This is a genomic window from Rhodoflexus sp. (genome assembly GCF_053489755.1).
This window is the reverse complement of the sequence record NZ_JBRCHD010000043.1, coordinates 1-40,942: the sequence shown is the minus strand read 5'-3', so window position 1 is coordinate 40,942 and position 40,942 is coordinate 1. Positions and strand designations below refer to the sequence as shown.

Annotated in this window: 39 protein-coding genes and 1 rRNA gene; 11 read left to right on the top strand and 29 right to left on the bottom strand. The window is 46.0% G+C overall.

All coding sequences use genetic code 11. The annotated features are described in order from the left end of the window. A 5S ribosomal RNA gene (gene rrf, locus ACWIP2_RS09770) occupies positions 1 to 97 on the top strand; the annotation flags it as partial. Between the two features lie 300 nt (positions 98 to 397). Here rrf and ACWIP2_RS09765 read toward each other — a convergent pair. The 10 genes from ACWIP2_RS09765 to ACWIP2_RS09720 form a co-directional block, all read right to left on the bottom strand. Continuing rightward, on the bottom strand, positions 398 to 1,306 hold the full coding sequence (locus tag ACWIP2_RS09765) for an ABC transporter substrate-binding protein (protein ID WP_448519743.1): 909 nt from the start codon (positions 1,304 to 1,306) through the stop codon (positions 398 to 400). Positions 1,307 to 1,366: 60 nt separating this feature from the next. Beyond that, positions 1,367 to 2,260 (bottom strand): DUF4249 family protein, encoded by an 894-nt coding sequence (locus ACWIP2_RS09760; protein WP_448519742.1) that lies wholly within the window; start codon positions 2,258 to 2,260, stop codon positions 1,367 to 1,369. 51 nt (positions 2,261 to 2,311) lie between these two features. Beyond that, positions 2,312 to 2,728, bottom strand: coding sequence for a hypothetical protein (locus ACWIP2_RS09755; protein ID WP_448519741.1), 417 nt, complete (start codon positions 2,726 to 2,728; stop codon positions 2,312 to 2,314). Between the two features lie 3 nt (positions 2,729 to 2,731). Further along, positions 2,732 to 3,217 carry a DUF4920 domain-containing protein gene (locus ACWIP2_RS09750; protein ID WP_448519740.1) on the bottom strand — a complete coding sequence of 162 codons (486 nt, stop codon included), beginning with the start codon at positions 3,215 to 3,217 and terminating at the stop codon, positions 2,732 to 2,734. A gap of 31 nt (positions 3,218 to 3,248) precedes the next feature. Then, entirely contained in the window at positions 3,249 to 3,983 is a 735-nt protein-coding gene (locus ACWIP2_RS09745; protein WP_448519739.1) for a hypothetical protein, read from the bottom strand. Positions 3,984 to 4,023: 40 nt separating this feature from the next. Next, positions 4,024 to 5,355 carry an MFS transporter gene (locus ACWIP2_RS09740; protein ID WP_448519738.1) on the bottom strand — a complete coding sequence of 444 codons (1,332 nt, stop codon included), beginning with the start codon at positions 5,353 to 5,355 and terminating at the stop codon, positions 4,024 to 4,026. A gap of 121 nt (positions 5,356 to 5,476) precedes the next feature. Beyond that, positions 5,477 to 5,803 carry a YtxH domain-containing protein gene (locus tag ACWIP2_RS09735; RefSeq protein WP_448519737.1) on the bottom strand — a complete coding sequence of 109 codons (327 nt, stop codon included), beginning with the start codon at positions 5,801 to 5,803 and terminating at the stop codon, positions 5,477 to 5,479. A gap of 65 nt (positions 5,804 to 5,868) precedes the next feature. Then, entirely contained in the window at positions 5,869 to 6,915 is a 1,047-nt protein-coding gene (gene queA / locus ACWIP2_RS09730) for a tRNA preQ1(34) S-adenosylmethionine ribosyltransferase-isomerase QueA (protein ID WP_448519736.1), read from the bottom strand. Positions 6,916 to 6,960: 45 nt separating this feature from the next. After that, complete coding sequence (locus tag ACWIP2_RS09725) at positions 6,961 to 8,298, bottom strand: DUF4270 family protein (RefSeq protein ID WP_448519735.1); 1,338 nt, start codon at positions 8,296 to 8,298, stop codon at positions 6,961 to 6,963. A 76-nt stretch (positions 8,299 to 8,374) separates the two neighbouring features. Continuing rightward, positions 8,375 to 9,199: a glycogen/starch synthase gene (locus tag ACWIP2_RS09720; protein ID WP_448519734.1), complete on the bottom strand. Its 825-nt coding sequence runs from the start codon at positions 9,197 to 9,199 to the stop codon at positions 8,375 to 8,377. A 176-nt stretch (positions 9,200 to 9,375) separates the two neighbouring features. Here ACWIP2_RS09720 and panC point away from each other — a divergent pair, with 176 nt between their 5' ends. Together panC and panD are read left to right on the top strand one after the other, a co-directional pair. Further along, positions 9,376 to 10,218, top strand: a complete 843-nt coding sequence (gene panC, locus ACWIP2_RS09715; protein WP_448519733.1) for a pantoate--beta-alanine ligase — start codon at positions 9,376 to 9,378, stop codon at positions 10,216 to 10,218. Between the two features lie 99 nt (positions 10,219 to 10,317). Continuing rightward, complete coding sequence (panD, locus tag ACWIP2_RS09710; RefSeq protein WP_448519732.1) at positions 10,318 to 10,665, top strand: aspartate 1-decarboxylase; 348 nt, start codon at positions 10,318 to 10,320, stop codon at positions 10,663 to 10,665. A gap of 30 nt (positions 10,666 to 10,695) precedes the next feature. Here the strand turns inward: panD and ACWIP2_RS09705 are convergent, their stop codons facing one another. The 3 genes from ACWIP2_RS09705 to ACWIP2_RS09695 all read right to left on the bottom strand — a co-directional run bounded on the left by ACWIP2_RS09705 (position 10,696) and on the right by ACWIP2_RS09695 (position 13,100). Continuing rightward, complete coding sequence (locus ACWIP2_RS09705; RefSeq protein WP_448519731.1) at positions 10,696 to 11,337, bottom strand: toxin-antitoxin system YwqK family antitoxin; 642 nt, start codon at positions 11,335 to 11,337, stop codon at positions 10,696 to 10,698. Between the two features lie 100 nt (positions 11,338 to 11,437). Then, positions 11,438 to 12,736 carry an MFS transporter gene (locus tag ACWIP2_RS09700; protein ID WP_448519730.1) on the bottom strand — a complete coding sequence of 433 codons (1,299 nt, stop codon included), beginning with the start codon at positions 12,734 to 12,736 and terminating at the stop codon, positions 11,438 to 11,440. Positions 12,737 to 12,845: 109 nt separating this feature from the next. Beyond that, a complete protein-coding gene (locus ACWIP2_RS09695; RefSeq protein ID WP_448519729.1) occupies positions 12,846 to 13,100 on the bottom strand; it encodes a hypothetical protein in 255 nt (84 codons plus the stop codon). A 140-nt stretch (positions 13,101 to 13,240) separates the two neighbouring features. Between ACWIP2_RS09695 and ACWIP2_RS09690 the strand changes: the two genes are divergently transcribed. From ACWIP2_RS09690 to gldC, 3 genes are read left to right on the top strand one after another with little or no spacing between them, the layout of a single operon-like run. After that, positions 13,241 to 14,866: a CTP synthase gene (locus ACWIP2_RS09690; protein WP_448519728.1), complete on the top strand. Its 1,626-nt coding sequence runs from the start codon at positions 13,241 to 13,243 to the stop codon at positions 14,864 to 14,866. A 51-nt stretch (positions 14,867 to 14,917) separates the two neighbouring features. Next, on the top strand, positions 14,918 to 16,735 hold the full coding sequence (yidC, locus tag ACWIP2_RS09685) for a membrane protein insertase YidC (protein WP_448519727.1): 1,818 nt from the start codon (positions 14,918 to 14,920) through the stop codon (positions 16,733 to 16,735). Between the two features lie 9 nt (positions 16,736 to 16,744). Next, the gene (gene gldC / locus ACWIP2_RS09680) at positions 16,745 to 17,083 is read left to right on the top strand and encodes a gliding motility protein GldC (protein ID WP_448519726.1); all 339 of its coding nucleotides are present in this window, start codon (positions 16,745 to 16,747) and stop codon (positions 17,081 to 17,083) included. A gap of 125 nt (positions 17,084 to 17,208) precedes the next feature. On the opposite strand, the gene ACWIP2_RS09675 is transcribed toward gldC, so the two are convergent. Further along, on the bottom strand, positions 17,209 to 17,640 hold the full coding sequence (locus ACWIP2_RS09675; RefSeq protein WP_448519725.1) for a hypothetical protein: 432 nt from the start codon (positions 17,638 to 17,640) through the stop codon (positions 17,209 to 17,211). Between the two features lie 127 nt (positions 17,641 to 17,767). Between ACWIP2_RS09675 and ACWIP2_RS09670 the strand changes: the two genes are divergently transcribed. Further along, entirely contained in the window at positions 17,768 to 18,229 is a 462-nt protein-coding gene (locus tag ACWIP2_RS09670) for a YkgJ family cysteine cluster protein (RefSeq protein WP_448519724.1), read from the top strand. Here the strand turns inward: ACWIP2_RS09670 and ACWIP2_RS09665 are convergent. The 10 genes from ACWIP2_RS09665 to ACWIP2_RS09620 all read right to left on the bottom strand — a co-directional run bounded on the left by ACWIP2_RS09665 (position 18,211) and on the right by ACWIP2_RS09620 (position 30,776). Then, positions 18,211 to 20,295, bottom strand: a complete 2,085-nt coding sequence (locus ACWIP2_RS09665) for a 7TM diverse intracellular signaling domain-containing protein (protein ID WP_448519723.1) — start codon at positions 20,293 to 20,295, stop codon at positions 18,211 to 18,213. The genes ACWIP2_RS09670 and ACWIP2_RS09665 overlap by 19 nt on opposite strands. Positions 20,296 to 20,514: 219 nt before the next feature. Beyond that, positions 20,515 to 21,174, bottom strand: coding sequence for a CoA transferase subunit B (locus ACWIP2_RS09660; protein ID WP_448519722.1), 660 nt, complete (start codon positions 21,172 to 21,174; stop codon positions 20,515 to 20,517). 171 nt (positions 21,175 to 21,345) lie between these two features. Beyond that, a complete protein-coding gene (locus ACWIP2_RS09655; RefSeq protein ID WP_448519721.1) occupies positions 21,346 to 23,460 on the bottom strand; it encodes a cytochrome c biogenesis protein CcdA in 2,115 nt (704 codons plus the stop codon). 19 nt (positions 23,461 to 23,479) lie between these two features. Next, entirely contained in the window at positions 23,480 to 25,525 is a 2,046-nt protein-coding gene (locus ACWIP2_RS09650; RefSeq protein WP_448519720.1) for a DUF3857 domain-containing protein, read from the bottom strand. 46 nt (positions 25,526 to 25,571) lie between these two features. Next, on the bottom strand, positions 25,572 to 27,359 hold the full coding sequence (locus ACWIP2_RS09645; protein ID WP_448519719.1) for a transglutaminase domain-containing protein: 1,788 nt from the start codon (positions 27,357 to 27,359) through the stop codon (positions 25,572 to 25,574). A gap of 55 nt (positions 27,360 to 27,414) precedes the next feature. Beyond that, on the bottom strand, positions 27,415 to 27,903 hold the full coding sequence (locus tag ACWIP2_RS09640; protein WP_448519718.1) for an HNH endonuclease: 489 nt from the start codon (positions 27,901 to 27,903) through the stop codon (positions 27,415 to 27,417). Between the two features lie 94 nt (positions 27,904 to 27,997). After that, the gene (locus tag ACWIP2_RS09635; protein WP_448519717.1) at positions 27,998 to 28,528 is read right to left on the bottom strand and encodes an acyl-CoA thioesterase; all 531 of its coding nucleotides are present in this window, start codon (positions 28,526 to 28,528) and stop codon (positions 27,998 to 28,000) included. 87 nt (positions 28,529 to 28,615) lie between these two features. Continuing rightward, entirely contained in the window at positions 28,616 to 29,347 is a 732-nt protein-coding gene (locus ACWIP2_RS09630) for a 1-(5-phosphoribosyl)-5-[(5-phosphoribosylamino)methylideneamino]imidazole-4-carboxamide isomerase (protein ID WP_448519716.1), read from the bottom strand. Between the two features lie 113 nt (positions 29,348 to 29,460). Next, the gene (locus ACWIP2_RS09625; protein ID WP_448519715.1) at positions 29,461 to 30,279 is read right to left on the bottom strand and encodes a DUF6048 family protein; all 819 of its coding nucleotides are present in this window, start codon (positions 30,277 to 30,279) and stop codon (positions 29,461 to 29,463) included. Then, positions 30,279 to 30,776 (bottom strand): hypothetical protein, encoded by a 498-nt coding sequence (locus ACWIP2_RS09620; protein ID WP_448519714.1) that lies wholly within the window; start codon positions 30,774 to 30,776, stop codon positions 30,279 to 30,281. The genes ACWIP2_RS09625 and ACWIP2_RS09620 overlap by 1 nt, the downstream gene beginning before the upstream one ends. A 123-nt stretch (positions 30,777 to 30,899) precedes the next feature. Between ACWIP2_RS09620 and rodA the strand changes: the two genes are divergently transcribed. After that, positions 30,900 to 32,201 carry a rod shape-determining protein RodA gene (gene rodA / locus ACWIP2_RS09615; RefSeq protein WP_448519713.1) on the top strand — a complete coding sequence of 434 codons (1,302 nt, stop codon included), beginning with the start codon at positions 30,900 to 30,902 and terminating at the stop codon, positions 32,199 to 32,201. A 74-nt stretch (positions 32,202 to 32,275) separates the two neighbouring features. After that, a complete protein-coding gene (locus ACWIP2_RS09610; protein ID WP_448519712.1) occupies positions 32,276 to 32,698 on the top strand; it encodes a response regulator in 423 nt (140 codons plus the stop codon). A gap of 60 nt (positions 32,699 to 32,758) precedes the next feature. Here the strand turns inward: ACWIP2_RS09610 and ACWIP2_RS09605 are convergent, their stop codons facing one another. Genes ACWIP2_RS09605 through ACWIP2_RS09590 form a run of 4 tightly spaced genes read right to left on the bottom strand, consistent with a single transcriptional unit; the run spans position 32,759 to position 37,341 of the window. Further along, a complete protein-coding gene (locus ACWIP2_RS09605) occupies positions 32,759 to 33,496 on the bottom strand; it encodes a tyrosine-protein phosphatase (protein ID WP_448519711.1) in 738 nt (245 codons plus the stop codon). Further along, positions 33,493 to 35,961 (bottom strand): polysaccharide biosynthesis tyrosine autokinase, encoded by a 2,469-nt coding sequence (locus tag ACWIP2_RS09600; protein WP_448519710.1) that lies wholly within the window; start codon positions 35,959 to 35,961, stop codon positions 33,493 to 33,495. The genes ACWIP2_RS09605 and ACWIP2_RS09600 overlap by 4 nt, the downstream gene beginning before the upstream one ends. A 10-nt stretch (positions 35,962 to 35,971) precedes the next feature. Continuing rightward, on the bottom strand, positions 35,972 to 36,883 hold the full coding sequence (locus ACWIP2_RS09595) for a hypothetical protein (protein WP_448519709.1): 912 nt from the start codon (positions 36,881 to 36,883) through the stop codon (positions 35,972 to 35,974). Next, positions 36,883 to 37,341 (bottom strand): type I restriction enzyme HsdR N-terminal domain-containing protein, encoded by a 459-nt coding sequence (locus ACWIP2_RS09590; RefSeq protein ID WP_448519708.1) that lies wholly within the window; start codon positions 37,339 to 37,341, stop codon positions 36,883 to 36,885. The genes ACWIP2_RS09595 and ACWIP2_RS09590 overlap by 1 nt, the downstream gene beginning before the upstream one ends. Before the next feature lie 113 nt (positions 37,342 to 37,454). On the opposite strand from ACWIP2_RS09590, the gene ACWIP2_RS09585 reads away from it, so the two are divergent. Continuing rightward, positions 37,455 to 38,843, top strand: coding sequence for a sigma-54-dependent transcriptional regulator (locus ACWIP2_RS09585; RefSeq protein ID WP_448519707.1), 1,389 nt, complete (start codon positions 37,455 to 37,457; stop codon positions 38,841 to 38,843). A 288-nt stretch (positions 38,844 to 39,131) separates the two neighbouring features. Here the strand turns inward: ACWIP2_RS09585 and hppD are convergent, their stop codons facing one another. Further along, on the bottom strand, positions 39,132 to 40,262 hold the full coding sequence (hppD, locus tag ACWIP2_RS09580) for a 4-hydroxyphenylpyruvate dioxygenase (RefSeq protein ID WP_448519706.1): 1,131 nt from the start codon (positions 40,260 to 40,262) through the stop codon (positions 39,132 to 39,134). 261 nt (positions 40,263 to 40,523) lie between these two features. On the opposite strand from hppD, the gene ACWIP2_RS09575 reads away from it, so the two are divergent. Then, positions 40,524 to 40,942: hypothetical protein (locus tag ACWIP2_RS09575; RefSeq protein WP_448519705.1), on the top strand; the 419-nt coding region annotated here is incomplete at its 3' end.

The following is a 40,942-nucleotide window of genomic DNA, read 5'->3' as shown; positions in this document are numbered from 1 at the left end:
ACGGGTGTTCACCTCTTCCCATTCCGAACAGAGAAGTTAAGCCCCGTAGCACCGATGGTACTGCCGTAATAGGTGGAAGAGTAGGTCGCCGCCAGTACTTACAATCCAAAGCCCTGCGTCTGATGAGACATAGGGCTTTTTTGGTTTGATAAGCCCTACCCTACCTGTCGCTTAAATCTCCGCAAAAGGTAAAGGAAAGATTAAACCGCTGTGAATTGCATGACGGGGCAGCAGGGATGATTTAATGCTACCTATATGCAATCCCTACGAGATAAAAACTGCATAGTAGATGATCCATTTTAGCATTAGTATTTTCCAACAACACAAGTAGCAGGGAGTTGATCATGGCATTAAAGACTTGCAATTAAAATAGCATTTTTGGTGCTGTCAGCAGAATCTATAATAATTCGTTGGAAAACTTACTTTGCAACTCCACTGCATGGGGTTCTAAGCCTCTGATTTGAAGCCAGTTGAGAAAAGCTAAAACTCTTTCAGGCTGCATTGTACCCCAGTTTTCGGCAGTGCCGTAGAAAGCCGCAGTTTGCTGTTGGCTGCGCACTACATCCACATTGGCGCGATCGCGGTCGCTAAGAAAAGGTTTGAGTACGGTCGCGCTTTCTTCTATGTGTTGCTGCACATAAAGAAAGCCTTTCTTGGTCGCTTGTAAAAATTTTCGGTAAGATGCCTCATGGGCAGCAATTTTTTCATCAGCAACTAATAGCACGGGCGAATAGCCATAAGGAATACCAAAATCTGCCATGCGAAAATAGTTGAGTAGGATGCCTTTTTGTTCTGCTTCCACTCCTTCCCAATTGGTGAAAATCCAAGTTGCATCAGCTTTTCCTGCCAATAGCGTATCCCAGATACCCAACTTTTCGGGGTAAGTAATCTGTAAATCGCCCTTGCCCCCATCGTTGATAATCATCTGCCGCACGATTTCATCTTCGTAGCGAGCTTTGTAGGAGGCATATATTTTGCCGTCCAGCAACTGCGGGCGATTGATGTTAGACGCGGCAAGTGTTACAATCGCGCTCAAATCTTCCTGCAAGAGTGCTGCAACAGCCTTCACGGAAAAAGGTTCGGCTTTGGTATTCAGGCTGATAACACTTTCAGAGGGTGCAATTGCAAAATCAACCTCGCCGAGCATCAGTTTTTTGGCAGGCGTAACGGCATAGTTATCATTGCCGGGGTGCAGGATTTCTACCTGCAAACCTGCCTCTGCATAAAATCCGAGTTCCTGAGCTATGAAAAAACCCGTATGATTGGTATTGGGAGTCCAGTCAAGCGCAATTTTGATAGTAAACATGTTACAATAGGATTGGTTGAGTAGTACCAAAATAGTTGCTGTCAGCTAATTGATACTTCCTTATCGTCTTTTTGGCTCAATTCTCTGGATAGCAGTACTTACCTCCGATACACAAAACCAGCCCAGTGCAGGCAGCGGCGCGCTCGCCGGGGTGCTGATATTTGTACGTGTGTTTTCTAATGGTCTGGCAAAAAGCCCACTGTTATTGATTTGATTTTCAGCTTGCGCCAAAAAATCATACGTCTGCTCGTTGATAGACCAGATTTCTACACGCACCTCGTCTCCTACCTGATAAGGGTCTCGCGAGTCGGTAATGCGGCTACGAATAGGCGAAATAAATGCAAATCCGTCAGAACCTGCACCTGAACCGCGCACCGCATTGAATGCGTAGTTGATCAGTGTCGGGCGGCTAATAAATTTGCCGTTTTTGTAGGCGCGAATCCAATAAAAGTCGTTCTGTCCGGGCAAATCAAAGCCAAAAAACTGCGCATAATAGCCCTCCTGCGCATCGCCAAAGTTGGGGCGTTCCCGAAACTCATAGGTAATAGAATCTACAACAGTGGTGCGATTCAGGCGGGAACTTGCCGTGTAAACCTGCCCTTGATAGCGCACAGTCAGGCGAAATTCATCACCCACATCACCAAGTCTTTCATTACCAGCAGGCTGCCAGCGATATTCACCGTTTTGACGCGTATCTACGAATATCATTCGGCGGTTTTGTGTCAGGTTTTCAACAACAACTTCCGCGCCTTGCACAGGCGGAGTTGTAGTGTTAAAATAAGGTGCAGTATTGCTTAGTCGGATTGTCTGCGGCGCATTTTGATTAGCGATAAAAGCATCAATCACTAACTGTGGGCGCGACGGTGCTAAATCAACAGTAACAACATCTTCACAAGCGGTAAGAAATGCAATCAGGAGAGTAGAAAGCAAGTAGCGAAAAAAAACTTTCAACATGAATCAAACATCTGGTTGGCTATCTGTTAAACGATAATCAGCCGATTGTGTTTAGTTTTTGATGTACAGTTTCTGGATTTTTCTGATGGGTCCTGGGCAGTATTTCTGATGACAGGCAATACAAGAAAGTACGAAGGTATTGAAATTTTGCACCTGATCGCCCTCATTTTGATAGATGCGATCAAGTGCAAACAGAAATCCATTGCTAAAAGGTGCAAAATTCTCGTCGCGCACTCCCGCGTCGGTAGGTGTTGCTGTGTGAATGGCTTTGAATTTTTCCCTGAAATCTTCGGGCAGGCGCTTTTCAAGGATGGCTTTGCGGATGGTTTCTGAGTCGTCGTACATGGCGCGCATGAGTAGCGCGAGTTCGCTGTCGTCGTTTTGCGGCATCGGCTGCGGGCTGACAAATCCGTAGCCCCCAGCCGACACATATATCAACAGCGCCAGCAAAAAATGCAGGGGCTTCATAGTTTATTTGCTTTTTTGATAGCCTTTGATGATGACACCGTTTGCTTCAAAGGTAATTTCTTCCTTAGGCGCAGTAATTTTTGCGATTTCGTCTTTGCTTTTGCCTGCATCTTCGGCGTAGTGGCGCAATTCGTCCACTGTGCGTACTTCTTTGCGGGCTACCCCTTCAAAAACCACATCCAGACCATCTGCACCGCTTTTAGGCACAAAAAAACCATAATCTTTGAACCGCACTGTCATTGTTTGGTTGTTGCCAATGTCAACGGTCATCCAGCACCCTTTTTTCAGGCAGGTTTGCACGATTGTGCCTTTTACTTTAAAAGCTCCCTCGGTTTTGTCTTTCATCAGATTGGCAATTTCGGCAGCGGGTATAGCGCCGTCTTCGGTGATTTTATCGCCGTAATAGCTTAGTGCATCTTGGGCAAACAGGCTTACTGAGAAGCCTGCCAGACAACTAATGAATATGAATGCGAAGAGTTTATTTTTCATCTATGAATCATGCGTTTGAGTTACAACAAAATTAGTTTCGATTGGTGTATTTACTACGTATCTCGGCAATTTGCTTCATTTTCAGGTCTGTCAATGCTGCCTCCTGATCTTCTACCCACTTAGTAAGCGGATATTTGTTGTCCGGATGCTTTTCATGGTAATAAACGTACTGAATATTGAACTCCTTGAAAATTTGGTCGTAAAGCGACTCGATCATTGCAAAATTGGCTTTAGGATTAGCTTTCAGACGCTTTAGTTCCTCATTTTCCTGTAAAATAACAGCTTCCATGCCTGCAAATTCAGCTTTCACTACGCCTGACTTGCCTTTTTTAGCTCCCTCTCTTGCTTTTTTGATGGCTTCCAACATCTCGCGGAAAGCATATTCATCAATAAAGAAATCAGCCGAGCGGAACTCAGGCTTAATCACAAAGCCGATCACACTTTCATTATTAGCCAACTGACGAAGCATCAACTGCTGTTTCCAGTGGCTGATAGTTTCCATATCTTTAATACTCATTTGCTTCCAGTTTTTACCGTAGTATTCTACCCAGAGCGAAGAGTCGAGCGGATTACGCATTAACTGCTTCCATACATCAGGTACTTTGCGAGGATCGTTAATCCAGTCAGTGGTTCTTGCTCCCTGACTCACATTACCTGCGCTTAGGTCTTGTGCAACAACAGCTATACCCGTCAGGCAATTTAAAAACAGCAACGCTACCAGATATGGCAACACAAATGTTAAGTGGGATTGAGGTAAAAAGCGCATAATGATTCAAACTTTAGTTTCACTATTGCAATTATTGTGCCTATGAATCGGCTGCCCCAGCATCGCTGTCCTGAACGAACAACGTAAGCACAGCAGCTCCGGCGAGAAGTACTCCGCCTAACATAACTGCTGCCAAACGGTCGTTGTTCAACCATGATTCCATAACTTTTCCGAAGAATAGCGAAGCAATAATTTCCGGTAGTACAATGAAGAAGTTAAAAATTCCCATGTAGATCCCCATTTTTTCCTGCGGCAGATGGCGCACAAGCATTGCATAAGGCATGGAAAGAATGCTTGCCCAAGCAATCCCCACACCTGTCATTGATATAAATAATTCGTATTTGGTGGTCGCAAGCCCTACGTACCACAACCCTCCCGCACCTGCCAGCAAGCAAATCGCATGGGTCAGTTTGCGCCCGATTTTATCGGCAATCAGTGGCAAAAGTGGAGAAAAAAGAAAGGTAACTAACGAATAAAAGGCAAAGCAAATACCTGCCCATGCTACGCCTTCGGCATATTGTGGCGATTGGGTATCGGTTGCACCGAAAGTATTGCGGGCAACAGCTACCGAAAAATAGAACCACATCAGAAAAAGTCCGGGCCAAGTAAAAAATTGCACTAATGCCAGTTGTCGCATGACCTTAGGCATTTTAAAAATATTTTCAAAAATTTCCTTTACGCCATTGGCAAACCCGCTGCTAGCGGCCTTCTTTGCTTTAAATTCCGCCAGATTGTCAGGAGGATACTCCTTCGTGGTCAGAATAGTGTAAATCACTGCGAAGAAGAATGCGCCTGCGCCCAGATAGAACGAAAGTTTTACTGTTAGAGGAATAGTTCCGGATGCGTGACTACCCGAAAAACCAAACCAGTTTTCCAACATCCATGGCATTGCGGAAGCAATAACCGCCCCTAAGCCTATAAATAAACTCTGCATGGCATAGCCTTTTGTCTGCTGCGACTGTGGTAGCATATCGGCAACGAAAGCCCGAAATGGTTCCATGCTGATGTTGATAGAAGCATCCAAGATCCAGAGTAGCCCGGCGGCCATCCATAGTGCTGAGGAATTAGGCATCAGTACAAGGGCGATCGAAGAGAGGATCGCACCGATAAGAAAATAAGGTTTACGCCGACCCAGTGGTGTCCATGTGCGATCGGAAAGGTAGCCAATAACAGGCTGCACGAGCAGCCCGGTCAAGGGGGCGGCCAGCCAAAGCAGCGGAATATTTTCAGGTTCTGCACCGAGATACTCATAAATAGCACTCATATTGGCCATTTGTAGCGCCCAGCCAAACTGAATACCTAAAAAACCAAAACTTATGTTCCAGATCTGAAAAAAACTGAGCAATGGCTTGTGGTTGTCGCGTACTGTCATGTAGAAGTGATTTTCATTTTACGCACAATATAAAACAAAGCTCCCTTTGTTTTGCATCAACAAAAACCCTGAGAACAATTTTGCTCTCAGGGCTTTTGTTAATGACAATTGCTAAGCTAGCTTAAACGTTGTCTGCAACTTCAGATTTTTTGCCGTTTGCCAGTGTTTCTTTTGCATTTACCACCAGCATTTCTGCAAACTTGGTCAGTTTGCCTTTGCTTATTTCCAACTGCTCATCGAGTTCCTTCTTCAACTCAATTGATTTGCGGGCTATATCCTTTTTCAATTCGGAAGCCTTATCTTCCATATCTCTGCGTAAACGCGCAGAACTATCAGCCAAACGCTTACGAGTTTTTTCACCTTTATCGGGTGCCAGAAGTACTCCTGCCAGTGCACCAATTGCAACACCTGCCATCAGTGCTAATAAATTGCTTTCTAATTTGCGCATAAAGAAAAGTAGTTTAGTTGTAAAACAGTTGGTACGTAAAAACGAAGCATAAAGTTACAAATTTGTCAGATAATTAGCATAGCGTCGCCATATGTTAAAAATCGGTAGCGTTCTTTAATAGCTATCTCATAAGCGCTCATGATAAGATCGTAGCCTCCAAATGCACAGGTTGCCATCAGCAGGGTGGACATTGGCTTATGGAAATTGGTAACTAATGCTGAACAAATCTTAAACTCGTAGGGCGGAAAGATAAATTTGTCCGTCCAGCCTTTGCTGGGCTTCAAACGTCCGCTTGCTGAAACAGAGGTTTCCAAGGCACGCATAGAAGTTGTACCAACGGCACAAACTTTTCCGCGATTATCCAAAACCTCATTGACCATCCGTGCAGTATGCTCGCTCACTTCGTACTGTTCCGAATCTGTCTTGTGTTTGGTTAGGTCTTCTACATCTACTTCTCGGAAAGTACCTAAGCCAATGTGCAGGGTAATTGGCTCAATATTTACATTTTGCAACTGTAAGCGACGCAACAACTGTTGGGTAAAATGCAGACCTGCCGTAGGAGCAGCTACCGCACCGATAGGGTCGGCAAAAATGGTTTGGAAACGTTCGTTGTCAATTGCCTCGTTGCTGCGCCCGATTTCGCGAGGGATCGGCATTTCCCCGAGCGTATTGATGGTTTTATAGAAATCTTCGGTATTTCCATCGAACAAGAAACGAATTGTACGACCGCGCGAGGTTGTGTTGTCAATTACCTCTGCCACAAGTTCACCATCGCCAAAGTACAACTTGTTGCCTACGCGTATTTTACGTGCGGGATCTACCAACACGTCCCACAGGTGCGCATCTGCATTAAGTTCGCGCAACAAAAACACCTCTATCTTGGCCCCTGTCTTTTCTTTATTGCCATATAACCGTGCGGGAAATACTTTGGTGTTGTTGATCACCATAATATCGCCCTGCTTGAAGTAATCAATAATATCTTTAAATATTCTGTGCTCAATTTGTCCGGTATTGCGATGGACAACCATCAGTCGGGATTCATCGCGGTTTTCTTCAGGATATTTCGCTATTGCATCGTCCGGCAGATCGAATTTAAAGGCAGATAATTTCATGTATGCTACTCTATTTAGTCCTTGTGCTTTAAAAAAACTTGGTTCTTACTGTAAAAGTTCTGTGTAAAAAAGTTGTAAACGCAGGCGCTCAGACCGCACAGGTGTCCGCTGATCACCAATAATTAGCAAATTGGCAGGTGAGGTATTCAGAAGGCTCATCAAGAGCACTCCTTTGTTTGATGCCCGCCCGTCCAGCAATTGCTGGATGTATGTCGTAATATCCATGTCCGGATAGTTGCGGCCGGCAGCGATATAACTGACTTCCATCCGCAGATTTGGGTTGCGCTCTTCAGGTACAAAAATTGGCAAGCCTGTGGCTGTACGCACCAATTGTCCACTGGCATTGGAAATTCCCAGAAATATGGTCGCAGGCGGCGGTGCGTTAATCCTGCCGGATGCTTCATAGTTCATTGCCGAAGGCACTACCGAAAGCAATGCCCGATTGATCATTACGCGCCTGCCGGGTCTTATAATGGATTGCAGGTATGGAATTTGGATGCGTGTAGCAACCCCCATTCCGCTGTTTACATACCCCAGATTGCCTATCTGCTCGGTCGGAATGCTTCGGCGGTCAGGCAAACCTGCCAAAACTCGCGCACTACTAAAGTCAGCATGGAGTCTCGCAAAGGCTTTACCATCGCTCAATACTACCTGATTGAACAAATCCCGTGCAGTATTGTAGAAGAAAAAGTTATGTACACGCGAAACAGTATCAGCTGGATTATTGCGAAAATAAATGGCCATCCGCGACTGAATCAAGTCAAAGCCGAATATGGCAGCATTGTCCGGTCCTTCCGAAGCAATGCGAATACCTTTGAAGTATTTCTGAAAATTGGCCTGATTAGCCAACTCGGGTTGTCCTTCTTTGCTGATCAGATCGCGTGCAAAGGTCTCGCTCAGCCTGATGCGCATAGCGTTCCGGTTGCGTGGCAATTTGTACTCCAATCGTCCTAATTCTTCAGCCACAGGCAGACGATCGAACGAATAGTAAGTACGCGCAGTATCAGGCAACTCCGCTAGCCGATTAACGACAATTGTTTGCGCAACTGTTGTATCGCCATACTGATAGTTATAGTCCAATACAAGCACAAGCGAATCAAAGATCACCGTTCTACTTTCCTCGATGGTAAATCGAAGATCATTGCGCGGCAGTAAAGTTTTGAAAAAAGACTCTGCTCGCAGCGTACCTGCATCAGGATCAGCTACACTGCCAACCAAAATAAAGTTATCGGTTTGAATAGAGTCAACGTATTGTACGCTGGTTTGTAAAGTAAGCGTGTCTGTGTAAAGCGTGTTTATTAGTTCGTTTTGCCGGATATCCAGCGTGAGGTCAAAATTGTCGTCGCAAGAAGTTAGTGTGCTTATTGCGACAACAATCATCATAAGACCCCATCTTTTGAGAAGGGATGACATACGTATGATGACGATGATGTAATTTAAAATACCGGTAAAGATACTATCAATTAGCAGACGAGCAATTCAAAAGCTCGTTATAGATGCTGTAATAGGCATCGGTGAAAGACTCTGCTGTTTCTTCTATCGTGGGAACAGGTTTACCTAAGAGCCTCTCCAAATCAGGAACTACACGAGCTGCATTAGGATCTGCCTTCACAACTGAATCAGAATATTGTGCGCCAATGCGTATGAAGCCTGAATAATCGAAGGGACGCAGCGTTTGCAGTGCCTCATCGTCAATGTCGAGCATTCTCACCTTTCCTACCAGTGACTCATCAAACTGATAATCAAATTTGCTGTCGTAAACTGTAAACACAGTTTTAGCGTCTTTGAACATCGGATCGTTGCGGTAGGTTGTCTTCAGGTATAAAGGAATCAGGCTGGTCATCCAGTCGTTGCAATGTACGATATCTGGAGCCCAGCCTAATTTTTTTACAGTTTCGATCACGCCTTTGCAGAAGAAAACGGCCCGTTCGTCATTGTCCGCATAGAAGCGGTTATCTTTGTCAGTGAAGACGTGTTTGCGTTGGAAATAATCTTCATTGTCAATGAAATAAACCTGCAACTTGGCATTGGGAACAGATGCGACCTTGATAATCAGTGGCTTTTCCTCATCGCCTACCGCTATATTAATTCCCGAGAGACGTACAACCTCGTGGAGGCGATTCTTGCGTTCGTTAATTAAGCCAAAACGCGGGACTAAAATCCTGATTTCCATGCCCCTGTCATGCATCACTTGGGGGAGCTTTCGCACATAATCTGAAACAGCAGAGGTTTTTAAGAATGGATAAATTTCGCTGGATACGTACAGGATTTTAATTTTTGACATAGCGAAAGGTGGGTTTGAAGTGAACAATAGTATATTGCAAAATTACAAAAATTAATTTAAAACTAACACAAATCGTTTTGTTGTCGTATTATTGCGGACTAATTACCCGATTTATTGCCTTTTGAAAAGTGCAATTTTTATGCGGAAATTCCTGCCATTCCTCATCTTTTTCTTACATGAAAATATTCCGACAGGCTGCCGAACTGACTCAGTGGCGCAATGCTAACCGACACTTGTCTGTTGGCTTTGTTCCTACAATGGGCGCATTGCACAGGGGACATATCTCCCTGATTGAACAGGCAAAAGCAGAAAATCCGTTAGTTATTTGCAGCATTTTTGTCAATCCGACGCAGTTTAACAACGCTAATGACCTGAAACATTACCCGCGCACATTGGAACAGGACATCGCAATGCTGACAGCAGCCGGCTGCGATGCGGTTTTCCTGCCTGATGAGGCTGAAATGTACCCTACGCGGCCGCAAATGCAACTCAATTTCGGTAATCTGGAACAGGTGATGGAAGGCGCGCACCGCCCCGGACACTTCAACGGCGTAGGGCTGGTAGTGAGCAAACTGTTCCACATGGTGCAGCCCGACCGCGCCTACTTTGGGCAAAAGGATTTGCAGCAGTTCCTGATTATCAAGCGGTTAGTGAACGATTTATCGTTTCCCGTGCAGTTGGTTTGCTGCCCGGTTATCCGTGAGGAGGACGGGCTGGCAATGTCTTCGCGCAATATGCGGCTGAGCACCGAGGCAAGGCAATACGCGCCTACCCTGTTTCGTGCATTGGTAGCGGCAAAAGAACGCATCCTGCAAGAAGAAAGTCCCGACGAAGTTTGTGCGGAAATTGTCCAAAAATTAAACGAAACAGGTGTTTTCAGTGTTGAATATTTAACGCTTGCCGATACGGAAAGTCTGGTAACTGTTCGCCAACCTCAAAAAGGCAAGGAATATGCGCTTTGCATTGCAGCTTTTCTAGACGGTGTGCGGCTCATAGACAATGTGGTGTTCCGCATGTAATCCGACGGGATTGATTTAGCTTTGCAGCGACCGACTAACGGCAACTTCATTCGTATTTCTGACACCTTTTTAACATTTAATAGTTGAGCCGAATTTCTCATGTTTATTCATGTCTTAAAATCCAAAATACACCGCGTTAAGGTAACGCAGGCAGAACTGAACTACGTAGGCAGCATTACGATAGACCGCGATTTGATGGATGCTGCTAACCTCATTCCGGGAGAAAAAGTGCAGGTGGTCAATAACAATAATGGAGAGCGTTTTGAAACTTATACTATCCCCGGCGAGCGCGGCTCGGGGGTCATTTGCCTCAATGGCGCAGCAGCCCGTCGCGTACAAGTCGGCGATATTATCATTATCATTGCCTACGCGATGATGGATGCCAAAGAAGCCGCCGCTTTTCAGCCTTCGCTGGTTTTTCCCGACGAAAACAATCGGCTGCTGTAAGCGTTATACCAATGTCATACACTTGTTTTCTTACTGAGTTTCTTTCTTGTAATTGTAAGGTTTTTTCTTGCCGGAGGGTGTGTAGCGAAACCACTCTCCGGTTTTTTGTCCCTGAGAGAAATGACCTTCGTACTCTAATTTGCCGTCCGGATAATAAAATTTCCACAGCCCCTCTTCTTTTCCGTTGACGTAAGCGCCTGCCTGAATCAACTGTCCTTTTTCATTGTAGATTTCCCAGTCGCCATGGGGCAACCCTTGTTTGTATGCACCGCGCTGCCGCAGCGAGCCGTCAGGGTTGTAGTGAATCCATACCCCTTCGTACATGCCGTCTTTGAAAATACCGTGCTTGCGGATGCGCTGCCCGGGATAGTAGAAAATAGCAGAATCTACCTGAATGCCATTACGCCAGTTTTCCTTGCGTTCCAGCTCGCCGCTGAGCGCGTAGTATTTGGCAATACCGTTGAGTTCACCGTTCTGATAGGTTTCAATAGCGCTGATATTGCCATTTGGATGGTAAAAATACCAGTAGCCTTGTTTCTTGCCATTGAGCAGTTGCCCCTTAGATTTGGGCGTAGTAAAATCAGGATAGGTTTCAATTACTTCCTCTTGCGCAAAGGCTGCGCCCGCCAGCAACAGGAGGCAAAGTGTGATCAGGAGTTTGTTTCTTTGCATAAGGCTATTTGCGTGATTTATGCTCAGACCCGACAGGTTTTAAAAACCTGTCGGGTTTAATGCAATTATGACCAACAATCAATTTACAAACATCGTGCAATTATGCCGCCTGCACCTGTACTTTGGGAATCTTTACCTGCTGCAATACCATCAGCCCTGCCATGAAAAAGATGGAAAGCGCAATCGCGCTGTTGCGCATAGAACCTCCCGAAAGCTGAATAATAATGCCGTAAACCATTGTCCCTAAAACGGTTGAACATTTATCCAACACATCATAAAAACTGAAAAAAGATGCCGTATCGTGCGTATTGGCGGGAATGAGTTTGCTGTAAGTTGCCCGCGAAAGCGACTGCACGCCTCCCATGACCATGCCTACGCCGGCAGCGAGCAGATAAAAGCCCATCGCGTCGTAAACAAAGTAGGCGGCAGCGCAGATAGTTACCCAAATCATCAGGATGATGCTCAGTGCAAAACGGTTGCCTTTGGCATCGGATACGCGCGCAAACAGCGTCGCGCCTGCAATAGCTACTACTTGCAGTAATAAAATCGTGGCAATCAGTTGTTCGGTTTTCAATTTGAGTTCATCGCTGCCAAAGAGGCTTGCCAGATAGATAGTTGTTTGTACGCCCGTATTGTACAGGAAAAACGACAGCAGAAAAATGCGCGTGTAGCGATGGTGTTGGAGGCTGTGCCATACTTTTTTCAGTTCTTTGAAGCCATGCCCCAGCAAATTGGAATGGAATACATGTCCTTTACGCTCCTGCAAGCCGTTGAAGGTGATTTGCGAAAAACCGCCCCACCACAACCCAACCATCAGAAAGGAAATGCGCGTGGCAATGCCTGCATCGGGCAGCCCAAACCATGCAGGCTGCTGAATCATCGCCAGAATGACAAGCAGGATGAGTACACTACCCAAGTAGCCAAAGGAAAAGCCCTTCGCACTAATGCGGTCAAACTGGTCTGCCGTGGCTATTTCGGGTAGAAAGGCGTTGTAGAACACCAACGCACCCGCATAGCCAATGCTGGCCAGCACCGATGCGATGATGCCTAATTCTATATTGCTGCCTGTGAAAAAGAACAGGGAAAGGCAGGCAGCTGAGCCAAGCATTGTAAAAAAACGCATGAATTGTTTTTTTGAGCCTCCGTAGTCGGCAATGCCCGAAAGCAGGGGAGAAAGTACAGCAATCAGCAGGAACGAAAACGCAATGGAATAGGAATACAGCGCTCCTTTATCCACACTCGTGCCAAAAAACTGCACCATGCGCCCGCCAAAAGCACTTTCCGTTACGGCGCTGTAATACAAAGGAAAAACGGCGGTAGTGATAACCAATGAATAGGCAGAGTTTGCCCAGTCAAAGAAACACCATGCGCGGATGGTACGCGGCTGATTCAGTTCCATGTGGTTTGTTTAGGAGTGAGTGGTTTCGATGAATTTTAACATATAACTCTCAAAATCCGGTAGCACACGGATTAAGGTGGATAACGCGAAAGAACGCAGATTTTTTTGATTATTTTTCCCTGTCCGACAACTCAGGAATAGCTATAATAGCTTTTAATAATCCCAATGTTTCGGGGTAGATTTTATCCCGTAAGGATTGCATATTGGTAACATTGAAATCATCCCTGCCCCTCTTTTTCTGCTGCATGTGGGCTGTATAGGTAATTTGTGAAGAGGGGATGCGACTATTACTACCGATATTTAACCCTCTTCGGGGTAATCTATCCATCATGCCATTCATAATGGTATAATTTTCATCAAACATACAACAAATATAATAGCCCTACCAACCGGATTTACTTATGAACAACATCCTTCAGCCAAGTTAGCGAACTGCCCTGCAAAAAGCAAAACGGCTTACATTTACAGGCAAATAGCTTACCTTTGCGGCGTTTATCTTTCGTCATGGCTGCAAAGTACGTATTTGTAACAGGGGGCGTAACTTCTTCGCTCGGTAAAGGGATTATTGCTGCTTCATTAGCCAAGTTACTGCAGGCAAGAGGTTTGTCCGTTACTATCCAAAAGTTTGACCCCTACATCAACATTGATCCGGGAACGCTCAATCCTTACGAGCATGGCGAATGTTATGTAACCGAAGACGGTGCAGAAACCGACCTTGATTTGGGACACTACGAGCGCTTTCTAGATGTGCCAACCTCGCAGGCGAACAACATCACCACCGGACGCATCTACAACAACGTTATCACTAAAGAACGTCAAGGGGCTTATTTGGGCAAGACAGTACAGGTAGTGCCGCACATTACCGACGAAATCAAGCGCAACATCTACCTGCTCGGCGAAACGGGCAAATACGATGTTATCATCACCGAAATTGGTGGCTGCGTGGGTGATATTGAGTCGCTGCCGTTCATTGAGGCTGTCCGCCAAGCACGTTGGGAACTCGGTGCGGAAAACTCCGTCGTGATCCACCTCACGCTGATTCCTTACCTGAAAGCCGCAGGCGAACTGAAAACCAAACCAACACAGCATTCAGTAAAGATGCTTTTGCAATCGGGCGTACAGCCCGATATTCTGGCTTGCCGTTCCGAATACCCGATTCCAGCAGATATTCGCCGTAAATTGGCGTTGTTCTGCAATGTGAGTCTGGATTCTGTCATTGAAGCCTTAGATGCAGAAACCATCTACGACGTTCCCTTGCTCATGCGCAAAGAGCGATTAGATGAAATTGTAGTGGAAAAATTGCGCCTGCCCAAAGAAGGTAAACCCGATATTGAGGCATGGAAGCACTTCCTCGGCAAGTTGAAAAACCCGACCAGCGAAGTAAGTATTGGGCTGGTGGGCAAATACGTAGAATTGAAAGATGCCTACAAGTCTATTTCTGAGGCATTTACTCACGCAGGAGCTGCGAACGAATGCAAAGTAAACCTGCGCTGGATTAAAGCCGAGAGCCTTGTAAACAAGGAAGAAGCCGCTGCCGTTCTGAGTGATCTAAACGGCATTCTGGTGGCTCCGGGCTTTGGCGAGCGCGGCATTGAAGGTAAAATCAACGCTGTAGAATTTGCCAGAGTGAATAATATCCCGTTTTTTGGCATCTGTCTAGGAATGCAATGCGCCGTTGTGGAATTTGCCCGCAACGTACTGCATCTGGAAGGTGCAGCCTCTACGGAAATGAATCCCGCCACACCGCATCCGGTAATCTCTATGATGGAAGACCAAAAAAACATTACGCAAATGGGCGGGACGATGCGTCTGGGCGCGTACCCTTGCGAGTTGAAAAAAGGCAGCATTGCCCATAGCATTTATGGTGAATTAAAGATCAAAGAGCGCCACCGCCATCGCTACGAGTTTAATAATGCCTACCTAGAAATGTTCCAAAAGGCAGGCATGATTCCTTCGGGCATCAATCCAGACTCGCAGTTAGTGGAAATAGTTGAACTGAAAAACCATCGCTACTTCGTGGGCGTACAATTTCACCCTGAACTGCGTAGCACCGTTACACGTCCGCATCCGCTGTTTGTGCGCTTTATAAGAGAGGCCATGCAGCATGCTGCCGACGAGCATTACGCTTAATTACACCTTTTGCAAACCCTGTAAAATCCTGCAAATTACACTCAATTTATCATGGATAAAAATTCAACCATTGGCATTGTCCTGATTTCGGCCATGTTGCTGATTTACCTGACGTTTTTCGGCGAGGGCCCACAGCCGCCACAGCCTGCCACTACCGACAGCACACAAGTAGTCCAACCTTCAGATGATACGCCCGCCGTACTGACTCCCAATAACCCGGAGGCTGAAGCGATGGCGCTGCCCGACTCGGTTTTCAACCGCAAATATGGACTCTTTGCAGCCGCTATGAAAGGTGAGGCACAGGATGTAACACTGGAAAATACCGACATCAGAGTAACGCTCAGTACCAAAGGCGGACGCGTGAAAGAAGTATTGCTCAAAAACTACGTTACCTACCAAAAAACGCCGCTCGTACTGATTGATGAGTTTAGCAGCAAAACTTCTGCGCAGGTTTCTACTTCTTTCGGTGAGGTAGATCTGCACCAGTTGTACTATTCGGTAGCGCAAAATGCTGATGGTCAGGTAGTTTTTCGTGCGCAGTTAGACAGTACTCGCTACATTGAGCAGCGCTACATGTTGTCAAAAGAAGGCTTTGTACTTAGCTGGCGTGTCAATCTGGACGCTTTGGGCAGCGCTATTACCAATCGGCAAGTACGCTTTAACTGGACAGATCGCCTCAAGCAACAGGAAAAAGACATTGAGCAAGTACGCGCAACAGCTACGGTTAATTACTTCCAGAGTCAAAGCGGCATGGAGCACCTGTCCGAAACTTCTACTGATCCGCAAGAAAAGCGCGCAACTGAGCCTGTGGAGTGGATTGCACTGAAGCAGAAATTCTTTAACACGGCGCTACTTACCAAAGCATCTTTCCCTGAAGTGGTGGTGCGCAGCAATCCGCCTGCAATACCTGCCAAAGAGGTCAAACACCTGTCTATGCAGGTCAGCATTCCATTGGACGATCTGAAAGACGACAGCAAAGACATCCGCTTTTTCTATGGCCCGAACGACTTCCGCATTGCGGAAAAAGTAGCGCCCGGCTTTGAAGAAAACGTGTATTTGGGTTGGGCAATTTTCAGCACGGTAAACCGCTACATCATCATGCCGCTGTTCGAACTGTTGGAAAAAGTATCGTCTAATTACGGCATCGTCATCCTATTGTTGGTCATTATCGTCAAGTCTGCCCTGTTTCCGTTGGTGTATCGCTCTTACCAATCTATGGCCAAAATGCGCGTGCTAAAGCCTGAATTAGACCAATTGAAAGCCCAATACGGCGAAGATATGCAGCGTTTTCAGCAAGAGCAGATGAAACTTTACTCACAGTTTGGTGTCAATCCGCTGAGCGGTTGTATTCCAGTGCTGTTGCAATTGCCTGTTTTGCTGGCGATGTTCAACTTCTTCCCCAATGCCATTCAACTGCGCCAGAAAACATTCCTCTGGGCAGATGACCTTTCTTCTTACGACTCTATTCTGGATTTGCCGTTCAGTATCCCATTCTATGGAGACCACGTCAGTTTGTTTACCATTCTGATGACGCTTTCTACCATCGCCTACACGTACTACAACAACCAACTTTCGCCCAATATTGATCCGAACATGAAGATCGTTTCGTATGTGATGCCGGTGATTTTTGTCTTCGTACTGAACTCGTTTTCAGCAGGTTTGACCTACTACTACTTTGTTTCTAACATCATTACCATCGTGCAGCAGTTAGGCATCCGTAGCTTTGTAGATGAATCTAAAATCCGTGCGAAACTGGAAGAAAACCGCAAGAAATTCTCCGACCCGAACCGCAAAAAATCAGGTTTCCAGCAGCGGCTTGAGGAGGCTTTGAAAGCACAAGAGGAGGCGAAAAAGAACAAGAAAAAATAATCCAAACCTATGAAGCACGCAGAAATCCGCTTTTCTATAGAGTTAGACGATCAGAACGTTCCCGATAAAATTTTCTGGTCGGCAACCGACAGCCCCAATAGCGGACTGGAAGAAACCAAAGCTATCAATCTGTCTATCTGGGATCATCGCCGCAAGGAAACCATGCGCATTGATCTATGGGCAAAAGACATGCCTGTGGACGAGATGAAACGCTGTGTAGTAGATACTATCTTAGGTATGGCAGACATGATCCGTACAGCTACCGACGACGAGATAATGGCTGCCTATATGGAGGAATTAAGCAGCAAGCTCATCCGCCACATCAAAGAAACGCACAGCGCTAAGTAGAATTAAAGCGAGGCTGTTTATAAAAGTAACACAGACTTTAGTTTGTGATTTGTTAATCGCTTGATAATCAAATAGCTACAGACTGGAGCCTGTGCTACATTCACACTTTTTGGACAGCCTCATTGCTAAGCCATTGTTAGTCCCAGCCACTTGAACGCCTGTTCTACATTAGAAAAAAATTGCGTCTGCATAGCCCCGGTAGTATTCTCATCTACTGTCTGCTCGACTGAAAGCTGTGTAATAAAACTGGGGGATACCATCACGGCGATCCTATGAACAGAAGGAATATTACCAAAAAGATGATTATTGGTCCACTCCTGTAGTTGGGGCGTAATTAAGAAAAAGAAGTCGCGCGTATCTGAAAACAGCCCCCTGATATTGTAGCTGTTGATGTGTTCTACCAGCAGATTAAGCTCCATTTTGTAATCTGCATCTGTCATTTCGTTGGTAGTTGGTTTGTAATCATGCCAGAGTATACGAGATGGCTCGTGAACATAGACGGTACTAAACGCTGTTTCATAGATTTTCGTAAACAGCGAGGAGAGTGTGTGATTCATAGGATGATAAAATTTTACAGTAATTAACCTGTATAGTGTTCGATTTGTTACATACCTGTTAAATTTTTTCGTAGTTATGGGGCATTTTACATACTAAGCCCTCTGTCCTACAATCTGCGCTCTACCTATGCCAACACCCGATACTTCTATTCTGAAAAAATTAAAGCGACTGAAAGCCAAAGATTTAGACCGGCAGTTTCAGCGTTTCCACGAAGCAGTATTTGAACATACCGACTGCCTGACCTGCGCGAATTGCTGCAAAACAACCAGCCCGATTTTTCGTCCGGCAGATATTGAACGACTTGCTAAACACCTGAAAATCAAGCCTTCGGAACTGATTGAGCAATACCTCAAAATTGACGAGGACGGCGACTATGTGCTGCGGACTGCGCCTTGTCCTTTTCTGGATGCTGACAATTACTGCACCGTCTATGCACATCGCCCGACGGCCTGCCGCGAATACCCACACACCGACCGCAAGCGAATACACCAGATTCTGGATTTGACTGCCCGCAATGCAGCCATCTGCCCGGCTGTTGCGCAGATTGTGGAAAAAATCGCCACATACTATCAACTTACAGGCAAATAAATCGTTACCTGTGCACCCCCTTCGGCTCTATTGCTCAAATGTATGCTTCCGCCGTTAGCGGCAAGCAACTCGCGGGCAATCATCAAGCCTAAGCCTGTCCCCTTTTCGTTGCCGGTGCCGCGCTCGGGTTCGGGTTTATTACCTTGCAAAATAGCCGCTAATTGTGTTTCCGAAAAGCCTCTTCCATTGTCTGAAATACTGATAATCAGTTGATTTTCAGCATTTGCAGTGCTTGTAATCGCAATTTCTCCGCCTTGTGGAGTAAATTTCAGGGCATTGCTGATCAGGTTGCGCAGCACGATATCCATCATGGCGCGATCGGCAAAGGCTTCCGAAGGCTGCTCCATGCGGCGGTAGAGGTCAATATCTTTTTCCTCAAACTGATAGTCAAACAGCAATAGATTTTTTTCAATCAAATCGCCAATGTCCACGCGTTCGCGCTGTACGCTGTAATGCTCCATCTGCGTTTTAGACCAGTGCAGCAGGTTTTCCAGCAGAAAAGACAGGTTACTGAGCGCCTGACGGGTCTTCATGGATAGTTTCCGCATTTCTTCGGGTCTGAGCCGCTCAGCATGGCGGCTGATCAGGTTCAGGAAGGAGTCCAGTGTTACCACCGGGCTGCGCAGGTCATGCGAAATGATGGAAAAAAGTTTGTCCTTTACCTGATTGAGTTCGCGCAGGTGATGTTCCGAATCGGAAATGCGTTGCAGGGCTTCCTCCAGCGCCACTGTTTTCTGGCGCAAATCTGCCGTTCGTTCGGCTACCTCGCGCTCTAATGCCTGCTTCTGCTCGGCAATAAGCAGCGATTTTTCCCGCGCTTGTTCGGTTGCCAGCCGTTCTTTGGCTAACTTTTCGTTCGCTAGTTCTAGCTGTGCGCGATTCAGCCGATAGGCCAAGCCCAGAGAAAAGATGATTACTTGTGCAATTACGCCGATCTGTGCGACATAACGCGTGAAAAAATTATCATTCCACCAGCCCACTTCCCGAAAAATAAACAGGATAGCACCTACGATAAACAGCGCATTGGCAATGATGAAAAACAGCGCGGGCTTATAGCCTTTGCGATAGCCCGCAATACCTGCCAGCAGCATCGTCAGCAGCACGGCAGTCCCCAAAGCGCCAATCATTTGTACAAGCTCGGCAACCCAATCTCCGCCACCGCTCAAACTCACGACCGCCAATGCTAAGGGGATCAGGTACAAGGCTGCCAATAGCTGTAATAACTTGTTAATGAGCGGCAACTCTTCGGTCGTGTGCAGGTAGCTGCGCGTGAAAAAAATACGCGCAAATCCTGTAAACGAAAGAACAAAAACAAAACTATGCACATCCCATATAGGGCTTTCCTGCCAGATAAACTCAATTGTAAATCCGTAAAAGAAGGCGAAGTAAACACCTACACCTACCAACGAGAGCACAAACCACAGATAGCTAACATCGCGTACAATGCTGTAAATCAGAAAATTATAAATTGCCATTACCAGAATGACTCCCAAAAAAATCCCCTGACTGATCCAGCGTTGTTGCTGTTCAGCCTGAAAAACTGCGCGAGTCAGTAGGCTAATTTTGGGCTGCTGCGGGACGAAATAGCTAAACCTTCCTCCTGCTTGCAACAATATTTTCACCTCTTCTCCTGCTGCTATGGAAAGCGGAATAAAGGGATAATGATGGAAAAAACTGCGCTGCGACATTGGCAGTTCACCACCGCTTTGCAACTGCTGCCATGCTATGTCGCGCCGGACAAAAGCCTTGATTTGTCCCCATCGGCCGGCATCTAACACCAACCACTGCCCCTCCTGTGCGTCATTTCTCAGCACAAAACCAAAATAATAGCTCCCTTGAGCGGCAGTTGCAGATGTGAGTTGCGTAAAGGATGCCGCATTTAATCGCACAAAATCAACCTGCTGCCGCTCATGGCTTTCTGACAAGATCAGTGTTTGGGGCAACTCTGCTGCCTGCACAGTACCAGTAAATACCCAAAAGCATACAACAACCAGTAGCTCATGTCGTTTCTTAATATAGCACAGGATTTGCCGGCGCAATTCAGGTTTCCGATAAGAATTATCCACGTGCAAAAGTCTCTAAGGCAATTTAAGATTTCCAAACTGGTTTTGTGCAAATAGACAGCCTAAATTGCTACCTATATGACAGGCTGAATCATAGGAGAGGTTACAAAGCGTACGTTTGTGGGTATTTTTTAAATGATTGCCGACTTAAAAAGTCGCATAGTCAAACGTGTAGGATTTCAGAATGACTCACATTATCTACAACAGTTGTAGGCAAGAGGTTTACTCAAAAACAATTTCCGGAATTTCGCCTTCAATGATGAGCTTGCCCTCCGTTACTGAGCGGATGTAGTCCACGCTTACGCCTGGGGCGCGTTCCAACAGTCGGAAGCCGCCTTCAGGCAGAATATCCATCACTGCCAAATCGCTCACAATTTTTTTAACGCAGCGAACGCCCGTTAGTGGTAGGGTACATTCCTTCAGCAACTTAGACTTGCCGTCCTTGCTGCAATGTTGCATCGCTACGATGATGTTTTTGGCAGAAGCAACCAAGTCCATCGCACCGCCCATACCTTTGACCATCTTGCCGGGGATTTTCCAGTTGGCGATATCACCGTTTTCCGACACTTCCATTGCACCCAAAATGGTTAAGTCTATGTGTCCGCCGCGAATCATGGCAAAACTGTCGGCAGAACTAAAAAGACTCGCACCCGGTATCATGGTAATGGTTTGCTTGCCTGCATTAATCAGGTCGGCATCCACTTCTTCCTCTGTCGGGAAAGGGCCTATGCCAAGCAAGCCGTTTTCCGATTGAAGCACCACGTCCATTCCTGCGGGGATGTAATTTGCTACCAGCGTAGGAATACCAATGCCAAGATTGACATAGTAGCCGTCTTTCAGTTCGCGGGCAATTCTTTTAGCGATTCCGTTTTTATCAAGCATGGTTTAAGTCGTGTTAATTGGGTTGCAACAACTTGTAATCGAATGAATTCAATCTCTGCGAACTCTGCATACTTGGCATTCTTTGCAGTAAAAAGGGTTCAACTGCAAAGAACGCAATGATTTTTCGCAAAGAACGCAGAGAATTATCATCTATCATAAAATCATAACAACTTAGTTCTGAGCTACTTTCGCATTGAAATTTGCCTTTCCTGCGTCTAAAAATCGAATAAAGTTATCCACATTTTCATCGTATGCCACAGGGGTTACGAGCGGTAATTCATCGTGCCCCAGCAATACATAATAAGGCTGTGCGTTGTTATTGAACTTTGTAATCTGCAAATCGGCATTTATTTTACCGATTGTCTTTTTCAATTTTCCATCGTAGCTAGACTTTACCCACTCGTCTTCGGGCAACTCTGTAGGGTCATCTACATAAAGCGCTACAATAATGTAATCGTTTTGCAGGCGCTGTATCACTTCGGGTTTTATCCATACGTTTGCCTCCATCTTGCGGCAATTTACGCAGCCGTGCCCCGTAAAGTCAATAAATAGGGGCTTGTTTTCTCTTTTGGCAGCGGCAAGGGCTTCTTTGTAATCAAAGTATCCTTTTAGTCCGTGTGGCAGTTTGAATTTATCGCCATACTTCACGTTTTGCGGCACGTTGCCGTTATTGACCGCTGCCACTCCCGCATTTTGGCGGATGAGGCTTACTAAATCAAAATCGTGGGTAGTTTGCGGAGGCAGGTAGCCCGAAAGTGCCGCCAAAGGCGCACCAAACATGCCCGGCAGCAAATAAATAACAAAAGTAAAGGTGGCTATGGCAACAAGGAGGCGCGGCACACCGATAACCTCCACAGGGCTGTCGTGTGGCAGGCGGATTTTGCCAAGCAGGTAGAAGCCTGCGGTCAGTGCAATAGCAATCCAAATGGCGATGAATATCGGACGGTCGAGCAGCCCCCAGTGATAGACCTGATCGGCAACGCTAAGGAATTTGAAAGCCAGCGCCAGTTCAATAAAGCCAAGCATTACCTTAACTACGTTTAGCCAACCACCGGACTTCGGCAGCCCGCTCAGCAGCGAAGGGAAAATTGCAAACAGCGCAAAGGGCAGTGCAAAAGCCATAGAAAAGGCAAACATACCCAATGCAGGTTTGAACAGTGAGCCTCCGGCAGCTTCTACCAATACTGCACCAACGATCGGGCCGGTACAAGAGAAAGACACAACCGCCAGCGTCAGCGCCATAAAAAAGATACCCACTAAGCCACCGCGATCTGCCTGTGAGTCAATTTTGGTGGTCAGGCTGGCAGGCAGCACAATGTCAAACATCCCGAAAAACGAAAGTGCGAAAATGAAGAAAATCAGGAAGAAGAGTATGTTGGGCAGCCAGTGGGTTGCTAGCAGGTTGGCAGCATCTGCCCCAAAAATGAGTGAGAAGACAATACCAATCAGCATATAGATGCTGATGATAGAAAGGCCGAAAATGACACCTTTACCAATAGCCTGCGCCCGCGACTGGCTTTTGCGGATGAAAAACGAAACTGTCATCGGAATCATCGGGAACACGCAAGGCGTAAGCAGCGCCAACAGACCGCTTAGGAATGCAGCAATCATAAAGCCTGTAGTAGATTCTTCTTGTGGAGTGGCAATAGCTGCAACGGGCTGTATAGAAGCGGCAGGCTGCTCTGCTGTCTTATCATTGACTGGCACATCAGCAGGAGCACTTTCTCCTTTTACCTCGTCGGTAGCAGGCGAAGTTACTTCAGCAGGCTTACTTGCCTGATCCTGCACAGTATGATCTGCTTTGGCAGACAGTACCTTGATTTCTGCGCCTACTGAAAAATCGTCGTCTAGCGGAATGCAGCGCCCATCTACATCGGTGCAAACCTGATAGTTAACATTGGCCACTACATTAAAGCGTTCGTTGAGTACGCGCACTGTCTGCCGAAACTCTGCCTTGCGTTTGAAATAAGTGTACTCGCCCCCCCATATTTCATCGTATTTCTTTTTCGCACCAATAGGCTTGATACCCCCTACCAATTCGTAGGATGAGTTGGGTATAAACTTGAAGGTCGTAACAGTAGGTCCCAGATTGGGATCAAAATCCGAAGAATATAAATACCAATCGCCGTCTATAGTAGCAGAAAAAATTATATCTACTGTGCTTCCGACCGTAACCTGATCTTTTTCGACTTTGGCGCTCCAACTAATCGGCTTTTGTACCTGTGCCTTTGTGCCTATGCCGAGCAATAGCCAAAAAACAATGGCAAAACTTTGCAACTTTCTCATGCCTACAAAAATAGGCAATTTATTCCGCCTTTTGTATAACTAAAGTTACATAACCGAAGGCGGTTGCACAGTTCTTTACTTGCTGGTATTGTGCAGTCATGGATTCGGGAATTACTACTTCGGGAAAATACTCTTCTACGGTAATGACTAGCGTTGAGCCTTCCATTTGTCCTGAAGCGGAGAAATGCGCATATATGGTGTTATCTTGCTTCAATGTGGCAGACTTATTCAGTTCATCCATATTTTTGAGCTGCCAACCTTCGGGAAGTTGCAGCCTGATTTGGTAGTGTCTGCCAAAGGGATAATCGGGCGAATGATTTCTAATGCTCGTTTCTACCATTCTTCCGATGCGCAGCAGGCGGCTTTCGCCCGCATATTCGAGCAAGCTGTTGGCTTTCAATCCGACGCGGATGGTCATGCCGGGCAGGTTGTTGGCAAGTGTTGATTCTTCCCAAGAAAGTCCTGTAATGGTTGCTTGAGGCACGTGATACTGTACTACCTTTTGCATAATAGCAGAAAACTCATCTGCATCGGCATTTCGATGCCACCTGCGCAAGAGAATTGCCAAATGCCCGGAGAGCGAGCGCTCCCAGTAGGCGGTAAGGTTATCCATCTCTTCGTCGGCTTGCAGATACAGACAGTTCTGATCAATAGACTGCAAAAAATCGCTAATAGGCAGATTTTCAATTAGTTGCTCAATAATCGGCTCTTCCCATTCGTCGAAGGGCGGGGCTACTACCAGTGCCTGATTGCCTTGCAGCGCGGCGGGAATAATACCAAGCCCATACTCGGTATGTATGGGTGCAAAATAACGATCTGACTGTGTGAAGTGGAAAATGAATTCTTCCAATGAAAAAAGCGTAGCAAAGTCGCGATCGAAACCCATGCGGTTGCGATCTGCCGTTACCAATACCCGATGTGGAATGTCTGCCATTGTGAAGAGCAATGCATAAAGCCGAATTATATCCATCCTACCGCCGATGTGGGTATCTATAGCACTAATTGGCGATTCATGCAAGTGCTCCTGGTCGGGTATGATGCGGATATTTCTGCTGACATAGTCAATAATTGCCTTGATTTGATCTTCCTCTTTACTGGCTTTGCCGATAATAGCAGTTGAATGCTTGTACAAACGGTTAATATCTTCTTCACTGACCGCTTCAAAGTCGTAGATAGTGGCGCGTACCGCACGCGCCATATCGTCCCATGTATAGAGCGGTTTGTTGCTTTTCAGCGTGTTGTAAGCGAGTTTGTAGTCTACGCGCATCAGATGTGACTGACGAACTTTTTCATTGATTTGTAGCGCCTGCTCCAATCGGGCATACAGCGAGTGCTTGCCCGGATAGCGCAGCGCAAGCATACGCAAATCAGGAAAGTGATTGTAGCTTTTCGCTTCAAAAATCAGGTGTTCGGGGGTGATAATCTCAAATTCTAATTGCCAGACAGGAACCGGTATTTCAAAAGTTACCCGTCCAAAGAAACTCGGATCGCGGCGTACCTGATAGATATATTCAATCTCGCTCCCGCTCTCCAATCCTTCCAATGCGAATATCAAGTAGGCACCTGTGTTCTCAACGTTTTGCAGCGAACGTATTTCTTGTTGCGTAACTTCTGTAATTGTACCTGAAGGATGAATCGTGCGGGCTTTTAATGTGATGACGTGGTTTACGTCTGCCAGCGGGATGCGCACCTTGTTAAAGCGTCCAATTGCTTCGCGATTATTAATGCGGATGATCTTATGTACGGTCTCATAAAGGTACATTTTCTCATCGCCCTGCTGTGCGTACTCCAGCACGCGCCGCTCATTAATAATCACTGCGTCACTGTATGCAGGATTGAACGGAATGCCTGTCAGTGATCGCTTCTCCTGCCAGTCATAGGTTTCATCTTCAAACACACCACGCGTTGTAAGCGCTCCTGTTGTGATGCGCGCTGTAGGTTTAGAAAACAGGATTGCGCCAAGCACTCCTCTGAACGAAGAGGCATCAGCCATGCTGTTGTGAGAAAGTTGCAGGCACAGCAGCAGACTGCAACCAAATAGAAACGTCGAGGTTCGGGAAGTCAAGTGATCGGTGTTTTTAGGAGCTATAACGTGTAAATCTACAAATTATTTAGTGGACTTGGCGGAAAATAATGTTTTGCCGTGTGGCGTAGCTGTACTTTTCCATCAACTGCTGCCAATCAGTTACTCGCTGCTGATCAACAAGCAACGTGTTTACAAAAATGGTGCGACTTATCAAAATGCTCGTTTCTTTTTTTTCGTATCGTATTTCAAAGCCAAAGTCGGAATAGCAAGTCGCCGCATCTGTGGGCAGCCTTTCTACTTCCCAGCCTTCGGGCAATACAATTAATTGCTGCTGCACCAATTTGAAGGTGTGCTCAAACTCCCAATGATTGAACGTTTGTTCGCCGGGTAGCCATTTTTCATCGTGCCGTCCTGCGATTGTATGCGGATTAAAATACAGTTGGCGGTCTTGTTGGGTGATAGCCTGCTGCTGACGATAGGTGTAGTCCGCAGCCCTAACCGAATCGGATAGGGATACAACCCCCCACTCCAATCCTATCAGATTGCGGGTATTGAAAACGGCCTGCCTAGTATTCAACTCACTTTTGAAATAGCCACTGCCAACGACACGTCCTGCAACATAGATTTCTTCGGGCTGTAATTTGATTACTACACTGTCTTCCAAAGTATTCCGATGCGCTGCTACAATGGGTACAGTCTTGATTTCATAGGTATAACGCGACTTGCCAATCAACGCTTCCTTTCCCTGAATCATTGCAGAAGGCATTCCAAAGGGCAGGTCGGTATCAGTCGCATCCAGAAAAATGAGTTGCTCACCAAGTTTGATGGTAGCAATCATGTGGTTATCTACCATTGGGGTAGGCAGTTCCGTGTAGCGATAGGGCAGGCGGCGCGTACCGATCCAAGTAAAGTAGGCTTCTATGCCCGCATGTCTCATCAAAGCTACGAGCAGAGCAGTCATATCTTTACAATCGCCGTAGCGCTTGCGCAGTACATCTGTAGCTTTTCGCGGAATCAGCCCGCCGTAGCCGTCTTCAAAGGCTATGTAATGGATGTTTTGCTGTACCCAAGTGAATATAGCCCTTGCTTTTTGCTCGGTACTTTGCATGCCGGCAGTCAGGCTATCTACTAATGATAGCAATGTTTTGCTGTCCATCTCTTCTTTGCCTACTCCTTCTACCAACCCCCCGTACCAAGCGTACAAATCGGCAACGTTGGAAAGCAATGGAATTTTAAGTTTATCAGAAAACTGATAGTATGAGATGCGAGGAATGACGTGCGGCGCTCTGTAACTAATACTTTGTTCGCCCGGCTTTCTTCGGAATACAGGCACGTTGGCCGCTGTCCAAAGATAAGACCAGCCTTTGCGGTGCTTTTTCTGCTGCCACACAACTTTTTCGGTATGAAAAGCAGAGAAGTCTACGCGAATATTTCTATCAAATACGATCTCAAACTCGCTTTGCTGTACAGGAAAGGATGAGTTGAAATAATACACGCCGAGAAAGCGCGGCTCTAACAACTCTTCGGTGTAATAAAGGTGCGAAACAGCACCTGCTACAACCCCGGGAAACAGGAAAACGCGCTCCATGTAGTCGTCGTAAAAAACTCCCGCCTGCACAGTGCTCTGGTCGCTGAATGCAGTAACGTGCAGCGTGTCACCTCGTGGGGTGATAGTATAAGCCTTGACTTTCAGCAGCTTATTGAACTTGGAATAACCGATTCGCTCCAAGTCAGTCAGATTTGCCTGCTTTGTTCCATGCCTGATGATGAGTAGGTTTTGGCTTGTAACTCTGATCTGCTGGTGTACTATTTGCAACAAGAGTGTACGCTTTTTACGAACAATGACCGTAGGCACCTCATTAATTTGTGCCATGCTCTGCCCTGTTGATAACAAAAGGCATAAACAGCAAATCAATCGGTACAACTGATTATTCGTGAATGTCATTCAGGCTATTGGTAACACCAAATCGCTTGAGGGATTCTTCGTTGTAGGCTTTTGCAGCAGCCTCCGGCGTATCAAAAACGCCGAGGTAGATGCGCTCGCCTTTGTCGTAAATAACAGCACGGTACTTCTTACCGTCTTTAGAAACACCTCTGTAGTGGTCGTGTACGGTTTGTTGGCGTCTTAGGTTGGACATAGTCGTCCACTCAAGGTTCTCAATACGACAATCGAGTTTGTTGCCGTTTTTCATTCTTACAAAAAGTTTCTTACCTGAGTTAGGCTTTTGTAAGAAGTGGTCTGCAAGCAGTTTATGCAGATAGTACGTTTGAATACGCCCAAATTGAGTGAACTGTAGTACGGCATAGCCTGCGGAATGCAAACGCCAGCCTTCATTCATACCTTTTTTCTTCAAAAAAGAATAACCCTGACGGCATAATTTTGCCTTGCAGTCGGAATTGATCAGTTGCAAATACATAGCTAAAAGTTCAAAAAAGTACAGGTTGATGATTTATTACACCAATTTATGGAATTCTTAACTTACTTCCAAATGATCATGTAAACTTTTGAATTTACTGCGATAATTTTCGAGCTTTATATGTTGTTGATATCTGCTTGATGCGCTGTTCAAAAGAGGTTTGATTAAAGTCAAAATCCTGATAGAGAATAGCCTGCAGATAGTCCATCACTTCGGGATGATGTGGGTGCTTTTTTCCTGTTTTGATACTTATATATTTCAGCGTTGTCCACAAAAGCGCCTTGAAAGTTACATCGTCTTCGCATGCCATTACATATTCTATCACGGCAGTATCCTCGCCGTAAGCAATCAAACGGGAATAGATAGTAACCCACTCTCCTACCCTTGCCGAACGCACGTAAGCAATCTGATGATTGTACACGACCCATGCTGCCTGAAACTGTTGGAATATGTCCAATGGCTTCAATCCATATAGCTTAGGAACCTGATCTTCGCGTGCATTAAAAAAATAGTCAAAATATTTTGCATTATTCAGATGTTGCAGTGGGTCGCAGTCCTGAAAACGGATAATTGATCTTGAAACAGTTTCTTTCGGGTAAACCTTAGTAGGGTCTATAAGTTTCATGTTACAAAAATAAAAGACAACTTTGACAAAGCGGGTGCTTAGGCAAAGTTGTTTAAGTGAAGCAATCATCATCACAGCGATGCCTTATTAGGTTCTGGCGTAGAAAGACTCCATATCTTTCAGTGTGATTTTTCCTTCGTAATAGGCCTTACCGATAATAGCTGCATAAACACCCATATCTTCGAGGCGGCGAATATCGTCCACGCTGCTAATGCCTCCGCTCGCCATAATGCGCAGATCAGGGAAGCGCTCGAGCAGGGCCTTGTACAGGTCAAAATCGGGACCGCTGAGCGTACCGTCTTTTTCGTTACTAGCACATTTGAGGTACAGCAGACTTTGGTCATAGAATTTTTGAACAAACTCAAACAGATCTATGTCCGTACCTTTTTGTCTACCTGTAACAGCAATTTTATTGCCTTCGATTACGTCTGCACTCAGAATCACTTTATTGCGTCCGTAAGTAACCAGCCAACCGGCAAACAGCGACTCGTTACGGATAGCAACAGAGCCAACCGTCATCATCTTAGCACCGTACTCAAATACAGTTGAGGCTTCGCCGTCATTGCTGATACCGCCGCTAAAATCTACCTCTATGTTGCTATGCTGCGAGATAAGACCCAGTACTTCGTAGTTCATCACTTTACCGGTTCTTGCTCCGTCTAAGTCTATCAGATGAAGCCTGCGAATGCCGTGTTCTTCAAACTGTTGTGCCAACTCTAAGGGGCTTATATCGTAGGTCGTGAAATCATCGTATTTACCTTGCTTTAAGCGCACACATTTACCACCTAAAACAGACATAGAGGGGATTAATTCAATCATTTCTTTTCATTTGAGGTTTATTACAAAGCCAATATACGCGAAAAAATGCAATTCTCTATGACTGAAGCTATTTTTTTGTGCCATTAATTTTTGGTTAACAGTTTTTGTCCGGTTTACAGTTGCTTTACGAGCGGCAGGCGGTAGTAGATATGGTAGTTGAACGATAGTTTGAGGTTGCTGCGGACAGTGCCAAAGCCCGGAATTTCGTTGGGCAGCAGCCGATTCTCTGCTGTCGGCTGCCCCGCCAATTTGATGCGGAAAGTATAGCCTAAATACAACTCGCGCCAAACGGCGACGCGCAGTCCGGCATTCATTTCTAACCAGCGATAACCAAGCCTTTCACTAATGGTTTCTGAAAATGCAGGCGCCTCCGGCGTACCATCAAAACCCCAAGGCTTACTCTGGACGGTGTAGCTTGCCTCGTGCGAAAAGTTAGCGCGTCCGTAGCGCAGCCCCAGCAGGAGCGCCTGTTGCCGATCGGTAAAAGTTTTGTGCAGTAGATTGTAGTCGAAGCCCAGTCGCCAGTAAGTACCCGTATTGCGATAGCTGACATTACGCACATTATCTGCCTCGTTGCGTTCCCGAAAGGTAGAGGAATAGCCCACATCGGCTAGGAGAAAGTGTTTATTGCGGTTAAATGCCATATCGCCCGTTAGCTCGAATCGAGTAGTATTGGCATAGAAATTACGCAGATTATCGCCAATAGTGCTGCGCCCAAAAGGTGCGGATGCTGCCCCGTTGAGCCAATAGGAAAGGTCTGTACCCATGCGCAAGGCATAGGGCTTGAACGAACGGGTGGCAATCCATGTTTGGACGCGTTCCCGAAACGACGGGCGCAGCGAATCTAATACTATGGGTTTGGGCTGCGCATAAACTACCGGACTCATTATGAAAGCAGCAACAACTGCCAAAAACCATCTGTAAAGCAACATTACCAGAACAAGCGAATATGGACGCTATCGGTGCGTAAAACGACAGGAATCCCCACAACCTGCGCCGAGTCGTAGGTATGTTTCAGTATGCGCAGGTTTTCAATCCGCCGATCGGCGCCGCAATCCGGCGAGACAATGCCCAGCACGCGCCTGTAGGCTAGCACCAGTGTATCACGGCGAGCAGGCATGCTCACAGGCGCGCCCGGCCTTCTGCCAAAAAAAACAAACGCTGCCGTATCTCTGGAAGGATCTATGGGCAAAGCTAAACTGTTGGGCAAAGGATTCTCGGAAGTGATACTACTATACAGGATATCCCCTGCGCGATAAATGGTAATACCCCTGCCTGTTTGGACAGAGTCGAAGGCGGGTGCCAGTGCGCGGCGACTGTTCTTCCGATAGAACCGCACCACAGGCTCCTCAGAGTGCGGCGAGGAAAACACACAGTCCTCGCAAGACATGCACGCACAGGCAATCATCAATAAGAATAAATTGCGCATTAGGCTGCTCATAGTTGCAAAGCTATGCTAAATTTGGCGGTTTAGTGGTGTGATCTATTGTTAAATAACCTGAAACCATCTTGCTTTGGCCACAAATCACTATCTTCGTAATAGGTTTTTGTCATGGAACGCTCGGGAAGAAGCATTTTAAGAGGCATATTCAGCCAGTTGGACGCAGGGCTGTTGGCCTTATATATTGTCCTTGTGCTTTTGGGCTGGGTCAATATTTATGCTGCGGTGTACGATCCGGAGACTAAGCGTTCGATCTTCGATCTTTCTATTAACTCAGGTAAACAGTTTGTCTGGATTTGCTGCGGGCTGCTGATCGGATTTTTCATCCTTATTCTGGATGTGAAGATCTACGTCAAATTCGCTTACGTAGCTTATGCGCTGGTGATGTTGATGCTGATAGGCGTTTTATTCTTCGGGCGCGAAATTGCCGGCTCAAAGTCGTGGTTCGATCTGGGCTTTATGCGTTTCCAGCCCTCTGAACTGGCGAAAATGGCAACTGTACTGGCGCTGGCAAGATTCCTCAGCGATCCGAACACTAAGCTCATGCGCCTCGACAACCTAATCATTGTGCTGCTACTAATCGCTGTTCCAACTATACTGACCCTTTTGCAGGGTGATACCGGATCTGCACTTGTGTTTGCATCGCTTGCTATCATGCTCTACAGAGAAGGTATGCCCGGCGAGATACTCGCAGCGGGCCTAATGGCGAGTGTATTGCTAATCCTGACATTAGTCTTCAAAGAATACCTGCTCCAACTGATGATAACTATTGGCAGCATAGGCTTGCTATACGGGCTTTTGTTCCACCGACGCAAGCGCAACCCATGGATAGCAACAGGATTATTAACAGTCATTTCAATAGGTATTGTCTATGGGGTAGACTTCTTTGTTTACAAGATCCTCAAGCCACACCAGCAGAAGCGCATAGAAGTGCTTATAGATCCGGATATGGATGCGCGCGGTATTGGCTGGCAAGTAAACCAGTCCAAAATTGCTATTGGATCGGGCGGGCTGCTAGGCAAGGGCTTTCTGGAAGGTACACAAACCAAGTTTAACTTTGTACCCGATCAAAGCACTGATTTTATTTTCTGTACGATTGCCGAAGAGCGTGGATGGCTGGGCAGTGTGCTCCTGATAGGGTTGTTCATCCTTTTGCTCAACCGCCTGCTGATTGTAGCCGAACGGCAGAAATCGCGATTTAGCCGTGTATATGCCTATGGGGCCATGTCTATTCTGTTTTTCCACTTTACCGTCAACATCGGTATGACCATCGGGCTTTTTCCAGTAATTGGCATTCCCTTACCATTTTTTAGTTATGGCGGCTCTTCGCTGTGGTCTTTCACTTTGCTGCTGTTTATACTGCTCAAATTAGATATGCACAGAAAAATGCAGATTACGGGCAGTTTTTTCTAACTTGCGCCCTTAATTGAGTTTTACGATTTTTTTCTTTATTTCGCTGTACATTCCATTACCTACCGAATTAGTAAATGGCAAACACCGGGAAGAAGTTTCAATCTGTCATGTTGATTGATGACAATGATATTGACAACCTGATCAATCAAAAGATGATTGAGGCTGCAAATATCTGTGAGAATATCTACACGCATTCCGGCGCAAAAAGCGCTATTGAGTTCTTGAAGAACATGGAAAAGTTGTCTAAGAGCATTCCCACTGCACAGATTTTGCCGGAGCTGATTTTTCTGGATCTAGACATGCCATTGATGGATGGTTTCCAGTTTTTAGATCAGTTTGAAAAACTGAGCGCTGAGACTAAGCGCCATTGCAAAATCATTATGCTCACCTCTTCTATTAATGTCGGCGATATTAACCGAGCTAAGAGCTACAGCTATGTACACAAGTATATTAACAAACCGCTTACCAGAGATGTGCTCCGCGAACTAATTCAGTGAAGTTTCAACAAGTTGCTCAAGCAGAAAAATACCTGCTGCTTGTCAGCGCAAGCATATCTTCTATAATGTGTTATTCAGAATTACATTTATGCTGAGCGCTCTGATGTAGCTTTCTGTTGCCTGTGCTTGGGCGTGTGTTTTGAGATGTTTTTCTCTGTGGCAGTCGCTGCCAATAAAACTTACCATATGCTCATCAATCAGTTGTTCGGCAGTATATTTGGCCTGCGGGCCGTAGTAGCCAACCAGAGAGCCTGAATTAATTTGCATCAGCACTCCCTTTTCGTACCATTCTGCTAATTTATGGAATTTGCCATAGAGGTAGCCGTATCGTTCGGGGTGTGCGAGTACGGGCTTGTAACCGTTGGAGAGCATCATAAAAATTGCATGTTCTATGTAAGGTGAGGGGTTCATAAATGAGGTTTCAAACAGCACGTAGCCCTCACCTAAGGTAAGCAGCGGCTCTTTATTCTCTAACTTACGCACAAAAAATTCGTCTAAGTAATACTCTGCGGCAGCTTCTATGCTGATTTCAATGCCCAATTGTGCGATAATATCGCTAAGCTGATCTAATCTATTAAAGATGATTTCAGGGGTATTCCGATAGAAGTCGCTCATAACGTGCGGTGTGATGATGAGCTTTTTATAGCCCAACCTCTCAAATTCTCGCAAAATCTCGATCGCCTGCTCAAAAGTTTGTACACCGTCGTCAATACCGGGCAACAAATGAGAGTGCATATCTACCGTAAGTGGGCTAACTGTACCGTAGGTTGTTTTTTTGATGCGAAAGAGTGAAATCATTTTTTGAAAAATCTTTTCGTTAAGTTACCGAACCATTGGGTTTCCTTTTTTACCTCCTCGTAGTATCCTGCATTGCCTTTTTCACCGTAGCCGTAGCCGTAGCCGTAGCCGTAGCCGTAGCCGTAGCCATAACCATAAGAGGGCTTTTGTCCAAAAGCATTCAAGACGAGCGACATTTTATTAAAGTTATTACTCGTCATTAGCCGATTAATATTAGTTAAGTAGTTGAGCCGCGAGTAGTCTGCGCGCACCACATAAATCGGCAGATCTACATTTCTCATAACCAAGATACCGTCGGTAACAATTCCTACCGGTGGGGTATCAATTACAACAACGTCGTAGTGTTGTTTGAGTTCGTCCATTAAGAGGCTCATTTGCTTTGACATGAGCAACTCGGCAGGATTGGGCGGATGCGGCCCTGCGGTAAGATAGTCCAGCGTAGGGATTTCCGACTTGCGCACACAGTCCTGCCACCTACTCTGACTGATCAGCACTTTACTGATTCCGTCCAAATTTTCCACGCCAAAAGCCAAATGTACTTTAGGCTTCCGCAAATCTAAGTCCAAAACTATCACCCGCGTGTCGGAAAGTGCAATAATTCCTCCTAGATTAACAGCGACGAAGGTTTTCCCTTCGCCACTAACCGTAGAAGTAACGGAAATCGTGCGTTTACCTGAGCGCTGGCTCATAAAATCCAGATTGGTGCGAATGCCGCGGAATGCCTCCGATATGGATGATTTAGGATTGTGATGTACTACCAATTGTGAGTTTTCCATCCGCCTGCGCACAAAGTAGGGCACGATACCCAGCATAGGCACACTGGTGAGGCGCTCGATCTCGCGGACGCTGGAGATTTTATTCTGCATCAAGTAGCGGACAGCTACAAACAGTACACTGAGGGCAATTGCTGCAATAGCAGCATAGAGATAAATACTTTTTTTATCAGGAAAAATCGGGACAGTTGGCAAATTAGCATAGGAAAGGATCTGGAAATTAGGCACCGTTCCTGCCTCTGAAACACCCATTTCGACTAACCGATTCAGCAACAGGTTATACGTATCTATGTAAGATGCCAAGTAGCGCTGTTTTTTACGCAGTTCCATGTCTGCCTCGTTAGGGCTGCTGGGTATCTGCTGCTCAAGGTCGCGTATTTTCCTGTCCAGATCATATATCTTGTCTATCAGGTTGACGCGATTAAAGCTAATGAGCCGCAACAAATCTCGTGTCTGCCGCTCCAGATCTTGCTGCCGCTGCTGCACGGCAAAGGTAGAAGGTTTGTAGGACTTCAGCAGTCGCTCCAGATCATCCTGTTTATTATATAAACTACGTATTATTTCGCCGATTTTGCTATCGGAAACCATTCCGGATACAGCAGCTGTTACTAAGTAGCTCGAATCGGCGACGATAAAATCCATAATTTTGCGGTAAGCGAGCAATTCCGTATTGAGCTTAAGTTTCTCCTCTTGCAGAACTCCTATCTTAGCAAAAATATCCGCCATTTTTGCCTTTATATCCACATTTTCACGCGGAATCTTATTGGCATCCATGTACTCCTGAATGTCGCGCTCGGAGCGCTCGATGTAGGCTTCGGCAGTGTCCAACTGCTGCTCCAAATAAGCAATTGTTTGCTTGGTTTGCTTGTTCTTGTTATCTACGCTGCGCTTCAGATAAGCATCGCTTACAGCGGCTACTATTGCCTGTGCCTTACTTGGGTTGGCATCTTTAAAGGTTACATTGATAATCCGCGCTTTGATATTAACGGCTGCCGCTGTGATATTCGATGCAATATAGTTCTGCAAATAGCCAATTTCGTGCAGATAGAAATAGAACAGATCGTTGCCTGTATAGCTGGTTAAAGTATTCGTAATCACGCACTCAAACTGAGGCAGTCGAATGGTGTCGCCAAAGTTGTAGTCGGCAGTAAACGTGCTGCCTGCTGCTGTCTCAAAAGAAAGGCGAAAGGTACGGGGATCTTTGTAGCGCCAGTAGATCTTTTTGGTATTGTAGAAACTACCGTCATTGACTTTGTAATAACTAACCTTGAAAGGTGCGGTATTAAACTTTTCATCGTCAATGATTTTACCTTCTACATAATAACTTACCCAAAGATTCAGACGCTCGATTACGTCGGTATAAATCACATTGGAGCGAATAAACTGCGACTCCCCTTCCAAATAGTTGGTTTGCGATTCCTCATCGCGATAGATACCGATGGAAAGCGTAGGGGCAATCCCCTTCATTTCCAACTGTAGGCTGGCAACCGATTGATAAATTGGCTTGGTATAACGTAAGTACAGGTAAGCTACCGCTATACAAAGCCCTACGATGAGTATTAGCCAAAAAGTACTCCTTCTGACAACCATGATGAGTTTTTGCAAGTCCAGCGTTGCCAGAAAATCGCTGTCGCTATCGTCTGTAATAAGGCTTCGCTCGTTGTTGTATTGTCCGGAGGATGTGGGAATCATGGTTTATCGGTTAGCGATCGCGCAAAACATTTATCAATACGACGGTATTGATCGTAGTGGCAATAATGCCCAGCACAGAGGTAAATATATTGGTAAAACTGGTAACATCTGCAAGTGTCTCCCGCCTGACAACTCCTCTGCGCGGCTCTATGTAAATCACATCATTGGGCTGTACGCGCAAACTGGCTGCCTGAAGCCCGTCCCACGTACTCAGGTCTATGACCTGCATCACAGGCTTGTCTAACACATTGCGGATGAGTTTGATCCTATCATTCCGCGAACGACTGTCGGGATTACCTATCAGCGCTATTACCTCTAAAAGGTTCATGTTGTCGTTGGGCAACAGAACTACCCGATTGCCCAAAGCCCCCAGCACCGTTACACGGCGGTTGATCACATTGCTGATTACGTAGCTCTCTTCAAAAAACTCGCTGTAGCGCTTGCTCAGCAGGCTGTCTGCCTGATAGAGCTTTAGCCCTGCCAGTGGTATAGCACCAACCATTGGCAAGTAAGCATTATTGTCTTCATTGATCAGGAAAGTCCGCAGCGAAGAAAAAGCTACACCTGTATTGGATATGCCGGCTATCCCGCCGCCAGCACCAATATTATTAGGGTTTATGTTCTGGTTAGGATCGCCCCGACCTGCAACAGGTTGGTCGCCTGCCATGCGGAAAAAGAACTCGCCGTTAGGATCGGGGATGCGTTCTCCTTTGTTGGTAAATACTTCTACCGTAATCTTGTCAAAGGGCTGTAGCACATAGTTGCGTTCTGCTTCTTTGAGGGTTGCTTGAAATTTGGCATTGTTGAAGTCGTCTGCTGTTTTGAGCAATACCGACTTCTGGTAAACTCCGCAACTGCTTAGCAGCCATGCAGTTGTCGTTAACCCGAGCACTATCCGAATAGGGTGTACGAGATCCTTCATCAACCTATGTTATTATTTTTCATCACAGAGAGCGCCTCTACTGGTTGCATCGCCCCTTCTGCTGTTTTCTCAAAAAATACGTGTTGCAAGCCGTTGCTCATTGCAAGTGCCTGTGCTGTAATTTGATGCTGATAATGCAACAACTGCTGTAGCGCTTGCTCGTCAATAGCAACATGTGCTGCCTTGCACTCTAAAATCAAATACGGTGTCAATGCCGTTGGCCGATATACGACCACATCAGCCCGAAATGTTTTCTTTCCTTTGCCAATGCTTTGTTCAACCTTGATCAGCGATTTACTAATTCCCAGATCGCGCGTCAGGTAGTGCAACCAGTGCTGCCGTACCCACTCTTCGGGGCTGAGCTGCACCCAGCGCCTGCGACAAATATCGAAAACCAACGTTTGTCCATGAACGTTGCGCAGTTGCAAAGTTGCCGGTGGAAGATTTAGCGCTTGCAAAGTATTAATTCGTGAGGTGTAAAATTATTGGTTTTTTCTAAATTTATCCCCTGAAAAGGCAACTTCTCTGTATGCCGATTCGTAACACGAAACAACTACACCTGTATCCGCTTATGGAAAAAGAACTTGGAAAAGTACTCGTCATAGACGATAACGAAGACATCCTGCTGGCTACCAAGTTGCTGTTAAAAAAACATGCCAAGTTAGTACAAATAGAAAAAGATCCCCGCAAAATTCCTTTCCTGCTCAATCAGGACAAGTACGATGCCATTCTACTAGATATGAATTTTACCAAAGACACCGCCACAGGCAAAGAGGGTTTCTATTGGTTGGAGGAAATTCTGACGCGCGATCCGCAGGCAGTTGTAGTGATGATTACAGCCTATGGCGATGTAGAAATGGCTGTTCGGGCACTCAAAGCCGGTGCCACTGACTTTGTGCTCAAACCCTGGCAAAATGATAAACTCGTAGAAGCGCTTTTCAACGCAGTGGCAAGTAAAAAAGGTGCAAAAACTACAACCAAAGACAATAGCGCCACTGCTGCCAGAAAAGAAAAAGCCGCAGGCAGTTCCGGCAATCCTTTTGAAGGTATTATCGGCAAAAGCGAGGCGATGATGAACCTGTTCACCATCATCCGAAAAGTAGCCGTTACCGATGCCAACATTCTCATCTTGGGTGAAAACGGTACAGGCAAAGAGGTAATCGCTCGCGCCATTCATCAGGCATCGCAGCGCAAAGACCACCCGTTCGTAAGTGTAGATATGGGCGCTATCACCGAAACGCTATTTGAAAGTGAACTTTTTGGACATAAGAAAGGTGCTTTTACCGATGCCAAAGAAGACCGCGCAGGGCGCTTTGAGTCTGCCAACAAAGGTACGCTGTTCCTCGATGAGATCGGCAACCTCCCGCTGGCGATGCAATCCAAACTACTGACCGTATTACAACGCCGCGAAATAACCCGCGTTGGCAGCAATCAACCTATACCGATAGATATTCGCTTAGTCTGCGCAACCAATATGCCCGTTTATGAAATGGTAGAAAACTCCGATTTTCGGCAGGATCTACTCTATCGCATCAATACCGTAGAGTTGCACTTGCCGCCTTTGCGCGAACGTCAGGAAGACATCCCGCTGCTTGCAGAACACTATGCGGCAATCTACAGCAAGCGCTATAACTTGCCCCAGAAATCTTTTTCGGCATCCGCAATGCGCAAACTACAACAGTATCACTGGCCGGGTAATGTCCGCGAACTTCAACACGCCGTCGAACGCGCCATCATCATGAGCGATGATAACGAGCTACAGGCAGGCGACTTCCTTTTCCTGCTGCAAAAAGGCGAAAGTTCGGAGCTGGACATAGACAACTACAACTTAGAAAATGTAGAAAAAATCGTCATCCAGAGGGCAATCAGCAAGCACGCAGGCAATATCTCAAAAGCTGCCAAAGCACTGGGGCTGACCCGCGCTTCGCTTTACCGCCGTCTGGAAAAGCACGGTTTGTAATACTACTGTTGTTATGAATTTAATCACAATATTCTTTGCAGTAAAAAGTTGCAACCGCCAAGGACGCAATGATTTGTCGCAAAGCCCGCAAAGAGTATTACCCGTCCTCAAATTCATAGTAGTATAACTTTTGGACAGCTGATTAGTCCAAAAAGTAACATAGACTTTAGTCTGTAATCGTTGAAATACTTGATAATCAGACGACTACAGACTGAAAGTCTGTGCTACATGTAGCCTTTCCGGACAGCCTCTTCCAGAAAATATAACAATCGCTTACTGAAAAGTTTCTTACAGTGTTCCGCGCAACATTTGCTCGCGCTCAATGGCTTCAAAAAGCGCTTTAAAGTTACCTTTGCCAAATGACTTGGCCCCTTTGCGCTGGATAATCTCAAAGAACATCGTCGGGCGAGGCTCTACAGGGCGCGTAAAAATCTGCAACAAATAGCCTTCCTCGTCGCGATCAATCAGGATGCCCAACTCTTTGAGCGGCAGCAAGTCTTCGTCTATTTCGCCTACGCGATCCAATACAGTATCGTAGTAGGTGGCAGGCACGCGCAGGAACTCTACGCCACGGTTGCGCAGTTGCGTTACAGTTTCAATGATGTTATCGGTAGCAACGGCTAAGTGCTGAACCCCTGCACCACCATAAAAATCCAGATACTCTTCTACCTGCGACTTTTTCTTGCCTTCTGCGGGTTCATTGATTGGGAATTTGATCCGACCATTGCCGTTACTCATTACCTTGCTCATCAGCGCAGTATATTCGGTCGAAATATCTTTGTCGTCAAAAGAAACCAACTGCGAGAATCCCATAACGCGGGCATAAAAATCTACCCATGTGTTCATCTCGTTCCAGCCTACATTGCCAACCATATGGTCAACAAATGTCAGACCTACCTCTGCCGGGCGATAAGTAGGATTCCATGCGCGGAAGCCGGGCAGGAACGGGCCTGAATAACGGCTTCTATCAACGAAGATATGCACCGTTTCGCCGTAGGTATAGATGCCCGAACGAGTAACTTTGCCAAACTCATCCTCTTCGGTTACAGGCTCCATATAGGGCTTTGCACCACGGCTAACTGTTTCGTTAAACGCAGCAACCGCATCGTTTACCCAAAGAGCTATCACCTTTACACCATCGCCGTGTGTGTCTATGTGGCGACCAATATCCGTACCACCTTTCAGGGGCGAAGTCAGTACCAGCCGGATTTTACCCTGTTGTAATACATAGGTTTCGCGGTCTTTCAAACCCGTCTCCAGACCTGCATAGGCCAACGGTTGGAAACCAAAAGCAGTCTGATAATAGTGCGCAGCCTGCTTGCAGTTGCCTACATACAGTTCTACATAGTCCGTGCCGTTGATAGGCAAAAAATCTACAGATTCAGCGACAGCATTGTCTTGCATCTCAAGCGTCTTCATATGTTGATTCCAATTTGGTGAGTAATTCTTTCCAATTGGACAAAGCTACGAAAAAATAGTTGCTTTGCTAACTATTATCATACAAAACATTTTAAAATAATGCCAAGCGCGAACTAATGCCATTATGAATTGCATGATGGGTCAATCACCTCGGAAATGCCCTGTAGCGCTTTGTAAAACAGTTCAATGCTACCAATAAAGTAGTAAATGACTCATTTTAGTATAAAAATTTCTTTAAATTAACGCAAAAATGCTCTTGTCATGGAAGAAACCCTTTTCAGCGGCTTGCTTTCTTTGTGGGAAAGCGGCGGCGCAGAATTTTTGAAAAACATAGGCGCAGATGTCGCCAAAAGCATAGCGAAAGACACTTTGAAAGAATTAGGCAAAAAAGCCATCAGCTTTTTCAAAGGAAAACCCGCAGAAGATACGATTGATGCCTTAGAAAATGCTGTTCGGAAAGGAGATGCCAAGAAATTTCGGGCGAAATCCGAGGCGGTGTTGGAACTGCTGAAAAATGCCTTAGCGACCGATGCCAACTTCAAGCAAGAAGTGGAAAGCATGTTGAACGGGCTTGATAGCCAAACAAAGCAAGACCTTGACAAACAATCTGCCATCATTATCCAAAATTCTAAAAACGTAGTTGCGGCAAGTACGTTTACAAATATAACAGGCGGAGTGAG

Excerpts from the sequence above, each read along its gene's own strand:
- ACWIP2_RS09765 (WP_448519743.1), bottom strand. The coding sequence starts at position 1,306 with ATGTTTACTATCAAAATTGCGCTTGACTGGACTCCCAATACCAATCAT.
- ACWIP2_RS09760 (WP_448519742.1), bottom strand. The coding sequence starts at position 2,260 with ATGTTGAAAGTTTTTTTTCGCTACTTGCTTTCTACTCTCCTGATTGCA.
- ACWIP2_RS09755 (WP_448519741.1), bottom strand. The coding sequence starts at position 2,728 with ATGAAGCCCCTGCATTTTTTGCTGGCGCTGTTGATATATGTGTCGGCT.
- ACWIP2_RS09750 (WP_448519740.1), bottom strand. The coding sequence starts at position 3,217 with ATGAAAAATAAACTCTTCGCATTCATATTCATTAGTTGTCTGGCAGGC.
- ACWIP2_RS09745 (WP_448519739.1), bottom strand. The coding sequence starts at position 3,983 with ATGCGCTTTTTACCTCAATCCCACTTAACATTTGTGTTGCCATATCTG.
- ACWIP2_RS09740 (WP_448519738.1), bottom strand. The coding sequence starts at position 5,355 with ATGACAGTACGCGACAACCACAAGCCATTGCTCAGTTTTTTTCAGATC.
- ACWIP2_RS09735 (WP_448519737.1), bottom strand. The coding sequence starts at position 5,803 with ATGCGCAAATTAGAAAGCAATTTATTAGCACTGATGGCAGGTGTTGCA.
- queA (WP_448519736.1), bottom strand. The coding sequence starts at position 6,915 with ATGAAATTATCTGCCTTTAAATTCGATCTGCCGGACGATGCAATAGCG.
- ACWIP2_RS09725 (WP_448519735.1), bottom strand. The coding sequence starts at position 8,298 with ATGATGATTGTTGTCGCAATAAGCACACTAACTTCTTGCGACGACAAT.
- ACWIP2_RS09720 (WP_448519734.1), bottom strand. The coding sequence starts at position 9,199 with ATGTCAAAAATTAAAATCCTGTACGTATCCAGCGAAATTTATCCATTC.
- panC (WP_448519733.1), top strand. The coding sequence starts at position 9,376 with ATGAAAATATTCCGACAGGCTGCCGAACTGACTCAGTGGCGCAATGCT.
- panD (WP_448519732.1), top strand. The coding sequence starts at position 10,318 with ATGTTTATTCATGTCTTAAAATCCAAAATACACCGCGTTAAGGTAACG.
- ACWIP2_RS09705 (WP_448519731.1), bottom strand. The coding sequence starts at position 11,337 with ATGCAAAGAAACAAACTCCTGATCACACTTTGCCTCCTGTTGCTGGCG.
- ACWIP2_RS09700 (WP_448519730.1), bottom strand. The coding sequence starts at position 12,736 with ATGGAACTGAATCAGCCGCGTACCATCCGCGCATGGTGTTTCTTTGAC.
- ACWIP2_RS09695 (WP_448519729.1), bottom strand. The coding sequence starts at position 13,100 with ATGTTTGATGAAAATTATACCATTATGAATGGCATGATGGATAGATTA.
- ACWIP2_RS09690 (WP_448519728.1), top strand. The coding sequence starts at position 13,241 with ATGGCTGCAAAGTACGTATTTGTAACAGGGGGCGTAACTTCTTCGCTC.
- yidC (WP_448519727.1), top strand. The coding sequence starts at position 14,918 with ATGGATAAAAATTCAACCATTGGCATTGTCCTGATTTCGGCCATGTTG.
- gldC (WP_448519726.1), top strand. The coding sequence starts at position 16,745 with ATGAAGCACGCAGAAATCCGCTTTTCTATAGAGTTAGACGATCAGAAC.
- ACWIP2_RS09675 (WP_448519725.1), bottom strand. The coding sequence starts at position 17,640 with ATGAATCACACACTCTCCTCGCTGTTTACGAAAATCTATGAAACAGCG.
- ACWIP2_RS09670 (WP_448519724.1), top strand. The coding sequence starts at position 17,768 with ATGCCAACACCCGATACTTCTATTCTGAAAAAATTAAAGCGACTGAAA.
- ACWIP2_RS09660 (WP_448519722.1), bottom strand. The coding sequence starts at position 21,174 with ATGCTTGATAAAAACGGAATCGCTAAAAGAATTGCCCGCGAACTGAAA.
- ACWIP2_RS09655 (WP_448519721.1), bottom strand. The coding sequence starts at position 23,460 with ATGAGAAAGTTGCAAAGTTTTGCCATTGTTTTTTGGCTATTGCTCGGC.
- ACWIP2_RS09645 (WP_448519719.1), bottom strand. The coding sequence starts at position 27,359 with ATGGCACAAATTAATGAGGTGCCTACGGTCATTGTTCGTAAAAAGCGT.
- ACWIP2_RS09640 (WP_448519718.1), bottom strand. The coding sequence starts at position 27,903 with ATGTATTTGCAACTGATCAATTCCGACTGCAAGGCAAAATTATGCCGT.
- ACWIP2_RS09635 (WP_448519717.1), bottom strand. The coding sequence starts at position 28,528 with ATGAAACTTATAGACCCTACTAAGGTTTACCCGAAAGAAACTGTTTCA.
- ACWIP2_RS09630 (WP_448519716.1), bottom strand. The coding sequence starts at position 29,347 with ATGATTGAATTAATCCCCTCTATGTCTGTTTTAGGTGGTAAATGTGTG.
- ACWIP2_RS09625 (WP_448519715.1), bottom strand. The coding sequence starts at position 30,279 with ATGTTGCTTTACAGATGGTTTTTGGCAGTTGTTGCTGCTTTCATAATG.
- ACWIP2_RS09620 (WP_448519714.1), bottom strand. The coding sequence starts at position 30,776 with ATGCGCAATTTATTCTTATTGATGATTGCCTGTGCGTGCATGTCTTGC.
- rodA (WP_448519713.1), top strand. The coding sequence starts at position 30,900 with ATGGAACGCTCGGGAAGAAGCATTTTAAGAGGCATATTCAGCCAGTTG.
- ACWIP2_RS09610 (WP_448519712.1), top strand. The coding sequence starts at position 32,276 with ATGGCAAACACCGGGAAGAAGTTTCAATCTGTCATGTTGATTGATGAC.
- ACWIP2_RS09605 (WP_448519711.1), bottom strand. The coding sequence starts at position 33,496 with ATGATTTCACTCTTTCGCATCAAAAAAACAACCTACGGTACAGTTAGC.
- ACWIP2_RS09600 (WP_448519710.1), bottom strand. The coding sequence starts at position 35,961 with ATGATTCCCACATCCTCCGGACAATACAACAACGAGCGAAGCCTTATT.
- ACWIP2_RS09595 (WP_448519709.1), bottom strand. The coding sequence starts at position 36,883 with ATGAAGGATCTCGTACACCCTATTCGGATAGTGCTCGGGTTAACGACA.
- ACWIP2_RS09585 (WP_448519707.1), top strand. The coding sequence starts at position 37,455 with ATGGAAAAAGAACTTGGAAAAGTACTCGTCATAGACGATAACGAAGAC.
- hppD (WP_448519706.1), bottom strand. The coding sequence starts at position 40,262 with ATGAAGACGCTTGAGATGCAAGACAATGCTGTCGCTGAATCTGTAGAT.